General features: G+C 61.7%; 43 protein-coding genes and 2 tRNA genes. 17 read left to right on the forward strand and 28 right to left on the reverse strand.

Annotated features, from left to right (window positions below; genetic code table 11):
• Nucleotides 1-39 precede the first annotated feature (39 nt).
• The 5 genes from B3H65_RS00530 to B3H65_RS00550 form a co-directional block, all read right to left on the reverse strand.
• Nucleotides 40-116 (reverse strand) — tRNA-His (locus B3H65_RS00530).
• A gap of 252 nt (nt 117-368) precedes the next feature.
• Nucleotides 369-1,397: a cytochrome d ubiquinol oxidase subunit II gene (gene cydB, locus B3H65_RS00535; RefSeq protein ID WP_286683703.1), complete on the reverse strand. Its 1,029-nt coding sequence runs from the start codon at nt 1,395-1,397 to the stop codon at nt 369-371.
• Nucleotides 1,398-2,798, reverse strand: coding sequence for a cytochrome ubiquinol oxidase subunit I (locus B3H65_RS00540; RefSeq protein ID WP_286683704.1), 1,401 nt, complete (start codon nt 2,796-2,798; stop codon nt 1,398-1,400).
• 173 nt (nt 2,799-2,971) lie between these two features.
• The gene (locus B3H65_RS00545; protein WP_117679817.1) at nt 2,972-3,433 is read right to left on the reverse strand and encodes a VanZ family protein; all 462 of its coding nucleotides are present in this window, start codon (nt 3,431-3,433) and stop codon (nt 2,972-2,974) included.
• A 6-nt stretch (nt 3,434-3,439) separates the two neighbouring features.
• The gene (locus B3H65_RS00550) at nt 3,440-4,816 is read right to left on the reverse strand and encodes a hypothetical protein (protein WP_286683705.1); all 1,377 of its coding nucleotides are present in this window, start codon (nt 4,814-4,816) and stop codon (nt 3,440-3,442) included.
• 307 nt (nt 4,817-5,123) lie between these two features.
• Between B3H65_RS00550 and B3H65_RS00555 the strand changes: the two genes are divergently transcribed.
• Nucleotides 5,124-5,900, forward strand: a complete 777-nt coding sequence (locus tag B3H65_RS00555; RefSeq protein ID WP_286683706.1) for an SDR family NAD(P)-dependent oxidoreductase — start codon at nt 5,124-5,126, stop codon at nt 5,898-5,900.
• An 89-nt stretch (nt 5,901-5,989) separates the two neighbouring features.
• Here the strand turns inward: B3H65_RS00555 and rho are convergent, their stop codons facing one another.
• From rho to argS, 3 genes are all read right to left on the reverse strand, one after another.
• On the reverse strand, nt 5,990-8,557 hold the full coding sequence (rho, locus tag B3H65_RS00560; protein WP_286683707.1) for a transcription termination factor Rho: 2,568 nt from the start codon (nt 8,555-8,557) through the stop codon (nt 5,990-5,992).
• The gene (locus tag B3H65_RS00565) at nt 8,557-9,237 is read right to left on the reverse strand and encodes a transaldolase family protein (protein WP_286683708.1); all 681 of its coding nucleotides are present in this window, start codon (nt 9,235-9,237) and stop codon (nt 8,557-8,559) included. Before B3H65_RS00565 ends, rho begins: the two co-directional genes overlap by 1 nt.
• A gap of 358 nt (nt 9,238-9,595) precedes the next feature.
• Nucleotides 9,596-11,449, reverse strand: coding sequence for an arginine--tRNA ligase (argS, locus tag B3H65_RS00570; RefSeq protein ID WP_286683709.1), 1,854 nt, complete (start codon nt 11,447-11,449; stop codon nt 9,596-9,598).
• Nucleotides 11,450-11,813: 364 nt separating this feature from the next.
• On the opposite strand from argS, the gene B3H65_RS00575 reads away from it, so the two are divergent.
• On the forward strand, nt 11,814-12,302 hold the full coding sequence (locus B3H65_RS00575; RefSeq protein ID WP_117679823.1) for a CarD family transcriptional regulator: 489 nt from the start codon (nt 11,814-11,816) through the stop codon (nt 12,300-12,302).
• 192 nt (nt 12,303-12,494) lie between these two features.
• The gene (locus B3H65_RS00580; RefSeq protein ID WP_117679824.1) at nt 12,495-13,103 is read left to right on the forward strand and encodes an HD family phosphohydrolase; all 609 of its coding nucleotides are present in this window, start codon (nt 12,495-12,497) and stop codon (nt 13,101-13,103) included.
• 156 nt (nt 13,104-13,259) lie between these two features.
• Here B3H65_RS00580 and B3H65_RS00585 read toward each other — a convergent pair whose 3' ends face one another.
• Both B3H65_RS00585 and B3H65_RS00590 read right to left on the reverse strand, forming a co-directional pair.
• The gene (locus tag B3H65_RS00585; protein WP_286683710.1) at nt 13,260-15,938 is read right to left on the reverse strand and encodes a sigma factor-like helix-turn-helix DNA-binding protein; all 2,679 of its coding nucleotides are present in this window, start codon (nt 15,936-15,938) and stop codon (nt 13,260-13,262) included.
• A gap of 219 nt (nt 15,939-16,157) precedes the next feature.
• Nucleotides 16,158-17,084, reverse strand: coding sequence for a hypothetical protein (locus tag B3H65_RS00590; RefSeq protein ID WP_286683711.1), 927 nt, complete (start codon nt 17,082-17,084; stop codon nt 16,158-16,160).
• 185 nt (nt 17,085-17,269) lie between these two features.
• On the opposite strand from B3H65_RS00590, the gene B3H65_RS00595 reads away from it, so the two are divergent.
• Together B3H65_RS00595 and B3H65_RS00600 are read left to right on the forward strand one after the other, a co-directional pair.
• Complete coding sequence (locus B3H65_RS00595) at nt 17,270-17,911, forward strand: RNA polymerase sigma factor (RefSeq protein ID WP_286683712.1); 642 nt, start codon at nt 17,270-17,272, stop codon at nt 17,909-17,911.
• A 21-nt stretch (nt 17,912-17,932) separates the two neighbouring features.
• On the forward strand, nt 17,933-18,850 hold the full coding sequence (locus B3H65_RS00600) for a hypothetical protein (RefSeq protein ID WP_286683713.1): 918 nt from the start codon (nt 17,933-17,935) through the stop codon (nt 18,848-18,850).
• A 118-nt stretch (nt 18,851-18,968) separates the two neighbouring features.
• Here B3H65_RS00600 and B3H65_RS00605 read toward each other — a convergent pair whose 3' ends face one another.
• Complete coding sequence (locus B3H65_RS00605; RefSeq protein ID WP_286683714.1) at nt 18,969-20,237, reverse strand: glutamate-5-semialdehyde dehydrogenase; 1,269 nt, start codon at nt 20,235-20,237, stop codon at nt 18,969-18,971.
• A 190-nt stretch (nt 20,238-20,427) separates the two neighbouring features.
• Here B3H65_RS00605 and B3H65_RS00610 point away from each other — a divergent pair, with 190 nt between their 5' ends.
• Complete coding sequence (locus B3H65_RS00610; RefSeq protein WP_286683715.1) at nt 20,428-21,846, forward strand: alpha/beta fold hydrolase; 1,419 nt, start codon at nt 20,428-20,430, stop codon at nt 21,844-21,846.
• A 33-nt stretch (nt 21,847-21,879) separates the two neighbouring features.
• On the opposite strand, the gene proB is transcribed toward B3H65_RS00610, so the two are convergent.
• From proB to B3H65_RS00645, 7 genes are all read right to left on the reverse strand, one after another.
• Nucleotides 21,880-23,004, reverse strand: coding sequence for a glutamate 5-kinase (proB, locus tag B3H65_RS00615; protein WP_286683716.1), 1,125 nt, complete (start codon nt 23,002-23,004; stop codon nt 21,880-21,882).
• Between the two features lie 181 nt (nt 23,005-23,185).
• Complete coding sequence (locus B3H65_RS00620) at nt 23,186-23,431, reverse strand: DUF2442 domain-containing protein (RefSeq protein WP_117679830.1); 246 nt, start codon at nt 23,429-23,431, stop codon at nt 23,186-23,188.
• A 10-nt stretch (nt 23,432-23,441) separates the two neighbouring features.
• Nucleotides 23,442-23,708, reverse strand: a complete 267-nt coding sequence (locus B3H65_RS00625; protein ID WP_117679831.1) for a DUF4160 domain-containing protein — start codon at nt 23,706-23,708, stop codon at nt 23,442-23,444.
• Nucleotides 23,709-23,750: 42 nt separating this feature from the next.
• Nucleotides 23,751-25,268, reverse strand: a complete 1,518-nt coding sequence (locus B3H65_RS00630) for a nicotinate phosphoribosyltransferase (protein ID WP_286683717.1) — start codon at nt 25,266-25,268, stop codon at nt 23,751-23,753.
• Between the two features lie 136 nt (nt 25,269-25,404).
• The gene (locus tag B3H65_RS00635) at nt 25,405-25,791 is read right to left on the reverse strand and encodes a hypothetical protein (RefSeq protein WP_286683718.1); all 387 of its coding nucleotides are present in this window, start codon (nt 25,789-25,791) and stop codon (nt 25,405-25,407) included.
• Nucleotides 25,792-25,952: 161 nt separating this feature from the next.
• On the reverse strand, nt 25,953-26,912 hold the full coding sequence (locus B3H65_RS00640; protein WP_278563554.1) for a radical SAM protein: 960 nt from the start codon (nt 26,910-26,912) through the stop codon (nt 25,953-25,955).
• Nucleotides 26,913-27,144: 232 nt separating this feature from the next.
• Nucleotides 27,145-27,561: a DUF2871 domain-containing protein gene (locus B3H65_RS00645; RefSeq protein WP_286683719.1), complete on the reverse strand. Its 417-nt coding sequence runs from the start codon at nt 27,559-27,561 to the stop codon at nt 27,145-27,147.
• Between the two features lie 717 nt (nt 27,562-28,278).
• Between B3H65_RS00645 and B3H65_RS00650 the strand changes: the two genes are divergently transcribed.
• Nucleotides 28,279-30,924, forward strand: coding sequence for an excinuclease ABC subunit UvrA (locus B3H65_RS00650; RefSeq protein WP_286683720.1), 2,646 nt, complete (start codon nt 28,279-28,281; stop codon nt 30,922-30,924).
• Between the two features lie 533 nt (nt 30,925-31,457).
• On the opposite strand, the gene B3H65_RS00655 is transcribed toward B3H65_RS00650, so the two are convergent.
• Nucleotides 31,458-31,530, reverse strand: a tRNA-Ala gene (locus tag B3H65_RS00655).
• Nucleotides 31,531-31,792: 262 nt separating this feature from the next.
• Here B3H65_RS00655 and B3H65_RS00660 point away from each other — a divergent pair.
• From B3H65_RS00660 to B3H65_RS00670, 3 genes are all read left to right on the forward strand, one after another.
• The gene (locus B3H65_RS00660; RefSeq protein ID WP_009141705.1) at nt 31,793-33,037 is read left to right on the forward strand and encodes a glycosyltransferase family 4 protein; all 1,245 of its coding nucleotides are present in this window, start codon (nt 31,793-31,795) and stop codon (nt 33,035-33,037) included.
• Nucleotides 33,038-33,156: 119 nt separating this feature from the next.
• Nucleotides 33,157-34,206 carry a tryptophan--tRNA ligase gene (gene trpS / locus B3H65_RS00665; protein ID WP_009141704.1) on the forward strand — a complete coding sequence of 350 codons (1,050 nt, stop codon included), beginning with the start codon at nt 33,157-33,159 and terminating at the stop codon, nt 34,204-34,206.
• Nucleotides 34,207-34,365: 159 nt separating this feature from the next.
• Complete coding sequence (locus tag B3H65_RS00670; protein ID WP_286683721.1) at nt 34,366-35,208, forward strand: HAD-IIB family hydrolase; 843 nt, start codon at nt 34,366-34,368, stop codon at nt 35,206-35,208.
• Nucleotides 35,209-35,510: 302 nt separating this feature from the next.
• Here B3H65_RS00670 and B3H65_RS00675 read toward each other — a convergent pair whose 3' ends face one another.
• Complete coding sequence (locus tag B3H65_RS00675) at nt 35,511-36,755, reverse strand: MFS transporter (RefSeq protein ID WP_286683722.1); 1,245 nt, start codon at nt 36,753-36,755, stop codon at nt 35,511-35,513.
• A 294-nt stretch (nt 36,756-37,049) separates the two neighbouring features.
• Between B3H65_RS00675 and B3H65_RS00680 the strand changes: the two genes are divergently transcribed.
• Together B3H65_RS00680 and B3H65_RS00685 are read left to right on the forward strand one after the other, a co-directional pair.
• The gene (locus B3H65_RS00680) at nt 37,050-37,382 is read left to right on the forward strand and encodes an MGMT family protein (RefSeq protein ID WP_286683723.1); all 333 of its coding nucleotides are present in this window, start codon (nt 37,050-37,052) and stop codon (nt 37,380-37,382) included.
• 6 nt (nt 37,383-37,388) lie between these two features.
• Complete coding sequence (locus B3H65_RS00685) at nt 37,389-37,913, forward strand: GNAT family N-acetyltransferase (protein ID WP_286683724.1); 525 nt, start codon at nt 37,389-37,391, stop codon at nt 37,911-37,913.
• 47 nt (nt 37,914-37,960) lie between these two features.
• On the opposite strand, the gene B3H65_RS00690 is transcribed toward B3H65_RS00685, so the two are convergent.
• Entirely contained in the window at nt 37,961-38,842 is an 882-nt protein-coding gene (locus tag B3H65_RS00690) for a helix-turn-helix transcriptional regulator (RefSeq protein ID WP_286683725.1), read from the reverse strand.
• A 66-nt stretch (nt 38,843-38,908) separates the two neighbouring features.
• Here B3H65_RS00690 and B3H65_RS00695 point away from each other — a divergent pair, with 66 nt between their 5' ends.
• The 3 genes from B3H65_RS00695 to B3H65_RS00705 are packed head-to-tail and all read left to right on the forward strand — an operon-like array spanning nt 38,909 to nt 42,254.
• Nucleotides 38,909-39,877: an ABC transporter ATP-binding protein gene (locus B3H65_RS00695; RefSeq protein WP_117679839.1), complete on the forward strand. Its 969-nt coding sequence runs from the start codon at nt 38,909-38,911 to the stop codon at nt 39,875-39,877.
• A gap of 12 nt (nt 39,878-39,889) precedes the next feature.
• Nucleotides 39,890-41,071: an ABC transporter permease gene (locus B3H65_RS00700; protein WP_286683726.1), complete on the forward strand. Its 1,182-nt coding sequence runs from the start codon at nt 39,890-39,892 to the stop codon at nt 41,069-41,071.
• Nucleotides 41,058-42,254, forward strand: a complete 1,197-nt coding sequence (locus B3H65_RS00705) for an ABC transporter permease (protein WP_286683727.1) — start codon at nt 41,058-41,060, stop codon at nt 42,252-42,254. The genes B3H65_RS00700 and B3H65_RS00705 overlap by 14 nt, the downstream gene beginning before the upstream one ends.
• Here B3H65_RS00705 and B3H65_RS00710 read toward each other — a convergent pair.
• From B3H65_RS00710 to kdpA, 4 genes are all read right to left on the reverse strand, one after another.
• A complete protein-coding gene (locus B3H65_RS00710) occupies nt 42,234-43,604 on the reverse strand; it encodes an FtsX-like permease family protein (protein ID WP_286683728.1) in 1,371 nt (456 codons plus the stop codon). The genes B3H65_RS00705 and B3H65_RS00710 overlap by 21 nt on opposite strands.
• Nucleotides 43,605-43,781: 177 nt before the next feature.
• Nucleotides 43,782-44,372 (reverse strand): potassium-transporting ATPase subunit KdpC, encoded by a 591-nt coding sequence (kdpC, locus tag B3H65_RS00715; protein ID WP_286683729.1) that lies wholly within the window; start codon nt 44,370-44,372, stop codon nt 43,782-43,784.
• A gap of 12 nt (nt 44,373-44,384) precedes the next feature.
• Nucleotides 44,385-46,445, reverse strand: a complete 2,061-nt coding sequence (gene kdpB, locus B3H65_RS00720; protein ID WP_286683730.1) for a potassium-transporting ATPase subunit KdpB — start codon at nt 46,443-46,445, stop codon at nt 44,385-44,387.
• Between the two features lie 16 nt (nt 46,446-46,461).
• Nucleotides 46,462-48,285 carry a potassium-transporting ATPase subunit KdpA gene (gene kdpA / locus B3H65_RS00725; RefSeq protein ID WP_286683731.1) on the reverse strand — a complete coding sequence of 608 codons (1,824 nt, stop codon included), beginning with the start codon at nt 48,283-48,285 and terminating at the stop codon, nt 46,462-46,464.
• A gap of 333 nt (nt 48,286-48,618) precedes the next feature.
• On the opposite strand from kdpA, the gene B3H65_RS00730 reads away from it, so the two are divergent.
• Nucleotides 48,619-51,357 (forward strand): sensor histidine kinase, encoded by a 2,739-nt coding sequence (locus B3H65_RS00730; protein ID WP_286683732.1) that lies wholly within the window; start codon nt 48,619-48,621, stop codon nt 51,355-51,357.
• A complete protein-coding gene (locus B3H65_RS00735; RefSeq protein WP_286683733.1) occupies nt 51,350-52,054 on the forward strand; it encodes a response regulator transcription factor in 705 nt (234 codons plus the stop codon). The genes B3H65_RS00730 and B3H65_RS00735 overlap by 8 nt, the downstream gene beginning before the upstream one ends.
• A 72-nt stretch (nt 52,055-52,126) precedes the next feature.
• Here B3H65_RS00735 and B3H65_RS00740 read toward each other — a convergent pair whose 3' ends face one another.
• The 3 genes from B3H65_RS00740 to B3H65_RS00750 all read right to left on the reverse strand — a co-directional run bounded on the left by B3H65_RS00740 (nt 52,127) and on the right by B3H65_RS00750 (nt 57,158).
• Nucleotides 52,127-52,369 (reverse strand): hypothetical protein, encoded by a 243-nt coding sequence (locus B3H65_RS00740; RefSeq protein WP_286683734.1) that lies wholly within the window; start codon nt 52,367-52,369, stop codon nt 52,127-52,129.
• Between the two features lie 142 nt (nt 52,370-52,511).
• Entirely contained in the window at nt 52,512-53,558 is a 1,047-nt protein-coding gene (locus tag B3H65_RS00745; protein ID WP_286683735.1) for a helix-turn-helix domain-containing protein, read from the reverse strand.
• Nucleotides 53,559-53,807: 249 nt separating this feature from the next.
• Nucleotides 53,808-57,158, reverse strand: a complete 3,351-nt coding sequence (locus tag B3H65_RS00750; protein ID WP_286683736.1) for an ABC transporter ATP-binding protein/permease — start codon at nt 57,156-57,158, stop codon at nt 53,808-53,810.
• Between the last annotated feature and the right edge of the window lie 513 nt (nt 57,159-57,671).

Below are 57,671 nucleotides of genomic sequence, written 5' to 3' on the forward strand. Positions count from 1 at the left end.
GCTGAGCTAACGGTCCAACTATGTCTTCAAGGTGAAGCGTGGGGTGGGTAAAGGGACTCGAACCCTCGACCTACGGGACCACAACCCGTCGCTCTAGCCAACTGAGCTACACCCACCATGTCTTCACTCGCGCGAAGCGCTAGGCTATTATGCAACGGAATCGCGGCGCGTGCAATACCCAATTTGAAAAGATTTTTATTCATGCGGACGCTCTTCACAACCCGGCTGTCGTCGTCGCAGCTCACGGCACCTATCCCCTATCAAAAAGAAAGCGCCCCGTCGTCCTGGCGAGGCGCTTACAAAAGCGATCTTTCCCGCGTGCAAGCCGGAAAGACTATAGGGGCGCCAAAGAGGCGCGCCATCCCTTCCTAGTAGGTAAGGTCGGAATCATCCAGGCTACCGCTAAAGATACGGTAAGAGATCACGTGATACACCAGCACCAGCGGAACGCCAATGCAGGCGATGATAGTCATGGCGATCAGCGTAAGGTCGCTCGAGGCGGCGTTGGCGATGGTGATGGAGAACGCCGGCGAGGTCGCAGGGATAAGGTTGGGGAACAGCGAGGCGGCAAACATGCCCACCAGACCCACGCAGCCTAGGCTCACCAGCACGTGGCGGGCGACGTCTGCCTTGCGGCAGGTTCCCTTGCAGGCGACAACGGCCGCCAGCGAGGCAGCAAAGACCAGCGCGAACACCGAGGACACCGTGTTGGCAGTGATGCCGGCGGCGCTATTGGGCACAACCACCATCATGAACTGCAGGCCAACCAGCGCAAAGACAACCAAGTCGGCGATTGCCAGGCGTCCGCTAAGGACGGTGGCGCGAGCCTTGAGGCCGCTGCCCTGGGGCGCCTTCAGGGCGATCCAGGAGCTCCCCTGCACCAGCATGTGCACCAGGCCCAGCACGCCGCAGGAAAGGGCGAACGGGCTCAGCAGGTCAAAGAAGGTGCCGGTGTAGTCACCGGCGGCGTTCAGGGGCAGACCCTGGACAACGTTGCCCACCGCAACGCCAAACAGCAACGCGGGCAAAAGGCTGCCGACAAAGAACAGCACGTCCCACAGCTTGGCCCACGCCGGGTCGTGCGCGCGGAACTCGAGCGCGTTGGCGCGGACGATGAGGCCAAAGAGAACCAACATGATAGCCAGATAAAAACCGGAGAAGCTGGTGGCGTAGGCCGGGGCGAACGCGGCGAACAGCGCGCCGCCCGCGGTGAGCAGCCAGACCTCGTTACCATCCCACACCGGGCCGATGGCGCGGCGGACCACGGCGCGGTCGCGCTCATCGCGGGCCAAGAACGGATAGAGCACGCCGGCTCCCAAGTCAAAGCCGTCCAGAACAAAGTAGCCGCAGATCAGCACGGCGATAAGGACAAACCACAGGATTCCCAAAGCGGTCATCTACTCCACCTCCCCTTCTGCAGTAGCCGTATCGGCGGCAAAGGACAGCGATGCGGACGAGGAATCCTCGTCCTTGTCGGTAGCCAGGAACGCATCCGGGCCGGCCTTGATGGTCTTGGCGACCATGCGCACCCAGCCTGCGAACACAACCAGGTAGACAACAACAAACAGGCCCATGGTGATCATGAGCTGCGTGGCGTCGACGGATGCCGATGCCGCGTCGACCGTCTTGAGCTCGCCAAAGACAATCCACGGCTGACGGCCGAGCTCTGCGGTGATCCAGCCAAACTCGATGGCCAGGTACGGGGCGAGCCACGCCAGCATGAGGATGACCAGCGGCCAGCGCTTGCCGGCCAGCTTTCCGCGGACGATGAGGAACGACAGGACCAGCGTGATGCAGATAACGCCAAACAGCGCGACCATGGCGTGGTAAGACTGGAAGATGGCGTTTACAAACTCGGGACGCTCGTCCTCGGCGAAGTCGTTGAGGCCGGGATACTCGGTCTCAAAGCTCTGGTCCGCCAAGAAGGAGGTGCCGCCGGGGATGGAGAGCGCGTAGGTCTCCTGCTTCTCCTCGTCCACCCAACCAAAGAGGGACAGGGCAACGGGGCCCTCCTCATACTGGCCCTCCATAGCGGCGAGCTTGCTGGGCTGCGTGCGCGCGACGGCGAGCGCCTGGGCGTGGGCGGCGGGCAGCATGAGCAGGGCGGTCACCACGCCCACGATAGTGCCCACGCGAATAAAGATGTGGGCGGAGCGCTGGTCGCGCTTTTTCCACAAGTAGAAGGCTCCCACGGCGATGCACACAAAGGCGCCCAGGATCAGCAGGGCGATGACGGTGTGGAAGAAGCGCTGCAGGGTGGTGTGGTTGAGCGCGGCAGCGAAAAAGTCGGTGAGCACGGCCTTGCTGCCGTTGTAGGAATCAACCACCTTGTAGCCCGCGGGCGTCTGCATCCAGGAGTTGGCGATGATGATCCAAAGCGAGCTGAGCATGGAACCAAACCACACAAGCCAAGAGCTGACCATGTAGAAGCGGCGCGACACGCGCGAGCGGCCAAACAGCAGCACGCCCAAAAAGACCGACTCGAGGAAGAAGGCAAACAGGGCTTCGGCTGCAAGCGGCGCGCCAAAGATGTCGCCCACAAAACGCGAGTAGCCCGCCCAGTTGGTGCCAAACGAGAACTCCATGGTGATGCCGGTTGCGACGCCCACGGCAAACGTCATGGTGAACAGCCTGGTCCAGAACTGCGCCCGGGCCTCGTCATGGGCATCATGGCTTTTGTACGCCTTGGTAGTCATGATGGCCACGATGAGTCCGAGACCGATGGACAACGGAACGAACAGGTAGTGATACAGCGCGGTGAATGCGAATTGCATTCTCGCCAAGCTAGCTGCGTCCACGTACATCCCCTCCCTTTATTCCGACGGGACCACGTGGATTCTGCCATCTGGACAGCCGCTTCCCGTACGATGCACAGCGTGTAATGATACCTGATTAGAAGCACATGCATAATCAGGTACAGGATATACTTCTGCACCATGATACAAGGCTGGAGAAGCCGTGGGAACATAGGTTAGCTTATGGAGCGCTTTGCTATCCTGCGCCTTACAAAAGAGCTCGCGGCGACGCCCGTTATAGCGCCCATGCAATCGAGGAGCACGTCTGCCACCTGGCCGCAACGGCCCGGAACAAAGAGCTGGATGACCTCGTCCAAAGAAGCCGCGATCAACACGGTGGAGACAATGGAAAGCACGCGGGCGCAGTCCAGATGCGCATGGCGATCAAGCGCGGCGGACACGGAGACGCCCAGCGCCGCGTACTCGGTGAAGTGGGCCATCTTGCGGATGATGAAGTTGCTGACCCAGCTTGCGGGCAGACCGAGGTCGACGAGGAAGCCTTGGACCATGGCGAGCACGCCATGGCTGATCTCCGAGCTGTCGGATCCCGGAACCATGGAATTGCACCATATGGCGAGGATGATGACGACGGATGCCACCAGCCAGGGAATCGATATGGAGGACCGTAGCCTCTGCATGGGAGCCTACGCCTCCTCCGCCTGCAAGCGCGGCATGGCGGCGGTGCCGCCCTGGATAACGCGCAGGAACTCGCGGCTGGTATGACGCATGCTTTGCGACTCGATGTGATTGAGCTCTTGGTCCAGAAGCTGGTTGACGTGGGAATGCACGGCGGTTGCGCGGCGTCCCTCGTTGACGGCGGCGACGCGCGGGGCGAAGTGCGCCCCCATGGGTGCTGCGGGCGCGGCGGGCTCTTCCAGAATCGCCAGGGCCTCCGCCCACATCTCCTCATGACCGGAATAGTCGACCATGGGGACCTCGACGGTCTGGGATTCATTGTCCGTGGACGAGGACGCCACAGGGGCGACGGGCTCTGCAGCCACGTCCGCGGCATCTGCGGCATCCGAGGCGACGGCGACGGGGCCCGCCTGAGCAGGCTGGAATACAAAGCCGGAGGGCTCGTCCAAATCAAGATCGATCAGCGAGGTTGCCTGCACGGCAGCGCCCACCTGCGGAGCGACCGTTACGGGCTGCGCCGGCTGCGCCACGGGCGCCACGGCGGGCATGTCCTCTTCCGCGACCATGATGTCGAGAGAGCCCATGGCGGCCTCGCGCGAGGCGATCTCGTCCAAGCGATCTTTGGAAAGAGACTCGGTAACGCCCTCGCGCGATGCGGCTATCGCCATGAAGGTAGCCGTAGCGTCCGCGGGGACGGAGGCGTCACCGGCGGCGGCTGCGTCGGTTGCGACGGCCGCATCGGCGGATGCTCCCGCGGCGGCCGCAGGGGCGGCATGGCGGGCCGCGGAGGCCCGGCCAACCACACCGGTAGCGCCGGAGCGGGCGAGCTCCTCGAGCGCGATCTGGTAAATGTCCTTGGACTGCAAGGGATCGCAGCTAACAGGCGAGCTGTCCGAGAGCATGGAGTCGATTTCCTCCCACGCCTGGGCCTCGGACATGGCGTCGGCGGCGCGCGCAATCACGGGAACGTCGTCGGGCTTGCCGTGACGCCCAAAGAAGCGCTCGATATCCGCCTCAAATGACGTGGTGACGGCGGCAGACGCGCACTCGCCCGCGACGAACGGCGCCGCGCTGCCGGATTCCTGCGCAAAGGCGCCCTGCGCGGCGGCAGGAGCGTCGACTTGGGCGGTGGCGGCGACAGAAGCAGATTCGACGGCGCGCTCGGCCTCGCGGCGATCCATCATGTCGAACAGCGAGCTCGAGAGCACGTAGGCTCCCACTCCCGCAAACGACCCCAGAGCAAAGGGGATGCTTAAGGAGGCAACGGTCGCCTGGGCCTCAGGCGAGGACTGCGTGGCGACATGGGCTAGAAGCGGCACGGCGAGGCCTATGCCACCGGAAATACCCACGGCGATTGCGCGGTGTCCATGCTGTTTGGAAGCCATGACCGTCTCCTCATGCTGCGAATAGTTGGCGCTGCCGCCGGGGGCGAAAGCGTATCTGTGCGTGCGCGCTCGCGGGGATCACAAAGAACGGTTGTGTTGGACCATTCATCCAAGCAACGGATAGTGGTTTGATTCATCTGCGTTTTCCGTCGCGAACATTACACGTATTATGCGAGAATTCGCTGTTTAAAGCAAGAATACTTGGTAACGCTACATTGATTTGCGGCATACGGCAACCGCATGGTTGCAACGCGGCCCTACGGGGAAGAAACGTAGGTATGTGAGTAAGCCTGCAAAGGAGGAATCGATGCCAAAAATCGCGATTGTCACGGGGGCGTCCTCGGGTCTTGGTAGAGAGTTTGTCCGCCATATCGACCAAGGCGAATGCGGCAAAGTGGACGAGATCTGGGTTATCGCGCGCCGCGCGGAGCGTCTGGAGGCGTTGGTAAGGACCACCGGCACGCCCGTGCGCCCGTTTTGCCTGGACCTCACCGACCCCCTCTCATTCGATCTGGTCGAGGGGGCGCTGGCGGAAACCAAGGACGCCCAGGTGACGCTGCTGGTCAACAACGCGGGCTTTGGCGTTTTTGGCGATATGGCGCTGCAGAAGCGCGATGACGCGCCCCGCATGATAGAACTGCTGGTCCGCGCGCCCATCGAGATGATGTACCGCACGCTGCCGTTTATGAGCGCCGGCTCCAGAATCATCAACATCGCCAGCGTGGCATCCTTCATCCCCCAGCCGCGCCTGGCCGTATACTCTGCGGCAAAGCGGTTTATCCTGGACGTCTCGCGCTCGCTTGACGCGGAGCTGGGCGACGTGGACATTCACGTGACCGCCGTGTGCCCCAAGTTCATGGACACGGAGTTTCTCAGCTCTCCTGGCGACAAGCGCGCCGCCAAGAAGATGACCGTCATAGGGTTCGAAAAGCCCGATCACGTGGTCAAGGCGGCCCTGCGCAGCGCGCGGCTGGGCAAAAGCCTGTGCATTCCCGCCGCCGACATGAAGGCGCTCTACGCCGCCTCGCGCGTCGTCCCCTATAAGCTCGCCCTCAAGATCGAGCGTGCCATAGGGGCCCTATAAGAAGCTCTATAGAAAAAGGCCGGCAGGCGAATCCTTAAGTAGGAAGCGCCTGCCGGCTATTTGTTAATAAGGACGAGGATACGCCGCGGCTACATGGCGTCCGGGTGATCCGCCGCCTTCTTCGCGGAGCGGATGAGGAATTCCTCGTTGCTGTTGGTGCCCTTGAGACCCTTGATGAACGACGCCGCCGCACGCTCGGTGTTGTTCATATTCGCCAGGATCCTGCGAATACCCCAAACAAACGGCTGGATGCTCTTGTCGATAAGCAGATCCTCGTTGCGGGTACCGGACTGGACGGGATCGATAGCCGGGAAGATTCGACGGTCGGCCAGGTCGCGGTCGAGCTTGAGTTCCATGTTGCCGGTGCCCTTGAACTCCTCGAAGATGACCTCGTCCATCTTAGAGCCGGTGTCGACCAGCGCGGATGCCAAGATGGTGAGCGAGCCGCCGTTCTCGATGTTGCGGGCGGCACCCAAAAAGCGCTTGGGCGGGTACAGCGCCGCGGAGTCCACGCCGCCGGACAGAATGCGGCCAGATGCAGGGGCGGCCAGGTTGTACGCGCGCGCAAGGCGGGTGATGGAGTCAAGCACCACCACTACGTCGCCACCCATCTCGACGATGCGCTTGGCGCGCTCGATGACCAGCTCGGACACGCGGGTGTGGTTGTCCGCCGGCATGTCGAACGTAGAGGCGACCACGTCGCCGCGGATGGAGCGCTGCATGTCCGTGACCTCTTCGGGTCGCTCGTCCACCAGCAGGCAGATCAGGTGCACCTCGGGGTTGTTGGTGGCGATGGACTGGCAGATCTTCTTCAAGATGGTGGTCTTGCCGGCCTTGGGCGGCGAGACGATGAGGCCGCGCTGGCCCTTGCCAACCGGAGCCACGATGTCGATGGCGCGGCCGGTGATGGACTCCTTGCCATGCTCCATCTTGAGGGGCTCGTTGGGATAGATGGGCGTGAGGTCCGCAAACTTTGGACGATGCCTCATCTCCTCCGGATCGCGGCCGTTGATGCTGCGAATCTTGGCCAGGCCGGGGAACTTGTCGTTAGCGCGCGAGGGGCGCAGGGTGCCGGCGATCATGTCGCCGCAGCGAAGGCCGGCGGCGCGAATCATGTTGGCGGGAACAAAAGCGTCATCGCGGCTGGGCATGTAGCCGTGGGCGCGAATGTAGCCAAAGCCCTCATTGGTGATATCCAGGATGCCCTCTATATCGCGGAAGCCCTCGGCGCGGGCGGTGGCGGCGTAGACCTCTTCGACCAACTCGGCTTTCTTCTTGCCGACGTAGTCGATGTTGAGCTCCTTGGCCTTCTCTCGCAGCTCGGCGACCTTGCAGGCGGCAAGCTCTTCGCGAGAGACGCTGGGCTCCACGGGACCGTTGAAGCGATTGTTGCGCTGCTTGCGGTTCTGCTTGTTATTTCGCTTATCGTTGCGATCGGCGCGGTCGTTGCCGTTACGGTCATTGCGGTCGCCGCGATCGTTGCGGTCGTTGCGCTGGGGTCGATCGAAGCGCTGCTCCGTGCCCTCCTCGCCCTGCTGGCGATCACGCGCGCGCGTGGAGTGGGAGCGGCGAGATTGGCGGCCCTGCGGCTGCTCTTCGGTAAGAGCTGCCGGCTTCTCGTCCTTGGCGGCATCATCTTCGCCCTGAGAGGGCTCCGGCGCCGCTGGCGCCTCTACCGGGGCAGCGTCCACGGGCTTCTCATCCTTGGCCTCATCTGCCTGGAGCTTTGCCTTGGAAGCCGCGCGGCGGGCGCGACCGGGACGGTTATCGGATTTCTTCTCAGACTCAGCAGACGCCTTCTCTGCGTCAGCGGAAACGGGTTCGAAGGCGGATGCCTCTTTGAGCGGAGCCTGCGCGGGCTGGTCCTGGGCGGGGTGCGTTTGCGCGGGCTGGTCCTGGGTCTCACGGGCGGGGGCGTCCCCCTGCGAGGCGAGCTTCGCGGCGGCTAGGGCAGCGGCGGCGGCGCGCTCGGCCTCGATATATGCCTTGGGCTTGCGGCCGCGGCGGTGCGGCCTCAGCGCGGGATCGATCAGCGATGCGGCGTCGAGCTGGGTAGGCGCAGCGTCGCTATCAGGGGAACCGGCGGATGCGAGCATCTCTGCGGCGCGCTCCTCCATACGGCGCTGGCGGCGTACCACAGACGCCTGGGAAATCTGGGCAAGGGCGCGGGCCTGGGCAACCTCTGCAGACGGGGCCTGCTCTGGGGCGGCCTCCGCCTTGGCGGCCTTGGGCTTGCGACCGCGGCGCGGCTTGGGCGCCTGCTCCACCTGCTCCTCTACCGCTTTGGGCTTGCGGCCACGGCGACGGGGCCTTGGAGCTTCCTCTGCCGCCTGCGGCGCATCGTCCGCCTTAGGAGCTGCGGAATCGGAAACCGCAGCATCGCCCTCGTCCTTCTTAGCGGCTTTGGAACGAGTCGCCCTGGGCTTGCGCGCGGGCTTCTCGGCAGCGGGCTTTTCATCTACCGGCTGCGCTGCGGATGCAGGGCGCTCTGCCACCGCGGGCTTCTCTGCCGCCGCGGGCACCGCATCCCCAGCGGGCTTCATCTCCGCCACACGAGCCGGTGCGGGCGCGGGAGCCTCAACCTGCTGGCGAGTTTCAACCTGGCTGGACGGCGCTGCGGACGCCTCCACGGACTCGGTCTTGTTATCGTCTGACACTATGCCTGCTCAACTTTCTTCCAGTCAGCCTCAAAAGAAGCGATTCCCCTATCCGTCAGGGGATGCCTGAGGCATTTTTTCAGCGCCCCAAGGGGCACCGTTGCTATATCGGCGCCCATAAGGGCAGCCTGGGTAACATGGTTTGGCGTGCGTACGGACGCGGCGATGATCTCTACCTTGTCGTCGACGTTCTTGCCGCTCCAGTCATAGTTACCAATGCAGGTAACAACATCTGCAAGCTGGGCAACGCCGTCTTCGGAGATATCGTCGAACCGCCCGATAAACGGGCTGATGTAGCGCGCGCCGGCGTTAGCGGCCAGCAGCGCCTGCGGGGCGGAGAACACCAGCGTCATGTTGACGCGCACGCCTTTGTCCGCAAGCTTGCGGCACGCCTCCAAGCCCGCCTCGCAAACCGGTAGCTTGATGACAATGTTGGGAGCAAGCGCGGCCAGGCGCAAACCCTCCTCGACCATACCGTCCGCCGTGGCTGCAGTAGACTCGGCGGAGACGGGAAGCCCTTCGCAAAGCTCGGCGATCTTGAGCATATAGGATTCAAAATCCGCGAGCTTGCCACCCGTCTTTGCGTACAGCGAGGGATTGGTGGTGACGCCGGCAAGGCAGCCCCAGCTCTTCGCCTCTGCAATCTCATCCAAATTGGCGGTATCGATGAAGAACTTCATGATGAAACCTCCTATGTCGCGTCGCGATATACGACAAGTTGCCCACATGGGGTCGCACATGCGCTTCTACGCTATAAGGAAAGGGGTGTTCAATAGTGCCGCCGCCATGCAGCTTGCACGTAACGACCCTGAGTGTAGCACATGTCGCTTAAAGCGCATTCACGTATTGCAAACGCATTGGACAAACGGCACAGCTTTTTATGGTCTACACCCCGGCCAGACTGAAATTCTTAATTGGATTAGGTTGCCGGACGCGTCGCGACGCATCCAAGTAGGCATGAAAAGAGCCCCCGCGCGGGCGAGGGCTCCAAACATCACGGATTGTGAAAGCTAGCGCACGTTGCCGCTGCCTCGTGAACTACATCTGCTCGGGCGCGGAAACGCCGATGAGCGAGAGGGTGAGCGCCAGCACGTTGCGAACAGCATCGCATGCGGCCAGGCGGGCGCGGGACAGCTCGGCGTCGACCGGGCGACCCTCGCTAGGCAGCACCTGGCAGGCCTGGTAGAAGCTGTGGAAGCCGCCGGCCAGCTCCTCTGCGAAGTGGGTGAGGCGGAACGGCGCGCGGTCGCGGGCGCAGCTGGCGATAAGGTCCTCGAGCTCGGAGATCTTACGGGAGAGCGCAAGCTCGGTGGGATCGGTCAGCAGCGCGTAGTCCACGTTCTCGCCGATAGCCTGGGCGGCCACGGCGTCCATGCCCATCTCGGCAGCCTGCTCCGGCGTGACGCCGGCGGCCTTGCGCAGGATGGAGCAGATGCGGGCGTGGGCGTACTGCACGTAGTACACCGGGTTGTTCTGGCTCTTCTCCTTAACGGCCTCGATATCGAAGTCGATGGCCTGGTTGGAAGAGCGGGAGATCAGCGTGTAGCGGGTGGCGTCGGCGCCGACCTCGTCCACGAGCTCCTGGAAGGTGACCATGGTGCCCTTGCGCTTGGACATGCGGATGGGGTGACCGTTGCGCAGCAGGTTGACAAACTGGCCCAGCAGGACCTCGAACTTGCCGGGGTAGCCCAAAGCGTCGCAGACGCAGCGGACGCGGTTGATGTAGCCGTGGTGGTCGCAGCCCCAGATGTCGATGACGTGGTCGACGCGCTGGAACTTATCCCAGTGGTAGGCGACGTCCGAAGCGAAGTAGGTGTACTCGCCGTTGGCCTTGACCAGGACGCGGTCCTTGTCATCGCCCAGGTCGGTGGAGCGGAACCACAGAGCGCCGTCCTTGTTGTAGAGATAGCCCATCTCATCGAGTTTGGCGAAGGCGCGGTCTACCGCGGAGGTGCCGGCGTTGGGGCCCTCGGTGTCCTTGATGTAGACGGTGCGCTCGGAGAACCACTTGTCGAAGTCGCAGCGGACGTCATGGCACAGCTGGCGCATGTTCTCCACCATCTTGGCGTAGCCCTCCTCGCGGAAATAGAGCATGCGCTCCTCATCCGTGGCGTGGGCCCACTTGTCGCCGTCCTTCTTATAGAAGGCAGCGGCCTCGTCGATGATGTAGGTGCCGCCGTAGGCGTTGCCGCCCAGACCCTGGGTGAAGGCGTCCATGTAGGGGTGGCTGTCCAGGTGCTCGTCGGCCTCGTCCTGAACGTAGTTGTCGCGGTCCTTGGCGAGGAAGTCGCGGGCGGCGTCGATGTCCAGGCCCTGCTTCTCCATGATCTCGACCAGCTGCATGTAACGGTAGGAGATGGAGTTGCCAAAGACGTCCATCTGGGAACCGTGGTCGTTGATGTAGAACTCGCGCTGGATGTCGTAGCCGGCGTGGCTCATCACGCGGCAGAGCGAATCGCCCAGAGCGGCCCAGCGGCCGTGACCCACGTGCATGGGGCCGACGGGGTTGGCGGAGACGAACTCGACCTGGGTCTTGAGGCCGCCGCCGACGTTGGACTTAGCGAAGTCCATGCCCTTGGCGCGGGCCTCTGCCAGCACGGCGTTGTTGGCCGCGGCGTTGAGGTAGAAGTTGATGAAGCCCGGGCCTGCGACCTCTACCTTGGCGATGGAGGCGTCCTGGGGCATGTTGGCCGCGATGGCGTCGGCGATCTTCTTGGGGGCGCAGTGGGCGAGCTTGGCCGACTTAAGGGCGCAGGTGGAGGTCCACTCGCCGTGAGAAGTGTCAGCCGGTCGCTCCAGGCCGCAATCCTCCAGGTCGAACGCGGGCAGATCGCCGGCTTCCTGGGCAGCGGCGAGCGCAGCGCGCACCAGCTCTTCAATCTTCTCTGGCATAAATGATCCTCCTCAAATTCCCGCCCCGAAATGTTGGTCTCGCGGGGCACATGCATGGATGTGCTTGGTACTTTAACATACTGCTGTATTTGCTGGTAGCTTATATATGTGTCCGCTAACAAAACATCGGCGAATCAGCATACCGCGCTCAATGTCATACATATCGTCCGGCGTTTGGGCCAGAAAACATACCTTGCCTTCTACCAGCGGCTTTTCTTTTCACATATTAGCCAATTATGTAAAACACGCAGCGTACGGGGATGGTTTTATGGAGACTTCAAGTCCATATTCCAATGCGCATGCTATGATTAGGAAGTCGCAAAAATTAGTAGCGTATCAGATTCGCAAGTGATGGAGTAAGAGCATGTTTAGTATCGGCGAGCACATTATCCACCCGGGACAGGGCGTCTGCACCGTAATGGGCTATGAAGATGCGCCCTCCCCCATGATCATCCTGGAAGCGAAGCACGGTCACGCCAAAACGCGCATGATGTACCCGGTTGCGCAGCAAGATCGCCTGCACACCTGCATCTCTCGCGAAGTCGCGGAACGTCTTTTGGACGATTACGACGAGATTGAAGTCGACCCCTTTACGGAGCGCAACAGCTCGCTTGAGGAGACCTACTTTAAGAAGCAGCTCAAATATGGGGCGCCGCAGACCATTCGCGTCGCGAAGACCATGCGCCAGCGCATCCACGATGCCCAGGCGCAGGATAAAAAGCCCAGCAGCTATTACACGCGAGTGCTTAAAGAAGCCCACCGCCGTGCTCTGGAGGAGCTTGCCGTGGCGCTCGAATGCACGGAAGATGATGTTGAGAAGCGCCTGGCGCAGATGGACCCCAGCTTCAACTAACGCATCCGGCCCATGCATCGACCTGCGCGCCCATAGGTGCTATAGTCCAAAGAATCTGCCTCCTTCATCACCGGGTGAAGGGTTCAAGGCGTCCGACCCCAGTCCGTAGGTACGGCGCGTTTTCAACGCGTTATAAGGCAGGGTCTCGGACGCCTTTTTTCTTAAGGAAGCTACATTGGAAGGAGCACATTCATGTCAACCCTAAACGCCGGCATGACGCGCGATGCCGCCTTCGAGCTGCTGAGCGCCCACAACCACGACCCGTTCCATATCGAGCACGCCGAGACGGTCGAGCAGACCATGCGCTATTTCGCCCGCGAGTACGATCCGGAGAACGAGGAATTCTGGGGCATCGTGGGCCTGCTGCACGACCTGGACTGGGAGGAGCATGACGACGAGCCCGCCATGCACACCCTCTACGCCACCCCACTGATCGAGGAGGCCGGCGGCACGCCCGAGCTAATCCGCGCCATCCAAAGCCACACCAGCGACTACAACACCGACCTGCCCAAACCCGAGCTGATGATGGAGAAGATCCTCTTCGCCACCGAGGAGCTCACCGGCCTTATCGGCGCCGCCGTGATCATGCGCCCGTCCAAGAGCGTCATGGACTTCAACGTCAAGTCGCTCAAGAAGAAGTTCAAGGACAAGCGCTTCGCCGCCGGCGTGTCGCGCGACGTGATCCGCCAGGGCGCCGAGATGCTGGGCTGGGAGCTGGACGAGGTCTTTGCCCGCACCATCGAGGCCATGCAGAGCTTCGCCCCCGACCGCGACACCTTTGGTAAGGACGCGGACGAGTAACGCCGACCCATCCAAAGGGTGACCAAGAAGAACCATCAAAAGGGTCACCGAAAAGGGCCACGCACCGTTTACATCGCGGCTGCGCGGCCCTTTTATTTGCAAGCCCTCTTGCGCTGCGCCTGCCAATCTGCGAGCCATTTAGCCCAGGGGCGTCATCTAAAACCCAACATCGCGCTTGACCAGCGCCGCCAACTGCGCCTTGCTATGGACTCGAAGCCGCTTATACGCAACGTCTCGAGCCGCGTTGACGGCACCTACGGAGTAGTTTGATTCGCGGGCGATGCGCGCACTCGTCCACCCCTTCAATACGCCCAGGACCACAGTAGCCTGAAGATCGTTTAGGCCCCTGCCAATCAAGTAGCTCCTTAGCCGTGCCTGGTCAAACGCCGCAGACTCCACCACTTCACCCATCTCGAGCTCATCGAATGCCGTTGCCCACAAACGCCAAAACGCTATCACCATCGCGATAAACGCTGCCCCAAGCGCAGCCATAAACAGAACCAAGATCGCCAGCACGGGCCAAACCGCAGGGTCGATATACGCTTGCGGAAGCCAGAAACTCCATTGAGCCACCGGCGTCTGGTAGGCGATAAAGGGATTCGAGCTTACATCGTCCAAAACATTGAACAGGCGAAAACTCGCCAGCGCTCCCAAGCCCATAAAAAGCACGGGCAGTGCCATCTGGTTGACGCGAGCCGCACCCAAATGACACGAAGCTAAGAACGCGCAAGCAATTGCCACCATCAATCCAAGCGCCGCCATGTCAGGAGAGGGCGACAATTGAAACGCTCTTATGGCATCGATGGACAAGAACGCCAGCGCCGCAAGTATAGGGACAACGAAATCTCGCGAGCGACGCCACACCGCCACGGCCAGCACAACGGTGAACGAGGTGCAAGCCACCGCAAGTAGGTAGTCGGAAGCGCCGCTGCCCGCGAACGCGGAGCGCATGTTTTGCTCGAACACGATGCCGGCGAACAGGGCCGGAGCGCAAAGAGCCAGCGTGGACGACCATGCATGATACGGCGCGCTCCGCTGGCGACCGCTACCCTTCGTTGGATCTTCGTCCGTGGCGTAATCGCCCGCGAGACCCACCTGGCGCATGCTCTTGAGCGCTGTGAAGCCAACCTCCAGGCAAGCGAGCAGAACAACGCAGACGCCAGAGATTGTTAGGACGATACCCGGAACCGCGTTCGCGCTGCACACAACCATCGCGAACACGCACGTCAACGCCGAAGCGCGCGCCATGTTCTGCACCCCTGCGCACGCAAACAGCGCCAAAGTAGATGCAATCATCCCGCTCAACAGCATGAACTTTGCAAAACTAAGGGGCGACCCAAACTCGCTCGCATGCAACCACGCCCCGTGCAAACGAAAAGCCAGCAAACCAAGCGAAAAAACAGCAAGGGCGACGCACGCGCCCAGGCAAACGCGACAAGCAAGGCGGGCGGACGAGCGGATTTCATCGTCCACCACCAGCCCAAACGCCGGGCCCAGCACCGATGCCGCCACCATGGGAGCGCTGCCAAACACAATCGCAAGGGCCCACGTCGAGGCTTCTCCCCAACAAGGAAACCCATAGGGTAAAGGAGCGGACAAACCGGCAACGGTTAGGATGAGGCCAACGACAAGCATGAACCGGCAACGCTGCGATATGCACGGCATGGAGAGGGGTGTCCCCTCCTTGTCCATACTCCCAATTTGCACGGCATCCGGATCCTCTATACCGCCCAGCGACTCCTTTACTCCCTCAAGCGATTCAAAACCGCCCTTCTTATACGCGCGCTGCAGATACGTGCGAACGGTTGAGGGACGTATTCCCAACCGCTCCGCAATGTCCGCCGAAGGCAACCCCTCCAAAGCAAGCTCCAAGCAACGGCGCTCGCGATCTGTAAGCGCATCGAACGCCGCGGGAAGATCACGGCGCGGCGCGGCGGGGCTTTCTTTTGCCAGATTGCTGGCGGGAAGCTCCTCCTCTGCGGCGCGCAGGCACTTTGCGGCATTCGCAGCAAGCATCACCAAGGCAGCGTTTAGCAGCAGCGCGGCAATGCAATACGGCAGCGCATTCCACGGCGAAGGACGCCACGCCTGGGAGATGAGAGCCCAGGCGGCCATCCCCAGCGCCACGGAACCAACAACAAGAACACCCGGCTGGAGGCGAGCATCATCTTCTTGGGCGCCCGTATATGACCACGCAGACAGCGAAGAGGCCGCACGGTATCCAAGTGCCGCGATACCAACAACGGAAGCGGCATTCAACACGGCGGGCAGGATGTAGCCTGCAACAACAACCTCGACAGGCATGACGCGGTACGCCGTCGCCCACTGTACTTGCCAACCACCTTGAAATGCATCTCTCCACATAGCGGGAAGATCGGGAACCACAATGCCGCCCAAGGATGTTGCGATGATGAGGACGACGGGACGCGCAAACCCTATGAGCATCAAGCTACCGAGCAAAACGAGCGCGGCGCGACGGAGCATGGAAACGCCCCTGCCATGCGGCGTATATTGCCCCACTTTGCCAGATGGGTCCTGCCCCATCGCGCTGCACGCCCTTATTGCGAGCAGCCCCCATGACAAGGCTGCCACGAAAAACATCGCTCTGGTAAACATCGAAGACACCGTATAGGGAACGCGGCCGCCCGCGGCCAGAAACGCACCGGGGATAAGAGGGATGGGTGCGGTTGCAACAAGGCCTGCCACGGCAACAAGGGAGGCACGGGAGCTGAGGCGCTGAGGACCATGCAAAGGAAAGCGCCCCACGGCATCCAGCACGACGGCGCACAGCAACCCGGCGGCCATAAAGGAATAGCGACTAGAATACGCGGACATATTGAGCGGCGTCAACGGCGCTGCGGGACATGCCGCAAGTACGGCGGCCCAAATAGTCAGCCCCGTTGGAGATGAAAGGTGCCCGGCAATAGCGCTGGCGGCGCAAGCTGACCTTTTGATCACTTGTTCGAGCCGTGTATCCCCAAGACCGCCTTTGACCTCGTCCATCCTCTCCCCTCTCATATCGCCCCGCTCCATCGCCCCCCCTCATACTTGCCCTTACACCTTGGCTGCCGAAAGCTCAAACGTAAGCACATTATTGAAAACCGCTACGCCTTCATTGTTGGCAAGCATACCAACATGAGCCTCAAGACCAATGCGCCCCTCTCGAACGGCGTCCAGATCGCGCATGGGAACCCAGAAATACAGGCTAACGTCCGCGGTCTCCCCCCGCCCAATTACGGGCAGGCCAACACTATCACTTGCAGCGTTGACGCGAGCAGCGTAGAAGTAGCCTCCGTAGCCAAACTCTGAATCCAGGCGCAATTCATCCTGAGGAACCCCGCCCTCGATGGCGCACGGATTAAGGCGCCACTCGCCCAGATTTGCACGGACACCGTCTTCGAAGTCGCCCGTCTCGGGATTACGGAACAAGGCGTCGACATTCTCAACGGTCATGCTAAGCCTAGCCACGCCGTATTCCGCATCTCCGTACTTCCCTTGCCGGGCCTCGTCCGAGCCGTTGATATCAAATGTAAGGTCATCTACCGTTAGCCCGGCTTCCTCCGAGCTACCGTATAGATTCACGCCGTTGACCCTCACATTAATGGCCCCCTTCCAACCCTCGACCTGAATGGGCACGTCTCGGTTGGCAAGTGCATCGCTGTCAAGCTTCACCCATTCGCCCTGCGCGACAGACCACGGCTCGGCGTAGGCAAGCATCTTATAGAGCGCCGCCTCGCCAGGGCGAGCGCCGTTCGAACGGCTTAGCGCCGTCGCGTTTGTTACAGCGCGAGTGGAACCCTTGTCCATCGACTCCGCGCTCACCACATCGACAATGGAGACGTTAAACAATGAGGGAACAACGCCGCCAAGGGCAACGGCCCCACACGCAATGAGGCCCGCGCCGATCACCGCCGCCAGGACTCCGCGCCCCCTCGTCCTCTTTCCTTGTCCAAAGCCGCGCTCGTTGTCTTTCCTCTTCATGGGGCACCTCCTGCCGTATAGCTTCCGCCCGGTCACTGGGCTTGCCTGCATAGTGCCCCCAAGCTGCCGCAATGTCTGTAGTCAGCGCGTATCATACCGCCCGTCGACAGCTCTTTTTCTCTTTTTTAGAAACCTTGTAACGTATTTGCCGCTCACACCGTGTATAGGGTGAGGAGGTGAAGCGCATGACGAAGATATCGAAACCCATTGGCGCCAAAGAGGCCGCCGGCCCTGCGCTGCGGTCGGAAGCCTTTATGGAGCACGCGGCCGAGCGGCACCGCGGACCCGTCATTCGGCTGGCCCTCGCCCGCACGCGCAGCATGGCGGACGCCCAGGACATCGCCCAAAACGTGTTCATCAAACTGCTCAAAAGCCAGGTGCGTTTCCATGATGACGAGCACCTTAAGGCATGGCTGCTGCGCGCCACGCACGACGCCTGCGCGGACCTGCACCGCCTGGCGTGGCGCCGCCACGTTGAAACGCGCGAGGACATGGCCGCGCTTATGGACCAGGACCCTGCGGACCCGGCGCTTGAAGCGGTGCTGGACCACCCGGTTTGGATCGCGATGGGCCGTTTGCCGGACAAACTGCGCGCTGCACCGCACCTGCACTACGTCGAAGGCTATTCGGTGGACGAGACGGCCAAGATCATGGGCTGCCTTCCCACAGCCGCGCGCGCCAGGCTCCACCGTGGCAGAAAGAAGCTGCGCGAGGAGCTGGCCCGCATGGGGGCAGATGACGCCCTTGCCGCTCCCCGTGAAAAAGGCCGTCAACATGCAAACGGTTCGCAGCATACTTCTGCAAACCCGTCGGAGCCCCGCGCTTAGGAGGCCGTGATGAGTGATTATATGGACAATTTCTATATGGACGATTTCATTGAGAAGATCTCTGTGCTGGGCGAGGACGAGTTAACCCTTCGTTCGCTGCAATGCGCCGTTGCGGCCAAGCGCGCTGAGCTAGCACGAGCGACGGAAACGCGATGGCGCCCGCATCGTACAAAGGCGCCAATGGTAAGAATCGCCGCCACAGCCGCCTGCATCATCGCCGCCGTGTTTTTTGGGACCCTCGCACTCGCCCACCTACTCGTCCACAATACAGATGACGCGGCGGCGCCCATGCAGACAAACATTGTGCTCACCGCATACGCCAAAGGTACGCCGGTCGATGGTCGCGACAACGCCATCTTTGCTACCGAGGACATCTTTCATGAAGGGGGCGGATATACGGAAAACAGCGACGGCTCGTTTCTAAAGGAGTACGTCATCGATCCGTCCTGCATGGGCGACGGCATCGTGTCGATTCGCTATCGGTCAACGAACAAGAACGTGCAGCTCAAGGGATCGCGCAACAAGGCCAATGTTCTGCCCGGCGAATCTTACGGCACTTCCATGCTGACAGAGATCACCGTGGGCGAAGATGGCACCACACCGCCGGACCTTGACCAGCTCAGCCTTTGCGTAACGGCGACTGCCGCAGGAGAAAACGGAGAGGTCGTCCAGCTTGAGGCCGGCGACTCCCCAGAAGCATGGAGCAAGAAACGCTACCTCATCGAACTTGCCGCGGCGCAAGAGCTTGCAAAAGGCACCCTGGAGATTACTGCAACGCTTGAAGACGGCAGCACGGTGACCCTCGCCTACCGTATTGTTCCTGTGGACAACTTTGAAAACATGTGGTTCAACAACAACGCTTCATGGGAGGCGGCGCTGGAATCCGGCGCATCGGAATTCGACCTCAAGCCTCTCTATATCCTCGAACAGCTGCACTAGCCCAAACATCTCCTTCCAAAAGGTGCAAACAGGCCGGCACCTCGCCATAAGCCAGATGCCGGCCTGAAATATCTATCTTGTTGTCAGCCGATGCGCGCCCGCAAGAAAGCCATAAGGGCTACGGACGAACCTGCCCCTCGCCGCGGACGACGTACTTATACGTTGTCAGAGCCTCGGCGGCAAACGGCCCGCGCGCGTGCAGCTTCTGGGTGGAGATACCAATCTCCGCGCCCAAGCCAAACTCTCCGCCATCGGTAAAGCGGGTGGACGCGTTGGCGTACACGGCGCTGGCATCGACCTCGCGCAGGAAACGCTCGCACGCCTGCTCGTCCTCCGCAACGATCGCCTCCGAGTGGCCGGTGCCGTAGCGACCTATGTGCGCGATCGCCTCGTCCTCGTCCGCCACCACCTTGACACTGATCTCAAGCGCCAGGTACTCGCGGCCCCAGTCCTCTTCCGTCGCGTCCACAAAGTCCATGATGTCGGCAAGGTCGCGGGTGCGCTCGTCGCCGTGCACCAAAACGCCGGCAGAATCCAGCTCGACCAGCATCTGCGGCAAGAACGCGTCAGCGATCTTCTCGTCCACCAACAGAGACTCGCAAGCGTTGCACACGCCCACGCGCTGGGTCTTGGCGTTCATCACGATGGCGCGCGCCTTCTCAAAGTCCGCGGACTCGTGCACGTAGATATGGCAATTGCCCGTACCGGTCTCGATCACCGGAACATAGGCGTTTTCCACGCAGTGGCGAATGAGCCCTGCGCCGCCGCGCGGAATGAGAACGTCCACCGTGCCGCGCAGGCCCATAAGCACGTCCGTGGCAGCGCGATCGGTGGTCTCGATAATGCTGACGGCGTCGCGGGGCAGCCCGGCGTCTTGTACGGCATCCGCCAACACGTGGGCGATGGCCACGCAGGAGTTCTGGGCGATGGAGCCGCCGCGAAGGATGCAGGCGTTACCCGTACGGATGCAGATGCCCGCAGCGTCAGAGGTCACGTTGGGTCGCGCCTCGTACACCATGGCGACAAGGCCCAGCGGCACGCTCACCTTCTGCAGGTTGAGCCCGCAGTCGATGGTGCGCTCCTCAAGAACGCGGCCCACCGGATCGGGCAGGGTCGCTAGAGACTCCAACCCCTGCGCCATCCCCTCGATACGCTCCGGAGTAAGCAGCAGGCGGTCGAGCAGGCCCTCGCTGGTGCCAGCGGCGCGGGCGGCGTCCATATCGAGAGCATTGGCGGCGATGATGGCGTCGGCGTTGCGGCGCAGAGCGGTCGCCATGCCTCGAACGGCGGCTACGCGCTGCTCATCGGACGCGAATCCCAGCGGACGCGACGCGGCTTTTGCGGCCTGTGCCAGGTTTTCTACATAGGCAGCGATATTATCGGCCATAGGTGGCTCCTCTCGCAGATTTAACACCACTCCATAGTACTCGAAAGCAGCCTGGCGATAACTCCCCCTCGCCATCGATTGCCATTGATTCTAACATAAATATAGAACGTGTGTTCTATTCTTTTTGAAAAAGGGGTATACTGGTCGCAACAAACACCGCTGCCCGAATCGCAGACACCAGGGAGACACCATGAAACTCGCAAGCTACTACGTTCCCGGCCTCTATATCGAAGACCATTCCATCGACGTCCCCCTTGACTGGCGCGGCCTGGAACCCGCGCTGCTCGCGCTGGGCAGCACCATGCGCCGCGGCGCCATGCCCTCCCCTATTCCAGGCGCGCCCGAGAGCATCAAGCTGTTCTACCGCATCGTTTGCTCTCCCGAGCATTTGGACGATGACCTACCGCTTCTCGTCTTCTTCCAAGGAGGCCCCGGCGGGGAGAGCCCGCGCCCCGGTAGCGATACCGATCCCGCCTGGCTTGGAGAGGCCGTTAAGCACTACCGCGTAATCCTTCCGGACCAGCGCGGATGCGGTCGCAGCTCGCGTATAAGCGGACGAGGGATCGCTCGCATTGGGCGAGCCGCCGCAGAAGCCGGCGCAAGCGTATCTCGCGTCCAAGCAGACCTCTTGAAGCGCATGCTCGCCAGCTCCATCGTCCGCGACTTCGAGTATCTACGCCTCACGCAATTTGGTGGAAGACCTTGGACCACGCTGGGGCAAAGCTACGGCGGCTTTATAACCCTAAGCTACTTGTCGCTGTTCCCCGGCGCGATTCAACAGAGCTTTGTATGCGGAGGCGTCCCTCACGTTCCCGGCACCGCCGCCGAGGTTTACGCCCACACCTTCCCGCGCATGCAGGCCAAAACCGAAGCGTACTATCGCCGCTACCCAGGAGACATCGAACGCGTCGCCGCCGTCGCAGATGCCCTTGAGGGCAGCACCGCAACGCTGCCCGACGGCAGTCCCCTCACCGTTGAGCGACTGCAGCTCTTGGGCAGCGATTTTGGCATGAAGCCGAGCTTTGAACGCATGCACTGGCTTTTTGACCACGCATTTGAAGACCTTGATGGAAGCTCCCTGGGCGCGGGTGCGCCTGAACTTTCAGAGGGATTCTTGATGAGCGTGCTCGAGCGTACCAACACCTGCGCCAACCCCCTGTACTGGACGCTGCAGGAATTCATCTACGCCAGCGGAACGTGCGCGCCCATCAATTGGGCGGCAGCGGCCGAGAAGGCCCATCGACATGAATTCGACACGCTCGCCCGCCCGCTTCTATTCACGGGGGAAGCAGCGTTCCCCTGGATGTTTGAAGAGTGCCCGGAGCTCAAGCCGTTCGCTGCTGCGATGGATGAGCTGATGCGGGATACGGAATTCGATGCGGTCTACGACCCTGCACGTCTTGCCGCCAACGAGACCCCTGTTCACGCTGCGGTCTACTTCGATGACATGTACGTGGACTCAGGCCTACAGCTTGACACACTTTCACGCGTTGGCAACGCCCACCCTTGGGTTACCAATGAGTTCGAGCACGACGGGCTACGCGCGGGCACCAGCGTTTTTCAGCACCTTTATGAAGAAGCGCGCCAGATGGGTCACCTAGCACGCTAACTGCAACTTACTTTTGATAGAGACCAACCTGCGTTAAGCGAAAACGATCATCTGGTCGCGATGGATGGCGGGCTTGCCGGAGAGCGCGGCCAGAAGATGGTTGCCAGCGATTTCGTCTTGACGACGGCCGCGCGCCAGCTCGAGCTCGTCCGAACCCGCCTCCGCGCGACCGCGAGCGATTACGAAGCCGTCGCGATCTCGGATATCGAGAACGTCACCCGTAGAGAACGAACCTTCGACGGCGGTGATGCCCACCGGCAAAAGCGAGCTGCCACGCTGCACCACTGCCGCGGCCGCGCCATCGTCCACCGTCACCGACCCGTGCGCGGAGTCGCCCAGGGCAATCCAAAGCTTACGGGGAGCGATCTCCAAGCGGTCCGCGGGGGGAACGAAGAGCGTGCCGACGGACTCGCCCGAGGCTAGACGCACAAGCGCGTTCTCCTCGGCACCGCTGCAGATGACGCTTGCGATGCCCGCCGTCATGAGGATTCGGCTCGCACGGATCTTGGTGATCATGCCGCCGGTACCCACCGATGTAGTGGAGTCTCCTGCCGATCCGATGATAGCAGCGTCGATTTTGGTGACGCACGGGATGAACTGCGCGGTGGGATCAAGCGATGGGTTGGCGGTATACAGGCCGTCGATGTCAGACAGGGTGACGCAGAGATCAGCAGACACCAGGCAGCTCACCAAGGCGGCAAGCGTATCGTTATCGCCAAACTTGATCTCATCGACGGTGGTGGTGTCGTTCTCGTTCACTACGGGAACGACACCAAGCTCCACCAGGCGCGTGAGGGCATCGCGAGCATGAAGATAGGAAGACCTGCGGGCGGTATCGTGCCGGGTGAGCAACACAAGGGAGGTGAGCAGGCTTGCGGCGCGGAATTCCTCGTCGTACACAGCCGAAAGGATGCACTGGCCAACAGAGGCGCACGCCTGCAGGCTCGGCATGTCGGCGGGTTTTTTAGCGAAGCCGAGCTTGGGCGCGCCGCACGCGATGGCGCCGGAGCTCACAACGACGAGGTTCCATCCCAGATTGCGAAGCTCTGCCGCCTGGCGGGCAAGGTCCGCGATGAAATCGCGACGAATCTGGCGGTCTTCCCCAACCAGGGTGGAGGAACCGATCTTGACGACCATGGTTTTGCGCTGGACTGACATGGAACACCTCGACAACATGCAGGCGCGCCGCCGCGAGGATGCGACGGCGCGCAGATAATTCGTCAGCCCATCATAGCGCAGGACGCGCGGACATATGCCGGCGCGGTGTTAGAACTTGGTGATCTTCAATGGCAGGGAGCTGGCGGCCTCGCTCATGCGCTCGCGGACGAGCGGGCGCGCGTCAGCACGAGACGCTCAATTCATATAACTCATGAGGTGCGATGTCTTGGCCGTGAGGCCAAGCGATACCGCTTCCCCCGGAAACAACAGATACAGTATTGAAGTAAGGAATCTCACCAAGCTCGCCATACCAAGAACCGGAGATATAAGGATTAACATCGAAAACCTTGCGCTCGCCGGAGTCATACTCAAGGACAAGAGAACGGTCCTCGCGAGGCGTCACTTTCAACAACCTTGGAATCGACATTAGACACCACCTAACGCAACGGATCAATTTTAAAGAATTGCTCTCCTGCACTCAGCAAAGCCCAATTTGCCTCTAGCTCTTCACGATGTATTTCAATCCAAGCAAGTAGTAGCCTCATTTTATTCCTTGGAATCGCCCCTTCCAGGACGTTACCTTCCAAATCGACAACCACCTCATCACCTGAATAAATCGCATGGATATGAGGCAGATTGTGTTTTCCACCCAATTCTCTATACATGTAGACAATGATTCCAAAAAACATACTTAATGCTGGCATGGCATCGCCTCCAAGTACCGATCGGTAAACGACGACACGGTGTTAGAACTTAGTGGTCTTCCATGGCAGGGAGCTGGCGGCCTCGCTCATGCGCTCGCGGACGAGTTCGTCACGGACGTGTGCCAGACCGGATTCCATGCCAACCACGTAGGACTGCGGGTAGAGGAAGCGCTTGTATGCGGGGTCGAGGGCTTCGATGGCTGCGGCGCAACGCTCGCGCGCAACGGAGAGGTCCTCTCTCGGAGCCACCGCGCAGCCGTCGCGCACGCACGGGGCGAGAAGCTCGCGAAAATCGAACCCGGACACGTCGGTCACCAGGGCGGCATCGTTGACCGCGACCAAGGTGGCACCGCGCTGGTCGCCCTCCCCCTCCAGGTACGCCTCGTCCAAAATCATGTCGCACACCGGAGAGCCGGACGCATCCATATAGCGCCTAACCTGCTGGATTCCAGGAATGGTTCGTTTATAGGGCTGCTCAGAGAGCTTGACCACGGGCGTCCAGGCGTCAGAGGCGGACGCGCGGCGGGCAGCGAGCTTGTAAACGCCACCGAGCGCGGGCTGGTCATAGCACGTGGCGAGCTTGGTGCCGACGCCGAAGGAATCAATGGGGGCACCCTGATCGATGAGGGACTGGATGGTGTACTCGTCCAAATCGTTGGACACGGAGATCTTGACGTAGTCGAGCCCCTCCGCGTCGAATCGGGAGCGTACATAGCTGGAAAGCTTGGCGAGGTCGCCCGAATCGATGCGGATGGCAGCGAGTCGGTCGCCGCGCGCCTCCATTTCCTTGGCGACGATGATGGCGTTCTCCACGCCCTCGCGCACGTCATAGGTATCGATGAGCAGCGTGCAGTTCTTTGGCATGGAGCGGGCGAACGCGCGGAAGGCCTCGAGCTCGGTATCGAAGCTCATGACCCAACTGTGGGCGTGGGTGCCGAAGACCGGGATGCCGTAGCGACGGCCCGCCAGCACGTTGGACGTGGAAGCGCAGCCCGCGACGTAGCTAGCGCGCGCCACGGCAAGTCCGCCATCGGGGCCCTGGGCACGGCGCAGGCCGAACTCGGCGACGGGACGGCCCTTTGCCGCCTGGACCACGCGGACGGTCTTGGTAGCGACCAGCGTCTGAAAGTTGATGGTGTTGAGCAGCGCGGTCTCGAGCAGCTGGCACTCAAGGGCGGAGCCCGTCACGCGCACCATGGGCTCTCGCGGAAAGACCAGCTCGCCCTCGGGCACCGCATCGATGTCGACGTGCATGCGAAACCCGCGCAGGAACTCGAGGAAATCCGGGTTGAACATCTTGCCGCCGCCGGGTGCGGACAGGGAGGACAGGTAGTCGATGTCCTCGTCCGTGAAACGCAGGTTCTCGACCAGTTCCGGCAGCTCCGCGGTACCGCACATGACGGCGAACGCGTTGCCAAAGGGGCGATCGCGGTAGAACGCGGTGAAGCAGCCCTGCTCCTCGAGCTTGCCGTTCTCCCATAGGCCCTGGGCCATGGTGAGCTCGTAGAGGTCGGTAAGCATGGAAACGTCGGTGGGACGGGCGATGTCGGTGAGCGCCATAGTGTCCTCCTATTGCGGCGATTCGCGCGCGGTCCCCCGTCGCGGAAGGCGCGGAAGACCGAGTCGAATTCGCCCTTGAAGCGATGGATAGAGAAATGCCGCCGGCGATTTGGTGCGTCGACGGCGGCGAAAAAGCCTAATGCAGGTTGTTCTTTACGAGCCAGAAGCCCGCAACGATAAGCAACACCACGCCGACGGCGATGATGAGCTTCTGCGCCGGGGGCATGGGCGGCACGCCGTCCTCGTCAACCTCGTCCTTGGTCATGACCATCTTTTGACCAAAGGTAAGGTTCTCCGGATCAATGGCGGACTCCTGAGGCGCAGGCGCGCGGCGAGGTTTGGGGGCGGCGGCGGGCTTCTGCGACGCAGGGGCGTCCGCTGCCGCCTGCTCGGCGCGAAGGGCTTCGAGTTCGGCACGCTCTTTGCGGGCGCGCTCCTCTTCCTCGCGGCGCGCCTTCTCGGCACGGAGTGCCTCGAGCTCTGCACGCTCCTCATCCGAAAGCGGGGTGTTCTGATCGGTCATGAAGCCGACCTCCTTGATGCGTCGACGCCAAGGGGCGCCGGAGTTGGGTGAAGTCAATCTTGAAAAGTATACCCGTTTGGCAGGGCTCCGTACGACGTGGGACAGGGCGCAGGCGGGACAGCCCCGGCCGCCCTCGCGGCAGCGTTCGGCAACGCGCGCACCTAGCCGATGCGCCCATTCGAGATAGCGGCGGACTCGAGCACGCCGGTGGTGTCGAACGGCGGGGTGAAGCTCTCATCCACGGCGCCGCCCTCCTGCCAAAACATGGTGGTGAAGCCGAGGTCGTCTGCATGGTCGAGCACCATCTCGTACTCCTCGTCCAAAACCGCGCGTGCAAGGTCGCCGCCCTGGTCGCGCATGCGCTGGTTGGGCGTGTACTGGTTCATGACGGAGATAGGAACGTCGCCGGCGACCTCCCAGATGCGGTCGAGCACGCGACAGGAATCCTCCGCATGACCGGGCAACACCAGATGACGGACGATGATGCCGCGCAGCATATGGCCGTCTTGCGCCAGCAGCTCGCCACCGGCAGCGTTGATTTGCGAGACCATCTGGGCGAGCGCGGCGGCCGCGACGTCCGGGTAATCCGGCACGTGGGAAAGACTGCGCGCGAGCGCGACGTCGGCGTATTTGAAATCGGTAAGCCACACGTCTACCAATCCGGCAAGCTCTGCGACCGCCTGCACGCGCTCGTAGCCGCTGGTGTTGTAGACGATCGGGATCTTGAGGCCGCGCTGGCGCGCCGCGGTGATCGCAGCGGGCAGCAGATGAGCATAGTGCGTCGCCGTCACCAGATTGATGTTGAGGGCGCCTTGGTCTTGCAGCTCGAGCATGATCTCAACCAAGCGCTCCGGAGAGACCTCGATGCCAAAACCCCCGGTAGAGATCTGGTGGTTTTGGCAGTAGATGCACTTGAGCGGGCATCCGCTGAAGAAGATGGTGCCCGAGCCCGCCTCACCGGAAATGGGAGGCTCCTCCCACATGTGCAGCGCCGCGCGGGCGATCTTGAGCGTAGAGTCCGCGCCGCAGACGCCGCGAGCGCCCTTCGCGCGGGCTGCCCGGCAGCATCGCGGGCAGAGCTCGCAGGCATCCAAGGCGTCAGGCGTTAACAGCGTATGCATTGTTGATCCCCATTTCAACGGGCTTTTCGGGCTCTTTTTGGGCACGGTCGCGCCCCGTTTTTATTATTCCTACGTGCGACGGGAGCGGTTCGCGCAAGCATCGCCCGTCCCAGAGGCTGGTTGCAAAACGGCGCGCCTGCCAGGATGCGGGCGCGCCGGCTACGGCTTGCTATGAAATTGTACTCCAGCTGCGAGTCGAGCGAATCGCGAGGGGCGATGCACAAGAGACCGATTACCTGCCCTCCTGCATGACGGCGGATTTGATCTTGAACAGGATCATAACCAGGCTGACGCCTAAAATGATGTGACCTATACCCGCGATACCGGAGATGGCGGCGTTGGCGCCGGAAGAAAGCGGGGTACCCAGAACCTGCAGCACACCGCGAACCAACATCATGATTACGCTGAGGTTGAGGCCGACCTGGTAGCCGACAAGGAGCTTGCCCAAACGCTGCGAAACGTTGAAGAGCTTATCGAAGACGATCAACGCCAAAAAGAAGAAGACGCCCAGCATGAGGTAATGCGGATGGACGAACCCCAGCGAGGTTGCGCCCTCGAACCCGCTGAACTTGGTGAACTCGCGATAGAACACGCCCCCCGCCAAAGCGAGGAACGAATAGACGATCGCGGCGTTTGCGTACTTTTTCATGGCTCTCCTAACCTAACGCGTAAATGGCAAAACGTCTCCGGCGCCCGCGGGCACCGAAGCCCGTATAGCCAACTATATCGATTGGTTTGCGGAATATGAACAGAGTTCATTAAGATTGAACAACGTTCACATAAGTGATGGCGAAGAATTGCGACCGAAGATGTCTCGCGGATATCCTCGTCCACGTGAAACCGCCTCTAAACCGTTTCTTCATGCGCGGTTCATCCTGAACGGCGCGTATTGGGCGGCGGGCGGCGGGGCAGCCCCACGGATCTTGCGGCCCATGGCCGCGCCCTCGAGGAAGATAAGGGGAGATCGCGCTGCCGGCGACGAATAAAACCTGACGGCGCATCATAAACAACGCTTTTACCTGCGGTGTTAAGAACGAGAATATTCTCTTGATAGATTCTTGTCAGAGTAAAAATAGGCGTGTGCTTCAATAATCCGATACCGATTTCTACAAGTCAAGACTAGTAATGAAAGTACGCGGACCTAAGATATAGGTATTCCGCCCCCCGCGGAGCAACTGGGTGAACCGTCGCGTTTTTCTAGGGAGCCCACACAGTCGTTGCTGTTACAGATATCCTTCGTTGTTAAGGAAGCTGGAGAGTACGATGAGGGCGCCCACCTTCTGAGAGGTGGGTTCATTTTAGCAATGCGGGGGGCGGTCTTCTTGTCTCTAGACCATGAGTCCAGCCCGTGACGGGAGCTTTGACCATGATGAATGCGGGCAGCCACGCGTTTGCACCCGACCATATCGAAGTGCGCGGGGCGCGCGTCCACAACCTTAAAAACGTAGATATCGACATCCCTTTGGGACGGTTGGTGGCCATCGCCGGCGTCTCGGGATCGGGCAAAAGCTCACTTGCTCTGGGCGTTTTGTACGCAGAAGGGTCGCGACGCTACCTTGAGGCGCTTTCCGCCTACACCAGGCGGCGCCTTACGCAGACGGGACGCGCGGATGTGGACCAGGTACTCTACGTTCCCGCGGCGCTCGCCCTGCACCAGCGCCCGGCCATTCCAGGCCCGCGCAGCACCTTTGGCACCATGTCCGAGCTTTTGAACGGCCTGCGCCTGTTGTTCTCGCGCGTGGGATCGCACGTGTGCCCCGCCTGCGGCGCGCGCTGCGAACCCAGCCTTGCCGTCGCAGCCGAGCAACCCTTGACCTGCCCTGCATGCGGCCACAGCTTTTTTGGTCCCGCGGCAGAGGACCTCTCATTCAACTCCGGCGGCGCCTGCCCCACCTGCCAGGGCACGGGCGAGGTGCGCACCGTGAACCGCGCCGCCCTGGTGCCCGACGAGTCGCTGAGCATAGACCAGGGCGCGGTGCTGCCTTGGGGTTCGCTTATGTGGGACCTCATGAAGCAGGTCGCCCGCGAGATGGGCGTGCGCACCGACGTGCCGTTTTGCGAACTCACCCAACGCGAACGCGATATCGTTTTTGACGGGCCGGCGGAGAAGCGCCACATTCTCTACAAAGCCAAGAAGGGCAACGACTTCGCCGAGCTTGACTTCACCTATTACAACGCCGTCTACACGGTTGAAAACGCCCTAGCCAAGGTTAAGGACGAGAAGGGGCTGAAGCGCGTGGCGCGCTTCCTTACCCAAGGGCCGTGCCCAGACTGCGGCGGCACCCGCCTATCGCCCGCCGCGCGCTCGCCCCGCGTGCGGGGCATAGACCTTGCGCAAGCGTGCCAGATGACCTTAAGGGAGCTATGCGACTGGGTCCGCGGCGTACCCGCCGCCCTGCCAGAGGACATGCGCCCCATGGCGGAGAGCATCTGCGACGCCGTCCTTGCCGGCGCGCGCCGGCTGCTTGACCTGGGACTGGGATACCTCTCGCTGGACCGAGCGGGCTCCACCCTGTCTACAGGCGAGCGCCAGCGCGTCCAGCTTGCGCGCGCGGTGAGAAACCGCACCACGGGCGTGCTCTACGTGCTCGACGAACCATCGATTGGCTTGCATCCCTCAAACATAGACGGCTTGCTTGGCGTGATGCGCGACCTGATCGCGGACGGAAACTCCGTGGTGATGGTCGACCATGACGTGCAGCTGCTGACGCATGCAGACCATCTGGTAGAGATGGGCCCCGTGGCGGGCTCGGGCGGCGGCTACGTCATCGCCCAAGGCGGCGTTGAGCAGGTGGTCGCAAACCAGCAGTCCGTTATCTCGCCGTTTCTTGCCGGCGAGCTAGAACGAGAAAGCGCCGCGACCGGGCGAGCAGGAGCCGGCGGCGGCGCTGCGACGGCGCTTGGATCCAGCGCGGACGGCCCGCGCGTAGACCAAGACGAGATGTTCGACTTGGGTCGCATCCGCTTGGGCTCGCGCGGCCTCCATACAGTCAAGCCCCTCGAGATCGACATCCCCTGCGGCAGGCTTGTCGCGGTTACCGGCGTATCCGGTTCCGGCAAAACCACGTTGGTGCTCGAGACCCTGGTGCCGGCACTGCAGGCGCTCTGCGCGCAACGCGGTCGCGATGATGCGGGGCGCCGCGGCAAGGGCACCTCGTCCACCGAAACCTCCGTAGCGCCCGGCACCGCCATGCCAGCGCACGTCGCATGGGTCGATGCCGAGAACGTGACCAAGGTCAACCTTATCGACGCCTCGCCCATCGGCATCAACGCCCGCTCAACCGTTGCGACCTACACGGGCGTTCACGACGAGCTGCGCCGCGCGTTTGCCAAATGCGACACCGCGCGCGATGCCGGCCTTAAGGCGGGCGATTTCTCGTACAACACCGGTTCGCTGCGCTGCCCCACATGCGATGGTACGGGCTCGATCTCACTCGACGTCCAGTTCTTACCCGACGTCGAGGCCACGTGCCCGGAGTGCCGCGGAACCCGCTACGCATCGCGAGCCGAATCCATCAAGCGCGCCTGCGGCGGCCAGCAAACCGAGCTGTCGATCCCGGACCTCATGGCGATGAGCGTAGACGAGGCGCTGGAAGTAACCGGCGACCTTAAGCGCACGCACGACAAGCTGAGGATGCTCCATGATCTGGGGCTGGGGTATCTCACGCTGGGCGAGGCGACGCCGTCGCTGTCCGGCGGCGAGGCCCAGCGCCTAAAACTCGCCAGCGAGATGAAGCGAGACCAGCAGGGCAGCGTCTTTGTGTTCGACGAGCCCACCATAGGCCTGCACCCCTTGGACGTGCAGGTGCTGCTAGGCGTATTCGACCGACTGGTGACCCGGGGCGCGACGGTGATTGTCATCGAGCATGACCTGGACGTCATCCGCCACGCCGACTACGTTGTGGATATGGGTCCCGGCGACGGTGAGGAAGGTGGACGCATCGTCGCGAGCGGCACGCCGGCGAGCATCGCTGCCCGTCCGGAAAGCATGACCGGTCGCTACCTGGCATAACGCGGGTACAAAGGGCGCGTCGAGGAACTCTTGTAAGGCGTCGCCGATTCCGATGGCAGTTGAACCGCTTCAGGTGGGGATCGACGTGCTTATACATTGCTCTTTTGGCTACGGTGCCTTGCTATTTGAGGCTTGCAAGGGCCAAAGATCCCCATTTGAAGCTTTCCGCGGATTGCTTGCAAGAGCGACGGAAGACACTTACCTTACTATTTTATAGATAGTGACGCCGAACACACCCGATCGCGATACCTCAAGAAGCATCGCGGCAAGCCGAAAAGCTCAAGACGAGGCAGCTTGAGCGAGGCGGGCCGTCCAAACGCCGAGCCCTTACCCACCTCGTGGTACTCAGCTGCCATCCCAAAGGGGGACGGTTTTTCAACCCTGATTTTGCATGCATACGATAATGGCTTTTCCGCAGTTCGCGTTATATCGAGCATGCATAACAATCATAGGCGGCAAAATCACCAAGACGCCAACGGGCGCGAAAAGAAAAAGAGGACCTCTTTCGAGATCCTCTTTGCCAAGTCAATGGGTGGAGACGAAGGGAGTCGAACCCTCGGCCTCTGCCATGCGACGGCAGCGCTCTCCCAACTGAGCTACGTCCCCAAGACAAGTGATTATTCTAAACAACTCTCGGCGTCTGTCAATGAGAAAAGTTGAAAACTTGGACATCGCGGGCATCGCGGGCCCTCGGGCACCCATCCCGCCCATCATCAATGCGTCCACGGGCATGACGGCGCACACTCAACCACCGCCCAGCTCGCACTTTTGCTATGACGGTGTTGTCGAGCCGCCCGCCCCCTTTAGTCGTCGCATCTCGGCTATCATAGGTGAGATTCTGTACATATCTACGATAAGCGGTATTCACGTGGAGTCTCTGCTTCCCTACATCTGTTTGGCGCTCGCGGCTTTCGCCACCACCTATGTGCTGACGCCCGTCGTCAAGAAGATTGCCATCAAGCTCGACGCCGTGGACTACCCGTCCAAGCGCCGCGTCAACACCGTGCCCACCCCGCGCATGGGCGGACTCGCCGTGTTCGCCGGCCTTATCGTCGCGTGCGCGCTGCAGATCTTCGGCACCCTCAACTGGGGCTGGCCTTCCGCGCTGGTCCCCCATCCCAGCATGGATATCAACTACCCCATGCTGGGCCTTTCTTTTCTGACCATCGTCGCCACGGGCGCGCTGGACGATGTACTTCAGCTCTCGCCCAAAGCAAAGCTCGCAGGCCAGGTTATCGCCGCCATGCTCGCCGCCTCCAGTGGCCTGCTCATCCATGCCATCGTCAACCCGTTCGAAGCGGGCGGGGAAATCTCCCTGGGCTTTTTCGCCTACCCAATCACCATCATCTATCTGGTTGCCTATACCAATATCATCAACCTCATCGACGGCCTGGACGGTCTCGCCACCGGCATCTCCGCCATCGCGGGCTGTTCCATGTTCTCCTTCGCCATCCTAGCGGGACGCGGCGACGCCGCCGCCATCTCCGCCGCGCTTATCGGCTCGTGCATCGCCTTCCTTCGCTACAATTTCCACCCCGCCAAGATCTTCCTTGGCGATTCCGGATCTTTGCTGCTTGGCTTCGCTCTGGGCTCCATCTCGCTGCTCAACGTATCGCGCACCGCGGCGCTCACCTCGCTCATCATCCCGCTCATCGTGGCGGGCGTGCCCATCATCGACACCTTCTCCGCCATCATCCGCCGCATGCGCGCGCACGTGAGCATCGGACAGGCGGACAAGGGCCATATCCACCACCGCCTCATCCAGGGAGGATACGACCAACGGCAAGCGGTGCTTCTCATCTACCTGTGGTGCATCCTGCTCAACCTGGGCGCGGCCGCCATCAACCAAGTAGAGGTCTTCTGGCGCTTCGTCATCTTCCTGGTACTCCTCGCCCTCTCCGCCGCCTTCGCGTTTAGGCTCCATCTCTTCGAGCCCGTCTTGCGTCATCATTACAACCCCAAGACCAAGAAGGATGAGATCGTCACGCCGGACGACGAGGCGTTTGCGGACGAGGTCAGGGCGGAGCGCCGCCAACACCAGGAGCGCATCGCCAAGCTCAAGCCGCGCAAACCCGGCGCCGCCCCAACCCCGCACAGCAAGACCAAGCGCTAATCCCTGCGGCGCCGCATCCGACAACCCGACGCAAAGCGCCGAGAAACCGGGTTCGCGCCCGCCCGATCGAATGCCCATGCAGGCCCCATGGCCGCAACAAGACAAAAAAGGAGACCGCCATGCCCAACGAGCTCAGCTACGAAGTCAGCCTGGAGCGCAGCAACCAGATCCGCGCCGACCTGCCGCTGCACCCCGAGAAGTACACCATGCTCACCGGCGACCGCCCCACCGGTCGCCTGCACCTGGGCCACTATTTCGGCACGCTCAAGAGCCGTGTGGAGCTGCAGGACATGGGCGTGCACACCAACGTGCTCATCGCCGACTACCAGGTCATCACCGACCGCGACTCCACCGACAACATCCAGGACAACGTCTACAACATGGTTCTCGACTACCTGGCATGCGGCCTGGACCCCGATAAGACCATGATCTACACGCACTCCGCCGTGCCCGCGTGCAACCAGCTCATGCTGCCGTTCCTCTCGCTGGTCTCCGAAGCGCTGCTGCAGCGCAACCCCACCGTCAAGGCGGAGATGGAAGCGTCCGGTCACGAGCTCACCGGCCTTCTGCTCACCTATCCCGTGCACCAGGCATGCGACATCCTGTTCTGCAAGGGCAACGTAGTCCCCGTCGGCCGCGACCAGCTGCCGCATATCGAGCTCACCCGCACCATCGCCCGCAAGTTCAACAACCGCTACGGCAAGGTGTTCCCCGAGGTCGACGCGCTGCTGTCCGACACGCCGCTGCTGCCCGGCCTCGACGGCCGCAAGATGAGCAAGTCCTACGGCAACGCCATCAACATCTCCATGACCGCGGAGGAAACCGCCAAGCGCATCAAGAAGAGCCAGACCGACGGCGAGCGCATGATCACCTTCGATCCCGAGGCGCGTCCCGGCGTATCCGGCCTGCTCTCCACCGCCGCCATCTGCACCGGCCGCACGGAGACCGAAATCGCGGAGGAAATCGGCATGGGCGGCTCCGGCCAGCTCAAGAAGTACGTCACCGAGAGCGTGAACGAGTACTTCGCCCCCATCCGCGCTCGCCGCGAGGAACTCGCCCGCGACATGGGCTACGTCAAGGACGTGCTGCATGAGGGCAACCGCCGCGCCAACCAGATCGCCGAGGCCACGCTCGCAGAGGTGCAGCAGGCCATGGGCATGGTGTACTAGCACCCTCGCTAGCCAGCGCCCGCCATATTGTTCCTAACTTTACAAGCCCGTCCGCCTCGCACCCGGTAGGCGGACGGGTTTCTGCTAGATTGAGAACGTACGGCCACACGTGGCAGCTTGTGTTTTGGACGCGCGGGGCGCGCGGGTAAAGGGGGAAGCATGTACAAGCTGGTAGCAACTGATATGGACGAGACCTTCTTGGACCACGACCACCAGATTCCCGAGGCAAATATCCGCGCGATGCAGCGCATGAAGGAGCTGGGCGTGCTCTTTGTTCCGTCCAGCGGCAGGTGGTACTCCTCCATCATGGATAACTTCGCCCACCTTGACCCAGCGCTGCTCGAAGGCAGCTACGTTATCTCGTACAACGGCGGCTTCATCAACCGCGTGGGCGACCCCAAGCCCCTTACCAGCTGCGGCATCGGCCGCGCGTGCGCCGAGGAGCTCTACGCCCTTGGACGCGAGCTGGGTAAGTGCATGCACGTCAACGTGGCAGACGGTCATGTTTTCGTGTGCGACGCGCCGGAGGCGGAGCGCACCTATCTTGAGAAGATCTCCGGCGTCACGCATTTCTCCAGCGCCGACCATACGGACCTCTCCTTCCTGGACGGCCGCAACATAGTCAAGCTCATCTTTATGGATCCTGACTTTGAGGGCCTGCAGCAGCTTGGACACGAGCTTGAACCCATGGCGCGGCGCTTGGGCGTCGAGATCACGTTCTCGTCCAAACGCTACCTCGAGTTCATGCCCGCCGGCATCGACAAGGGTTACGGCCTAAAGAAGCTCGCCGAGATGCTGGGTATCCCCATGGAGCAGATGATCGGCGTGGGAGACTCCGCCAACGACCTCGCTATGATCAAGGCCGCGGGACTGGGCGTGGGCGTGGCCAACGTCACGGACGATGTCCGCCCCTACTGCGACGCCGTACTCGAATCCACCGGCGACGACGGTGCCTTCGAGGAGCTGGTCGAGAAATACCTGGAGCCCTCGTCCGCACTCTAGCCTTACCGACCCGTCGCGGTGGAGCCGACCTGTTACAGCGGCACTTGGAGTGATTGAGCGACTTGTAAGCCTTAGTTAACTTATGGAGAGAATGTGAGGGGCGTCTTTTCCAGTTACCTATAGCTAACTGTTTACTATAGTTAACTCAGCGACAGGAACCACCCCGCAGGCGATGAAATTAGGGGCCCTGTCAGAAGGATTGCCTCCCTCCCCTCTGGGCAATTCCAATGGTGTACCTCGGAAAAGACCCCGTCACATACAACGTGGCGGGGTCTTTTCTGCGTTTACGGAGCAGCCATAACTTAATGCTGATCGATGGTTCGGACGCTCTTGATGGACCAGGAAAGCGCCGCCAGGACGATCATGGCCACACCCACCAAAACAAAACAGCGCGTCACGCCGATCGAGTCGGCGAACAAAGTTGAGAAGATGAGGCCCACGGGCATGGCCCAGCTACATACCGCGCCGTACAGGCCAAAAACTCGTCCCAAGCAATCCGGATCGACCTTGCGCTGCATAAGCGCCATCTGCGGGCTGCTATACAACGGGGACGATACCCCCATAGCGAACGTAAACGCCAGGAACAGGGCGAAGGCCGACGCCGGCAGCAAGCCCGAGGCGAGCGTCGTGACGCCAAACAGGGCGATCGCCAGCACGCAAGAAACGCCCTGATGCTTGAAACCTCCCGTGGCGCCTATCCACGCGCTGGCGGCGATCATGCCCAGCGAGAAGACGATCTCGGTAGCGGCTGACTGCATAGTGGTGCCGCCGAAATGCTCGAACGTCATAAGCGGGAACAAGGCGGAAATGGGACTGAACAGCACGGAGAACGCAAAGCCTATCCACAGCATGGCGAACAAGCCGGCGTGGCGCCTGAGCTCCCGATAGCCCTGGACGGTATCCCGCATGAACCCGCGCAGCGCCCCGGCTCCCGCTTGATCCACCTGCTCTCGGTGGACGCGCGGCGTCTCCACGCCCGATATAGCCACGGCGACGCTCGCGATCACCGCGCCGGCGACGTCGAGCGCGACCATGGCGGTAAGACCGAACATGGGATAGAGAACCGCCGCGATGGCGTTTCCCAAGATATAGCTGCCGGATTGCATGAACTGCTGGATGCCGGCAAGACGCCCCAGCATCTCCGGCGGAGCGAGCATGGGCGTCAACGCGTTGAACGCCGGCGTGTGCAGCGTGGTGCCAAGGGCGCGGACGAACACCACCGCGGCGACGGCCCACACGGGAAGACCGCCCGCCGCCGATCCAAACGCAAGCGTGCAGCTCACACCCGCAATGAAGAGGTCGGCGCCTATCATCAACCGCTTGATCGACGATCGGTCGACGATGGTTCCGGCAAACACCCCGAGCACCGCCATGGGCAGAAAGCCCGCGAGGCTCACCAACGACAGGGCGCCAGCGGAGCCTGTAGTCAGCGTGACGTGCCAGATAAGCCCCATCTGCAACACGGAGCTGGTAAGAACTGAAAACGCCTCCCCCAACCAGACAAGGGCCAGGGAACGCTTCCAAGAAGCGCGATCATTCTTATGCATATTGATTTTTCCTTTTGATGCGATCGGTTGAAATGCAATGCGACCGGTCGCTCACGCGACCGTGGCTAGAGCCAAATCCTCATGGAAGCAAGCATGGCGACGCTCCCCTTTCCCAAAATATGAAAGACTACAGCAGTCGTGAGTATCGAACGATACTACATGGCAACATGCCGCTTGGCAACCGCCCCCGGTCTACCAAGCGTAGAGAACGCCGACGGGCGGGGTCTCCCCACCGCCCGGCCGCCGCGATGCGATACACTTAGCCGCAAAACCATCTTCATCGCAGGGAGATATATGGAACCGACGGCAAAAGAGGGATTCTTCGAGCGAGTCTACCAGATGGTCGAGCAGGTACCGGAAGGCATGGTCGCCACATATGGGCAGATAGCCAAGCTGGTTGGCGAGCCCCGCCGCGCACGCTACGTGGGCTATGCTCTGCATGTAAACCCCCGCCCGGGCATCATCCCCTGTCATCGCATCGTCTTCGCGGACGGTCGCCTCGCCCCCGGCTTCGCCTTTGGCGGCCCGGAAGCGCAGCGCGAACTGCTGGAAGAAGAAGGCGTGAGCTTTCTTGCAGACGGCCGCGTGGACCTGTCCGCCAACCGCTGGCCCGCAGGGATTGAGTAGGCGGATATGGGGGAGCAACGATTGCAAGACGAGCGCGATAAGCAAAACGAGCGCCTGGTTATCCGCGCGATCGAGGTGCGCGACGACGCGGCGATCGCACGCATCATCCGGCGCAGCCTCGTGGCACACGGTCTCGACCGACCGGGCACGGCGTATTTCGATCCCGAACTCGACCACCTAAGCAGGTACTACTCGGCCTCGCCGCATCGCGCCTACTTTATCGCCGAGTTGGATGGAACCGTGGTGGGCGGCGCGGGCGCGTCACCGGTCGCTGGCGCGACGGGCACGGCGGAGCTGCAGAAGCTCTACGTGGCGCCCGAAGCGCAGCGACGCGGCATCGCGACCGCGCTCACCCTCGCGGTCGAAGACTTTGCGCGCCGCGCCGGTTTTAGCACGCTCTACCTGGAAACCCATCATGACCTTATGGCAGCCATCGCCCTGTACCGTGCGCTGGACTACGCCGAAGACGATAGACCGCTGCCGGGAAGCCCCCACACCACGATGGACGTGTTCTTTAAAAAGGAGCTATAGCGGCGGGCGGGCGAAAGGCGCGCTTATTCAACGGAGCAAAGGACTCGCTACAACGAACGCGAGCGCCACCAAGCGACCGCGAGCTGCGTCCTATTCTTGTAGCCGGTCTTGGAAAGCACCGAGCTAATCCGGTTTCGCACCGTACCTTCGCTGATAAACGCTTCCGCTGCGATCTCGTGGTTGTCGAGCCCTTCGGCCACCAGGCGAACAATCTCGTATTCGCGCTCCGTCAAGCATTCAAACTCGCGCGGACGGGCGTCGGGCTCCGCGGCGGCGGCAGCAGACGCGCCCGCAATGGCGCCAGCACCTGCAGCGGCCCCCTCGTCCGTCACGCCAGGGCCACCGGGCGCCGCCCGCACCGCCGCCAAAGCGTCACGCACGCAAAGCTCGCGCTCAACAAGATCGTCGCGCGTACGTCGTGTCAGGTCGCGCTGGGCCGTAAGCGCGCAGGTTCGCATGGATAGAAGCGCCGCAAGAGCCGCTACCGCAACAACCAGCAGCAATGCGGGCGCCACCCCGCCACGCGCCGCCAATGCGACGGCGGGGAAAAGAGCAGCGGCAGGGGCAACCTTCCACGGCAAAGGTTCATGCACAGACCGCATGAGCTCATAGAGCGCAGCGGGCACAAAGAAGACGCCGGCGGGCACAGCCACAGCGATCACGCAATACGCAGCGGGCAGGACAGCGCGCGAGGCACAGCCGGACCACTCGCATCCCAAAACGCAAATGACAGATACCAGAAAACAGGCAACGGACGCCAACCCCGTCAACCCGCCGTACAGCGCAAGAACCGCCGGCGTCGCAGCGGGACAGCACAGCGCAAGCAGCATCGACAGCACGCAGCACGCATACACAACCGTTATGTCAACTATCCTCTCCATGGGTTCGTATGGTAGCAAAACGCGGTCGTGACAATTGTCACTATCCACATTCCCGCTCCTCAGGCAGCATAATGGCCAGCGAACCAATCGACAGCGAGACCATACGGAGGACCCATGGATATCATCGCCGTAGAGAATCTTGTCAAGCGCTATGACGACCTACTTGCCCTCGACCACTTCAATCTACACGTAACCCAAGGCGAGATCTTTGGCTTGCTGGGCCCCAACGGGTCGGGCAAAACCACCAGCATCAACTGCATGCTCGCGCTGCTCACGTATGACCGCGGCACCATCCGGCTGTTCGGCGAACCCATGGACCCTGCGCGCTACGACCTCAAACGCCGTATCGGCGTCGTGCCGCAGCAGGTCGCCGTCATCAACGAGCTTACCGTCCACGAGAACATCGATTACTTCTGCTCGCTCTACGTAAGCGACCGCACGCGCCGCCGCACGTTGGTGGACGAGGCGATCGAGTTTGTTGGCCTGGAAGAATTCGCGGCGTTTCGCCCTGGAAAGCTCTCTGGCGGTCTTTTACGACGTCTCAACATCGCCTGCGGCATCGCCCATAAACCAGAGCTCATCTTCTTCGATGAACCCACCGTCGCCGTCGACCCCCAAAGCCGCAACTCCATCCTCACCGGCATCCAACGACTGCGCTCAGAAGGCGCGACGGTTGTGTATACCAGCCACTATATGGAGGAGGTCGAGCAGATCTGCGACCGCGTCATGATCATGGACCATGGGCGCGCGTTGGCTCAGGGCACGTGCGATGAACTCAAGCGCTCCATTAAAACTGGCGAACGCATCGTGGTGGAACTCCAGACGGCATCGGGAACGCGAGAAGCTGCCGCATCGTCCATCGACAAACGAGAGCTCGACCGCCTGCGGGCGCTCCCCCACGTCATCGACGTCGCGCTCACCGACAACCTGCTCGCCGTCTCATGCGAAGCCAGCGAGCACAACCTCACCGACGTTCTGGCGGCGCTGCGCGCAGGCAACGTCCGCATGGGGCGCATCACATGCGCACCGCCCACCCTCAACGACGTCTTCCTCGAGATCACCGGTCGCGAGCTGCGCGATTAAGGAGAAACGCCCATGTGGACCACCTTTACAACAACCGTTCGCACGCTGCTGCACACGCCCAGCGCCGTGGTGTGGACGCTCGTCTTCCCCATCGTCCTCGCCACCGTGTTCAACTTCATGTTCGAGCCGCTGCGCGCCCAAGAGTCCGTCGAGGCCATCGATGTAGCGGTTGTGGACGATGACGCATGGCGCACCTCGCCCTTCTCCCAAGTTATCGACGCGCTCGCGACGCAGGACGAGCCCCTGCTGCGCGCCGTCCCCGTCAACTCAACCAAAGATGCCCGATCCTTCGTAAAAGACGGCCAGGCAGACGGCGCCTTCTCGGTTCAATCAAATGGAGAGCCCCTGCTTGTCCTCGCCCCGACGGGCACAAGCAGCGACTCATCCTATAACGTCAACCGCGCCATCCTGGAGTCCATCCTTACCAGCTACCTGCAAAACCAAAGCCTGGTTGCAAACGTAGTCCAAAACAACCCCGCCGCCCTGGCGAACGCATCCGCAATAGAAGCCGCGCTCTCCCAAACCGTCGACGTCGCCCAGGTGTCGCTCACGCGCGCCCAACCGGACGCCATGGTGCGCTTCTACTATGCCCTGCTCGGCATGGCCTCCATCTTCGCCGCCCAGCTCGCAGAGCAAAGCGTGTGGCGCCTGCAGCCCACCGCTTCTGCAGAGGGCGCGCGGCGCGCCGTGTCGGGCACCAGCCGAATGCGCTTACTCATCCCCACCATCGCCGGCTGCTGGGTTGTGTCGACCGCTTTTCTCGCAATCGCCTTTGGCTATATCTGCCTTACCGCGCACATCGACTTCGCTGGGCGCGAACCGCTCTGCCTTATAGGAATCGCCGTCGCCAGCCTGCTTTCTTGCGGCCTGGGCGCACTGGTGGGCTCGATCCCCGGTCGCATGGGATCAGACTCCCGCCGCGGGCTTCTCACGGCCGTCACGTGCCTGCTCTCGCTGTTTGCGGGCCTCTACGGTCAGCCCACCATGGAGCTAGCCGACTCGGTGGCCAAAGCTTTCCCCGCCGTTACCTGGATCAATCCGGTTTGCCTTGTACGCGATTTGTTCTACAGCGTCTACTACTACGATGCGCTCGCGCCGTTCGCCCTGCGCATAGCCGCCGGCACGGCGATGGCCGCCGTCTTCCTTGCGATCTCCGTCGCCTTCATGAGGAGGTACACCCATGAACATCTGTAAGCGAGCAATCATCATCGCGCTACGCCACCCACTCTACCTCGCCATCTACATCGGCTTTCTATCCGCAATGGGCGTCCTGCTTATGGGAGAGGTAGGCACCGCGCAAGCCCCCGCACCCTCGTCCGCGTCTTCTCAGGCCACCATCGCGCTGGCCGACCGCGACGACTCGGCCATTTCACGTGCGCTTCGCGCCGCCCTTGAAACAACGGATGAGCTTGTAGATGCGGACGATGAACCCACCGCGCTGCAAGACGTTTTAGCAAAAGACCAAGCGGATATAGTCCTTATAATCCCCGAGGGATTTGGCGACCAGCTTATTGACGCGGCGCATGCAGGCCGGGACCTGCCGCAGCTCAACATGGCCGCCGGGTCAAACATGCAAGCCGCGGCGCTGGCATCCCAGCGTGCGAGCCGTTGGGCGTCCCTAGCCGCCGCACAGGCCGCGTTGGAGCCCGCGCTTGATGCGGACGGCATTGTCGACGCAGTTACGCAAAGCAGCAGCGTCGAGCCGTCCGTACAGGTACTCGAAACAACCCCCGGCAACGCCGCGGCGTCGCGACTTGCGTTCTACCTCACCTTTAGCTCCTATACCATAACCTCATCCATCATTGTGGTCGCAGGAGTGGTGCTGGCGACGCTCAACGCACCCGACGTCCGCCGCCGCCAGCTCTCGTCCCCCATGAGCACCTGGCGCCTGGGACTGGGCGGCATCGCCGGCTGCGGCGTGCTCGCCCTAGCGGTGTGCGCGTGGGTCACCGTAGTTGGCATTGCAGCCTCAGGGGCCGCATCCCTGGTCTCGCAGGCTTTACCGCAACTCGCACTCGCTTTGATCTCGCTTGCGATATTCGCCCTGGTTCCGCTTTCGCTTGCCTACACCCTTGCGCAATGCGGCTTTCAAGAAGACGCGCTCAACGCCATCGCAAATTTAGGCGGCATGGTCATGTCGTTCTTGGGAGGAGCGTGGGTTCCGTTGTCGCTCATGGGCCCCGGCGTGCAGGCGATGGCGCGCTTTACCCCCACCTACTGGATGTACAACGCCATCACGGAGGCGCTGGGAGCGCAGGCTATCACTTTTGATGTGCTCGCAACCGTAGCGAGCAGCCTGGGTATCATCGTCCTATTCGCGGCGGCAATAACCTCTGCCGGACTTGTCGCCGCGCGCCTACGCGTCCGCGAGGCATAGGCGCTCCACCGCGAGCGACGTCAGCACGCCATAGACCGCAAGCAATGCAGCCGTGAACAGCAACACGCCGCCCGTGATGGCGAAAAAGCCGCTTGTACCCAGCGCGAACGCAAGAAATGCCACCAAAAACAGACCGAACACGTCGTGCACCATCGCCCCCGCAAACGGGGCGGCAAAGTAGAGCAGCACCTGCTTGCGCACGGACAGGGCCATGTCCGCGCGCTCGCATCCAAGCTTTGCAAGCGAGGCGTACGCATGACGGGCATCCGCCGCACCGGAAAGCTGCTGCAGCGAGAGCACCGCCACGGCGCTCAGCAAAAAGACGGATCCGTAAAAGATACCGATGAATCCAATGGGCGCCATGGAAGTCGCAAGACCTTGGGAGATAAGCTCCGGGGTGCGCATCCCCACGCTGAAGGCAAAGCCCGCCACCATCATGCACACGGAGACCGCGATGAGCACGCACACGCAGGCAAGCGCCATGGACGAGCTTGCCACGCGGGCCTCCACCTGCCGCACGGTGAACGCGCGCAGGCCCCACCAGTACCGCTCCGTGCGGCGGCGGGCGCGGGCGGACCAGCCCGTTACAACGATGCGCGCCACCAATGCGGTTGCGAAGCATGCCGCAAACCCCATGGGGATGATGAAGGCGATGAAATAGACGGGCTGAAACACGCACGCGCCCCACACCACGGCGAGCAGCACCGCCGCCACCGCAACCTGCACGCCGCGAGCCAAGCGCCCTCCCGTAGAAGCGACTTCCGGCGCGCGCTCGGCAGCGATCAGCTCGATCAAGGGACGCCTACCTATGTTGCGCGCGCCGTCAAATGCGTTGAGCGCAAACACCGCAGCAAAGCACCCGCTTGTCCATACGGCGGATTGGGACGAGAACACCACCATGGGGCGCCACGGCACATCGAACACAAACGCGGTGATAGCCCCAAAGGCGGGTGACAGGGCCACGCCCAGCAGCACGCCCAGCGCCAGCGCGAGCACGCCCACGCAAGCGGTCTCCATCACCAGAACGCAGGACACGGCACCGCGGTCCATGCCCACCAGTTTGTACAATGCGAACTCGCGGCTGCGGCGACGCAGCAAAAAGCGGTTGGCATAGCGCACCAAGAACAAGAACACCAACACGGTGAAGATTGAAAACGCCTGCAGGATATCGCCGGAGCTCGCCACCACGCTCATCTGGTCGGGCGAGAGGTCGAGCCGGTTGAGGTAGTCAGAAGACGCTACAAAGGAATAGAGCAGGCACGCGGCAAAGCCAAGCGTGACGAAATAGACCGAGTAGTCGCGCGCGCTTCTCCGCACGTTGCCAAACGCGAGCTTGAGATACAGACCCATGGCGGCCATCCTTTACCTATCGATACGCTTGCATCGTTGTTTACCTGGCAACCATTGTCAGAAATACCGCCCGCCGCAGCCATCGATTCACCTTACAGAGGACTAACGAAAATGTAAGGAGCCCGGCTGGAATCGATCCAAACCGAGCTCCTTAAAGAATCATCCATGAAAAACCAATTACAGCACGCCATCGAGCATGAGATTAACCTTTAGGACGTTAACGGTAGGCTCACCGAAAACGCCCAGGAAACGATCCTTGGAGCATTTTGCGATGATATCGCGCACCTCGTCCTCGCTCTTGCCGGTGGCCTTCGCCAGGCGCGGAACCTGGTACTCGGCAGCATCCGGGGAGATTTCGGGGTCGAGGCCTGAGCCGGAGCAGGTCACTAAGTCGACGGGCACGGCATCCATGCCGGCGTCGGGATTGGCGGCGCGAATCTTCTCGACGCGCTCGTCCACAAGCTGCCGGTACTCCTCGCTCGCCGGGGAGAGGTTGGACGGAGCGCCATACGCCATGAGCTCGCCGTTCGCGTCCTCGATCACCGACACGTTCTGAATGCGGCCCCACATGTGGTCCTCATCCTCGAAGTTCTGGCCGATGAGCTCCGAACCCACAACCCTGCCGTCGACTTTGATAAGCGAACCATTCGCCTGATACGGGAACGCAACCTGGGCGATACCCGTTACGACGAGCGTGTAGCCCAGGCCGCACACGACGGTAAACAGCGCGAACACGCCGAGCGCACGCGATGCAACGCCTTTGAACATACAAACCCCTTCCTACATCATGCCGATGCCGAACAGGCTCAGCAGCATGTCGATGATCTTGATGAACACGAACGGCGCCACGATGCCGCCCAGACCCCACACCAGTAGGTTATGGGTCAACAGCTGGCCGGACGGGACCTCGCGGTACTTGACACCCTTGAGGGCGGCCGGGATCAGCGCGACGATAACGAGCGCGTTATAGATGATGGCCGAAAGAACCGCGGACAGCGGGCTTGCCAGACCGAGGATGTTGAGCGCGCTAAGACCCGGGTAGATCGGCGAGAACAAAGCAGGAATGATAGCGAAGTACTTCGCCACGTCGTTAGCCACCGAGAAGGTCGTGAGCGAACCACGTGTCATGAGCAACTGCTTGCCAATACGCACGACCTCGATGAGCTTGGTGGGGCTGGAGTCGAGGTCGACCATGTTGCCGGCCTCCTTAGCGGCCTGGGTGCCCGTGTTCATGGCAACAGCGACGTCGGCCTGAGCCAGAGCGGGCGCGTCGTTGGTGCCGTCGCCGGTCATGGCGACCAGGTGGCCCTCACGCTGGAACTCGCGGATCTTCTCGAGCTTGCCCTCGGGAGTGGCCTCGGCAAGGAAGTCGTCCACGCCCGCCTCGGCCGCTATGGCAGCTGCCGTAAGCGGGTTGTCCCCCGTCACCATGATGGTCTTGATGCCCATGCGGCGCAGGTCGGCGAACTTCTCCTTCACGCCGGACTTGATGATGTCCTTAAGGTAGACGACGCCGAGGACGCGGCAATTCTTGGTAACTACCAGCGGGGTGCCCCCAGCCTTGGCGATGCGCTCGACGGCGTCGTCGCACTCATTGGAAAACACGCCGCCCGCCGCCTCGACATACGCCCGCACCGAGTCTGCCGCACCCTTTCGGATCTCATTGCCCTCGTAGTTCACGCCGGACATACGTGTTGCCGCAGTGAACGGGATGAACTCCATACCCTTATCCTCGAGCGTGCGGCCGCGCAGACCGAACTGCTCCTTGGCGAGCACGACGATGGACCGGCCCTCGGGGGTCTCGTCGGCAAGCGAGGAGAGCTGCGCAGCGTCGGCCAGCTCCGCGGGATCGACGTCGTCGACCGGGATGAACTCGGCGGCCTGGCGGTTACCCAGGGTGATGGTGCCGGTCTTGTCGAGCATGAGGATGTCGACGTCGCCGGCGGCCTCGATGGCGCGGCCGGACATGGCCAGCACGTTGGCCTCGTTCAGACGGCTCATGCCGGCGATGCCGATGGCGGACAGCAGGGCGCCGATGGTGGTGGGCGCCAGGCAGACGAGAAGCGCCACGAGTGTGGTCACGGCCGTGGGGTTCGCCATATCGTTGAGCCCCGCGGAGAAGCTGGAGTAGCAATACAGCGCCAGTGTCACGAGGATAAAGACGATAGACAGGGCGACCAGGAAGATCTCGAGCGCGATCTCGTTGGGGGTCTTCTTGCGGGCGGCGCCCTCGACCATAGCGATCATCTTGTCCAAGAAGCTCTTGCCGGGCTCGCTGGAGATCTTGACGACAATCCAATCCGACAGCACCGTAGTGCCACCGGTTACGGCAGAGCGATCGCCGCCCGCCTCGCGCACCACGGGGGCAGACTCGCCGGTGATGGCGGATTCATCCACTGAGGCGGCGCCCTCGATGACGTCGCCATCTCCCGGAATCTGCTCGCCAGCGCGAACGATCACAAGATCGCCGCGTGCGAGCTCGGTGCCGGGCACTACGGTGAAGTGCTCCCTGTCCTCAACGGACTCGATGCGATGGGCCTCGACATCCTTCTTAGCAGCTCGCAGGGAATCGGCCTGTGCCTTACCGCGGCCCTCGGCGAGCGCCTCGGCGAAGTTGGAGAACAGGTCGGTGAGCCACAGGATGGCCGCGATGGCGACCACGTAATACGTGGGGACGCCCGCATCCTGCACGCCAAAGATGGAAGCGACGGCCAGGACGGAGGTCATGGCGGCGGAAAGCCACACCAGGAACATGACCGGGTTTTGAATCTGGACGCGGGGATCCAGTTTGGCAAACGAGTCGCGAACCGCGCGGCCCATCATGTCTTTTTGCATAGCCATTAATCTGCGTCCTCCTTTACGCAATCATCTGGAAGAACTCGGCAACGGGGCCAAGCGCCAGGACCGGGAAGAAGCTCAGCGCGCCAATCAGCAAAACGATGAGCACGAGCAGGAATACGAACATGCCGTTGGTGGTGGACAGGGTACCGGCGCTCTCGGCGACCTTACCCTTCTTGGCCAGCGAGCCGGCGATGGCAAGCACGCCGGCGATCGGCAAAAAGCGGACAAATAGCATCTCGACTCCCAGCAGGACGTTAATCCAGGGAATGTTGCAGTTCATACCGGCGAACGCGGAGCCGTTGTTGCCGCCGCATGAGGTGAAGGCATACAGCACCTCGGAGAAGCCGTGCGCGCCGCCATTGTTGAGCAGGTCGGCAAGACCGGGCACCATGCAGGCGACAGCGGAGCACACCAGAATGGCGAACGGCGTTGCCAGGCACAGGACCACGGCCCAGCGCATCTCGCCCGGCTCGATCTTCTTGCCCAGGAACTCAGGCGTGCGTCCGACCATGAGACCGGCGATGAACACCGTGAGGATGGCGAAGCCAATCATGCCGTACAGGCCGCAGCCCACGCCGCCGAAGACGACCTCGCCCAGCGCGATCTGGAGCATCTGGACGAATCCGCCCAGCGGGGTGTAGGAATCGTGCATGGAGTTGACCGAGCCGTTCGAGGCGGCCGTCGTGAAGGCAGACCACGTGGAGGAGGAGGCGATGCCGAAGCGGCTCTCCTTGCCCTCCATATTGCCGCCGGCCTGGCCGTCGGTCATCTCGATGTTGACCGCGCCCCCGTCGGCCAGCTGCGGGGTGCCCGCATGCTCGTTGACGGCGATGACGCTGGTGAAGATCACCAGCAGGATGAACATGGCGGCAAAGATGGCCTTGCCCTGCTTGGTGTTCTTGACGCCGATGCCGAAGGTGAAGCAGCAGGCGGCCGGAATCAGCAGCAAACCGGTCATCTCGATGATGTTGGTGAAGGCGCTGGGGTTCTCATACGGATGGGCAGAGTTCACGCCAAAGAAGCCGCCGCCGTTGGTGCCGGACTGCTTGATGGCAACCTGAGGAGCCGCGGGACCCTGGGGCAGAAACTGCTCGGTGACCACGCGTGCGTCCTCAACGACCTTGCCATCGACCTTGACCGCGTCGCCCTCGATCTGAGCACCGTCGATGACGCTCCAGCCGCCGCCTGCATTAGGCTGGACGGCGACGGGCTCTACGAGCTCAGCCCTCTGAGCCGGTTGGAAGTTGGAAATGACGCCACCGGCAGCCAGGCAGATGCCGAACACGAGGTTCAGCGGGATAAGCACATACAGGACGGTGCGGGTGAGGTCGACCCAAAAGGAGCCCAGACCCTGCTCCTTGACCTGACGGAAGCCGCGGATCAGAGCGAACATGACCGCGATACCGGTGCCGGCGGAAACGAAGTTCTGCACGGTGAGGCCCATGAACTGCACGAGGTAGGACAGGGTGGTCTCGCCGGAATAGGACTGCCAGTTGGTATTGGTGATGAAGGAGGCCGCCGTGTTAAACGACAGATCCCAGGATACACCGGGCAGACGCTGCGGGTTGCCTGGCAAGACGGCCTGAAGCATTTGAAGCGCGATGAGCGCCACGAGCCCGATGCCCGAGAAGGCAAGGACGCTCGCCAGATAGCGCTTCCAGCCCATCTGCTCCTTCGCATCGATGCGCAAAAGACGATAGATGCCGCGCTCCACCAGAGCGAGCACGGGTGACAGAAACGTGCGCTCGCCGTCCATAACGCGAGCCATGAACCGACCGAGCGGAATGGCCAAGACGACGAGCACGGCAAAGTACAGGACGTACTGAAGTACGGCGCTCATGGTTTAAGAATCACTCCTCATGAGAATATAGATGTAATAGATAAGGAGCCCGATGCAGGTGACTCCGATAATGGGAATGAGAACGTTCATTCACCGCCCCTTTCACTCACGATAGCTTTCTCAAGCGCCCGACCCCGCAAGCGCTTGACGACAGTAAACGCTTCCGGAGATTAAAGCGGCATTAGGTTTGGTTCGGACGACCTTAAGATGGCGTAAAGATGCAGGTAGAAAGCCCCATTGAATTCGCAGTGTGTCTATACTCGACCACGTGGGCACCAAACGGCGCCGTCGCCGCAAGTGCGCGCATACAGCACGATCTAGAAAGGCAACACCATGCCGCGTGACGCATCAGACACCCGCGCCAATCCAGACCTTCTTCTCAAGGCAATCGAACAAGACGCATCGCCCGACGAGGTTCGGAATGGTCGGGGGCATCTCAAAATCTTCTTCGGCTATGCCGCGGGTGTGGGCAAAACCTACGCGATGCTGCAAGCTGCCCACGCCGCCAAGCAACGCGGCGTCGACGTCGTCGCCGGGTACATCGAACCGCATGAGCGCCCGGCGACCGCCCGTCTTGCAAGAGGAATCGAATGCGTGCCACACGAACTCGTCGAACACAATGGCATCACACTTGCCGAATTCGACCTCGATGCGGCCATCATGCGCGCCCCCCAGCTCATCCTCGTCGATGAGCTAGCCCATACAAACGCGCCTGGGAACCGCCATGAAAAACGTTATCAGGATGTAGAAGAGCTCCTGCGTGCAGGCATAGATGTCTACACGACGGTAAACGTCCAACATATCGAGAGCTTGAACGACATAGTCGCGTCCATCACCGGAATCGTCGTGAGCGAGCGAATCCCCGACCGCGTCTTCGACGACGCCGACCAGGTCGAACTCGTCGATATCGAACCTGAAGACTTGCTCGAACGCCTTCGCGCCGGACTCGTCTACCATCCCGACCAGGCAGATCGTGCACAACGAAACTTTTTCACCATTGAAAACCTCACCGCGCTTCGCGAGATCGCGCTGCGCCGTTGCGCCGACCGCACCGGCCGCCTCACGGACGCCGCGCGTGTGTTGGGAAACCGCGACTATTACACCAGCGAGCGCATCTTGGTCTGCATCTCTCCAGCTCCGACCAATCCTCGCATTGTCCGTGCCGCGGCACGCATGTCAAAAGCATTTCGGAGCGAGCTCGTCGCCCTGTTTGTGGAGAGCCCGCGCACTCAAGCAATGGGTGAGGAAGAGCGCAGCAGACTCGCTACGAACATCGCCCTTGCCAAGCAGCTCGGCGCGCATATGGAGACCGTCTACGGAAACGATATCGCGTTTCAAATCTCCGAGTTTGCGCGCCTTTCAGGCATCTCGAAGATCGTTATGGGACGTACGGGGGAACACGGCGGCGTCCGCCAGGCCCTCTTTGGTCGCAAATCGCTCGTCGAGCAACTCATAGCATTTGCTCCAAACCTCGACATCTACATCATCCCAGACCAAGAGACACCGTCCTCCCGGCCGATGGAGCGCAGGCATCAAACCGCGCTGCAGCTGCCTAGCGGTCGCGATATCCTGCGAACGCTAGGTCTCTCCCTCGTTGCCACGGCGATTGGAGTCTCCTTCCGCCACCTGGGATTCGCCGACTCCAGCATCATTTCTCTTTATATCCTCACCGCGCTGCTCACCGCCGTCACCACAACCGGACGCTTATGCACAATCATGTCCAGCGTCCTTTCCGTCGTTCTCTACAACTTCTGCTTCGTTACGCCCCTGTTCTCACTCAACAGCTACGATCGAAGCTACCTTGTCACGTTCGCCATCATGTTCGCAACCGCCATGGTTGCCGGCGAGCTCACGGCACGTATCACCGATAACGCCCGGACCTCAGCTGAAAACGCATTCAGGACGCGAGTGCTCCTCGAAACAAACCAGCTCCTGCAGCAGGCCCATGGCGCAGAGGCGCGCGCCCGCGTAGCCATGAACCAGCTCATCAAACTATTAAAGCTCGATGTGGTCTTCTACACCGCCGATCGCGGCCTTCTCGGGAAAGCCATCTACGAGCCCGCGGGCTCCGAGGACCACTCCGCATCGCTGCTCACAGACTACGAGCGGGCTGTCGCAACGTGGACTTACGCCAATAACAAGCACGCAGGGGCGAGCACGCGCACCCTACCCGAAGCCTCTTGTCTTTACCTTGCGGTACGCACCGGTGACGAGGTGTTCGGAGTCATGGGCATCGCCCTGAACGGGCGAGAGCTGGAAGACTTTGAGCATTCAATTGTTTTATCCATCGTCGGCGAATGCGCCTTGGCGCTCGAGAGCGACAGGGCAGCAAAGGAACGTGAAGAGGCCGCCGTCCTAGCCAGAAACGAGCAACTGCGCGCCAACCTCCTTCGCTCTATAGGCCATGACCTGAGAACGCCCCTCACGGCGATCTCCGGATCCGCGGCGGTCCTTCGGGAAAGCGATGAGAAGCTCACCCCCGAACAGCGACGAAACCTCGCCGATGCTATCTACGATGACTCCCTTTGGCTGATCGATACCGTTGAAAACTTGCTCGCCATCACCCGAGTCGAGGACGGCAGTATACGCCTCAACCTCACAACCGAACTCGTCGACGAGGTTATCGCGGGAGCCCTCAGCCATGTCGCACGCGCATCGCGCGGCCACACCATCACCGTTGCGCGCAACGATGAGGATATCCTGCTGGTGCGCATCGACGTCCACCTCATCATGCAGGTGCTCACAAATCTCATTATGAATGCCTTCAAGTACACACCCAAGAACTCGATTATCACCATCGGCGCTCATCGCGAGGACAAGTTCATCGTGGTAGAAGTTGCCGACAACGGCCCAGGCGTAGCAGACTGCGATAAACCCCGCGTCTTCGACCGATTCTTCATCTCAAGTAAAGCCCAACCCGTGGATTCGCACCGCAGCTTCGGCCTCGGCCTGTCGCTGTGCCGCTCTATTGTAGAGGCACACGGCGGTATCATCGAGGTGCGCGACAACCATCCCCGTGGAGCCGTCTTCCGCTTCACCCTGCCCGCCGAGGAGATAGAAATCCATGAATGACGCCACAAAGCCACGCATTCTGCTGGTTGAAGATGACCCCGCTGTTCAAAACCTCGTATCAACCGCCCTTGTCCTGCATGGATACAGCGTTGAAAAGGCCTGCAACGGCCAGGCAGCCATCATGGAAGCGGCATCGCATGGCCCCGACCTCATTATGCTTGACCTGGGCCTACCAGACATCGACGGAGTCGAAGTCATCACCAAGATTCGAAGCTGGTCCGCGGTGCCCATAACCGTCATCTCGGCTCGCGCCGAAGACTCCGACAAAATCACCGCACTCGACGCGGGCGCCGACGATTACCTTACCAAGCCCTTTTCAGTAGAAGAGCTGCTCGCGCGTGTACGCGCCAGCCTAAGGCGCTCCTCTATGGCGGCGAGCGAGCCAGCCGAAACGAGCGCCTTCGATAACGGCCCCCTGCACATCGACTACGCCGCGGGATACGCGACGATCGAAGGACACGAGCTCTCGCTCACCCCAACCGAATACAAGCTGCTCGTTCTCCTAGCGAAAAACGTCGACAAGGTGCTCACGCACACCTATATTACTCGCGAGATTTGGGGCACGAGCTGGGATAGCGACATCGCGAGCCTGCGTGTCTTCATGCGAACCTTGCGCAAAAAAGTCGAATCAGACCCCTCCCACCCCACCATGATTCAGACCCATATAGGTGTTGGCTATCGCATGCAGCGCCTCTAACAACAACGGAACCCTAAGCAAGAAGACGGGCCCAACACGGACCCGTCTTCTCAAGCAGATTCATCATTTGGCTTAGAGCTGGCGAATGGGCGCGCCCTCGATCTCGCGATGACCCATGCGCTCGCGCTCGGCCGTGTCGCCGGGAGCAGGCCCCTGGTCCACCGCCTTTCCCATGTGGGTCGCGTATTCGATGCGCTCGTCCGTAGGCGACGTCGCCGCGGTCCACGTGCGCATGACGCGCGGCACCGCGAAGAGCGCCGCGATCACCAGAAGCACAACGACCGCCAGCATAATCAAGATCTCATACCCGGGCATGATGGCTCCTTTCTGCCGCGTCCTGGCGCCGAAATTACGGTGCTATCTACGTGCTACCCACCGCGTTGCGCGCAAACCACATCTCTCGGCAAGCGTGGTGAAAATGACGGGAACGCATCCCGCTTTTGCAGGGCGAGCCAGCCTACCGAGCGTCCCACTTCTTAAGAAAGGCGCCATAGCCGGGAGCCTCGCGTAAAAACGCATACTCCTCGTCATCTTGTACACCGGTCAGCATCACCGCGCCCATTTGGGAGGTCAGCTGCACCAGATCGTTAAAGTCGCTATAACGGTACAGGGGGCTCTTGAGAACGTCGGCGTCGTCCCCATGCAGGGACGCCATCATCTGCTCGAGCAAATCAAGCGTCTCGTCCGTATCCTGTCTTGCCACCGCAACAGTCAAGCTGGGCGCAAGCCTCATCCACCCGGGCTGGTCGAGCGCTTCGAACACCGCCTGCGCACGGCGGGCGCACGCACGCGCATCGTCCACACGGCCCGCGCGCAAGGCAATCTCGATAATGCTGTTGATGGCGCCCATGAGATCGGCGGAAATCCTGATAAGGCGCGCCTCCCAGCGACGCGCTGCCTCCTCATCGCGACCCTGGCGCATTAGGAGAATCGCCTGGCGCTCCTCCCTGTCGATCTGCGGCTGATGAATGGTGTCGAGCAAGCGCTGAGCGTCCTCATAGCGCCCCTCTTGCATAGCGCGCGCAATCAGCATACCGCACGCCTGCTCGCGGGCTTCGGGCAGAGCACTTTGGGACAGCCGCTCGTAGGCTTTGTCCAGCGTGGGACGATATAGGTCCGGCTCATCAACCTGAAAAAGCGTGAGCGCGCCGTCAAGGTATTGCGTGAGCACAATGGCGAGCTCGTCGCTAGCCGGGTACAGACGTAGCCGCTCTTGCGCGTAGGCAAAGCCCGCCGCGTAGCCCTCCTCGCGCACCAGCCGGTCCACCTCGCGCTGAATGGAAAGGTTTGCTTCCTCGTCCAAATCCGCCTCAAAGGAAAGCAACGTGTTTGCATCCGTTTGCAGCACGCGGGCAAGCGGCGGAATGATGGTGATGTCCGGATAGCTCGCACCGCGCTCCCACTTGTTGACCGCCGGCGCGGAAACACCCAAGCGCTGGGCCACCTGCTCCTGCGTCAGGCCCAGCTCACGACGTCGCTCGCGAATGATGTTGGCTATAGGCATTGTGTCCGTCCCTTCAGCATATGATGGTTACCTCGCAGCTGCTCACCGTCTATTTCAGCAGCTTGCAGGGTCGAACGCAATTGAGGTGTCATCATGTTTGGAGCGCAAAACCTAACCGCCGGTTAATGAGGCGACGCATGGCAACGGCCGCGCACGGGCACAAAGCCCGCACACGGCCGTCAAAAGCGATCGCGCGCCTTTTAGAGCGCTCGGTCCCATCCGCACTCCAGTTGCACTCCGGCTGCCGGCTTACTCGCTGCGCAGGGCTTCAACGGGATCGCGGCGGGCTGCGGAGCGGCTGGGGATGAGGCCCGCCACAACGGTAAGGACAACGCTGATGAGGATGAGCCCCAGCGCCGATGAGACGGGCAGCTGCATGACGTTTTCAACCTGGTGCTCGGCCAGCGCCCACGCGTTGACCGGGAAGGACACCAGCACCACCACGGCGATCGCCAGCACGCCGGCGATTAAGCCCTCGATAAAGGTCTCCGCGTTGAACACGCTGGCGATGTTGCGCTTGGACGCACCCATGGCGCGCAGGATGCCGATCTCCTTTTTGCGCTCCAGCACGCTGATGTAGGTGATGATGCCGATCATGATCGAGCTCACCACCAGCGAGATGCTAACGAACGCGATGAGCACCAGCGAGATCATGTTCACGATGTCCGTCACGCTGCCCATGATCACGCCCATGTAGTCGGTGTAGACAATCGCCTTGTCTTCCTCCCCCGCCGCGCGGACGTCCTGGTTGTAGCCATCGATGGCGGAGAGCACCGCCTCTTTCGCCTCGAAATCCACCGGATAGATGCTCACGGACTGCGGGTTGGCCTGGTCCGCATAGCCAAGCGTTGCCAGGTTGTTGTCGTAGGTCAGCTTGCCGGCGTTGGCGTAGCTGGTCATAAGAGACGTCAAGTCCTCGGCATCCATGTTGAAGTGGATCGCGTTGGCGAACGCCGAGGCATCAACGTTGAATGCTCCCGCCATATTGGCAGCCAAGCGCTGCGACAGCTGGGTGCCCATGTTGGAGGCCATCTGCGCCATAGCGCCGGTTAGACCCGCCTGCAGCTGGGATGAGACGGCATTTGAGATCTCACTGGACACCTGCCCCAGCATCTTCTCAAAGGAGCCCCGCATATAGGGGGCGAGCTGATTCTCAACGTAGTCGCGCGCGATCTTCTCCAGGCGGTCCGCCACGGGCTGGCCTGCGATCTGGACAATCTGGTCCAAGAGCACCTTGCCGCCATCGGCTTCGGCGCTGCTTGCATATGCCGCGAATTGGACAAGGAGCCTTGCCGCAAAATCATCCGCAGACGGATCGAGCCCCTCGCCGTGGGCAGGCAGCCAGCGCGTGACAAAGCCCTGCACAAACTGGTTGGCAAGCGTTGCGGTCTGCTCCATCTGGTCGCGGTCGAGCACGGGGTCCTCGGCCAGATCACCCAGAATGCCGGAGATATCCGGCGCCGGCGCGCCCGCGACGATGCCCTCGATATCGAGCGATTCCGCGACGCCGGATAGGTCTATGTCGACGTTGCCCATATCGATGCCGGAAAAATCGAAACCGGAAAGGTCAAGGCCCGCACCCAGCTTGGACGCATCGACGGAAAACGCCGCGCGCAACCCGGACTCGTCCACGCTAAACAGGCTTGAGAGGTCCACGCCGCCCTTAGCCTCCTCTTGCAGGGTCGCGAACGACTTGCCGGTGAACACGTCGACGTCCGGATTGCCGAGCTGCTGCTGGACGATCTGCGAGTTGGCCGCGCGCGCCATGAGCTCCTCGGTGAGGCCGTGCGTGTAGGCGATACCCTGCGAGAGCGCAGCGGACTTTGCGGTGGGGTTGGGCTGCACCACGCCGACGATTCTAAGATCAAGGCCGCTTGCCACTTGCTGAGCCACGAAGGCCTCGTCATCGGACATGTCGGTCCAGCCGCCGGTCTCCTCATTCTTGCGATAGAAGTCGCTTGCGGCCAGCACCTTGAAGCTTGTACCCAGCGCGTCCTCATAGGTGAGGTCCACATCCACCTTGGGCACGTCCACCTCCCCCGCGCCGCTCATAGTGCTATCGACCATGCGGTCCAGCTCGGCGGGATCGAGCACGCCTATGCTATACAGGGTGAAGTCCGAGACCTTACCGCTGCTGGAGAGCACCAGCACGCACTCGTCCGCCGCCTTTGCCCACCTGCCGGCGACCACGTCATATTGCTCGTCCAAAAGATCGGGGTTATCGATCATCTCGTTGAAGGAAGTGGCGCCCGTCATCATGGTGCCCGCCATCGCCGCGGAACTCGCCCCGCCCGTCATGGCAGTGGACATAGCGTTGGGCGAAAGCCGCGCGGGGCCGTTGGAGACGTCCGCCCGGTACACCAGCGGTGTGATGCCGTAGTCGTACTGAATCGCGGAAACCTCGCCGTCCAGCTCATCGGCATCCTGATCCAGAAAGGCCTTAAAGCTCGCCATGTCATTCGACTTAACACTGGCGAACATATCGGAAAGCATGGTGAACACCGGAATAGAGCTGCTCTTGTCCACTCCGGCGTCCCCTGCGGACGATGAGCCGTCGGGGTCCGCGTCATCGCCTGATCCGACCTGGTCCGCGGCATCGCCCGAACCCGCGTCTCCCGTCAGCATGCTGGAGAGGTCGTAGCTCTGCCGCGCTATGGTCAGCGGATAGCTCGACAGCGTGTCCTGCTCGACCTTGGCGATATAGCCGTTCACGCCATTGGAAAGCGCCAGGATAGCCGCGATTCCGATGATGCCGATCGATCCGGCGAAAGCCGTCATGATGGTGCGGCCCTTTTTGGTCATAAGGTTGTTGAACGAGAGCGACAGCGCCGTGAGCAGGCTCATGGACGAGCGGCGTTTGGGACCCTTCTCGGCAGACTCGTCCACAGAAGCCCGAAACGCCGCGGCAGCACGCTCGTCCGCGCTCACCGGATTGGTATCGTCCACCACGCGACCGTCTTGAATGCGGACGATGCGCGTAGCGTAGTCCTCGGCCAGTTGCGGATTATGCGTGACCATGATGACCAGGCGCTCGCGTGCGACCTCAGCGAGCAGGTCCATCACCTGGATGCCCGTCTCCGTGTCGAGCGCGCCGGTGGGCTCGTCCGCCAGGACGATCTCTGGATCGTTCACCAGGGCGCGAGCAATGGCCACGCGCTGCATCTGGCCGCCGGAGAGCTGCGAGGGCTTCTTGTTCACATGGGCGCCAAGTCCCACGCGCTCAAGCGCGGCACGGGCGCGCCGGGTTCGCTCCGCGCGGTCCACGCCCGCCAACGTGAGGGCGAGCTCGACGTTGGCCAGAATGGTCTGGTGAGGGATGAGGTTATAGCTTTGGAAGATGAAGCCCACACGGTGATTGCGGTAGGTATCCCACTCAGCGTCTCCATAATCGCTGGTAGAGACACCGTTTACTACGATATCGCCCGAATCCGCGTGGTCGAACCCGCCCAGGATGTTGAGAAACGTGGTCTTGCCGGAGCCAGACGGACCCAGCACGGCCACAAACTCGTTCTCGCGAAACGTCACGGACACGCCGTCCAGCGCGCGCTGAACCAAGTCGCCCGTTGTGTACGTTTTAGTGATGTCGCGAATCTCGATCATGTATGTTCCCGTCCGTATGTTCCCGCCCGAAAAGAAACGCCGATGTGATGGCGACGCCACACATCGGCAATACCATTAGGTACCATTACCATTTTTCCTGATACCCATATTAACCATGGCGAGAAGCTCAATTCTCAAGCAAGTGGCGCTTGGGCGGTCTTTGCATGAGACCGACATCATTTTGCGCGCCCCTCTTGCGCCGGACCCGTTCTCAAGCCGGGTGCAAAGCAATCGACCGCCGCGCGCGGAGAGCGCATGGCGCGGCGGGCGGGAGCAGCCAGAGAGGGACGGAGGCCAAATGGAGCGTCAGCGTGGAGAGGACGGCGTGTCAAAAAGCGGCTTAGTGCGGAGGTTTGGTCAAATAGTGCGTTAGTGCGGATTGAAGGCTGTCTGACGGACCTCCCTTATGCATCGAGCAGCATCGTCCGGTCCTTCTAGCTTGGGCGATGCGGACGCCCTATTCATAAGGTACCCTTACCATCTCTCGCCTGGACCGCACTAACGCATTATTTG

Origin of the sequence: Collinsella sp. UBA1693 (assembly GCF_002320115.1) — a bacterium.
GTDB classification, from domain to species: Bacteria; Actinomycetota; Coriobacteriia; order Coriobacteriales; family Coriobacteriaceae; genus Collinsella; species Collinsella tanakaei.

What these genes read in the sequence shown, in the direction of transcription:
- kdpC (WP_286683729.1), bottom strand. Translation starts at nt 44,372, where the DNA reads ATGTTCAAAGGCGTTGCATCGCGTGCGCTCGGCGTGTTCGCGCTGTTT.
- B3H65_RS00685 (WP_286683724.1), top strand. Translation starts at nt 37,389, where the DNA reads ATGGGGGAGCAACGATTGCAAGACGAGCGCGATAAGCAAAACGAGCGC.
- kdpB (WP_286683730.1), bottom strand. Translation starts at nt 46,445, where the DNA reads ATGGCTATGCAAAAAGACATGATGGGCCGCGCGGTTCGCGACTCGTTT.
- B3H65_RS00645 (WP_286683719.1), bottom strand. Translation starts at nt 27,561, where the DNA reads ATGAAAAAGTACGCAAACGCCGCGATCGTCTATTCGTTCCTCGCTTTG.
- B3H65_RS00605 (WP_286683714.1), bottom strand. Translation starts at nt 20,237, where the DNA reads ATGGCCGATAATATCGCTGCCTATGTAGAAAACCTGGCACAGGCCGCA.
- B3H65_RS00630 (WP_286683717.1), bottom strand. Translation starts at nt 25,268, where the DNA reads ATGGCGCTCACCGACATCGCCCGTCCCACCGACGTTTCCATGCTTACC.
- argS (WP_286683709.1), bottom strand. Translation starts at nt 11,449, where the DNA reads ATGCCAGAGAAGATTGAAGAGCTGGTGCGCGCTGCGCTCGCCGCTGCC.
- B3H65_RS00710 (WP_286683728.1), bottom strand. Translation starts at nt 43,604, where the DNA reads ATGGGTCTGTATCTCAAGCTCGCGTTTGGCAACGTGCGGAGAAGCGCG.
- B3H65_RS00670 (WP_286683721.1), top strand. Translation starts at nt 34,366, where the DNA reads ATGTACAAGCTGGTAGCAACTGATATGGACGAGACCTTCTTGGACCAC.
- proB (WP_286683716.1), bottom strand. Translation starts at nt 23,004, where the DNA reads ATGTCAGTCCAGCGCAAAACCATGGTCGTCAAGATCGGTTCCTCCACC.
- B3H65_RS00750 (WP_286683736.1), bottom strand. Translation starts at nt 57,158, where the DNA reads ATGATCGAGATTCGCGACATCACTAAAACGTACACAACGGGCGACTTG.
- B3H65_RS00555 (WP_286683706.1), top strand. Translation starts at nt 5,124, where the DNA reads ATGCCAAAAATCGCGATTGTCACGGGGGCGTCCTCGGGTCTTGGTAGA.
- B3H65_RS00610 (WP_286683715.1), top strand. Translation starts at nt 20,428, where the DNA reads ATGAAACTCGCAAGCTACTACGTTCCCGGCCTCTATATCGAAGACCAT.
- B3H65_RS00565 (WP_286683708.1), bottom strand. Translation starts at nt 9,237, where the DNA reads ATGAAGTTCTTCATCGATACCGCCAATTTGGATGAGATTGCAGAGGCG.
- B3H65_RS00680 (WP_286683723.1), top strand. Translation starts at nt 37,050, where the DNA reads ATGGAACCGACGGCAAAAGAGGGATTCTTCGAGCGAGTCTACCAGATG.
- cydB (WP_286683703.1), bottom strand. Translation starts at nt 1,397, where the DNA reads ATGACCGCTTTGGGAATCCTGTGGTTTGTCCTTATCGCCGTGCTGATC.
- B3H65_RS00575 (WP_117679823.1), top strand. Translation starts at nt 11,814, where the DNA reads ATGTTTAGTATCGGCGAGCACATTATCCACCCGGGACAGGGCGTCTGC.
- B3H65_RS00600 (WP_286683713.1), top strand. Translation starts at nt 17,933, where the DNA reads ATGGACAATTTCTATATGGACGATTTCATTGAGAAGATCTCTGTGCTG.
- B3H65_RS00580 (WP_117679824.1), top strand. Translation starts at nt 12,495, where the DNA reads ATGTCAACCCTAAACGCCGGCATGACGCGCGATGCCGCCTTCGAGCTG.
- B3H65_RS00635 (WP_286683718.1), bottom strand. Translation starts at nt 25,791, where the DNA reads ATGACCGATCAGAACACCCCGCTTTCGGATGAGGAGCGTGCAGAGCTC.
- B3H65_RS00700 (WP_286683726.1), top strand. Translation starts at nt 39,890, where the DNA reads ATGTGGACCACCTTTACAACAACCGTTCGCACGCTGCTGCACACGCCC.
- B3H65_RS00640 (WP_278563554.1), bottom strand. Translation starts at nt 26,912, where the DNA reads ATGCATACGCTGTTAACGCCTGACGCCTTGGATGCCTGCGAGCTCTGC.
- B3H65_RS00590 (WP_286683711.1), bottom strand. Translation starts at nt 17,084, where the DNA reads ATGAAGAGGAAAGACAACGAGCGCGGCTTTGGACAAGGAAAGAGGACG.
- B3H65_RS00650 (WP_286683720.1), top strand. Translation starts at nt 28,279, where the DNA reads ATGATGAATGCGGGCAGCCACGCGTTTGCACCCGACCATATCGAAGTG.
- B3H65_RS00740 (WP_286683734.1), bottom strand. Translation starts at nt 52,369, where the DNA reads ATGCCCGGGTATGAGATCTTGATTATGCTGGCGGTCGTTGTGCTTCTG.
- B3H65_RS00695 (WP_117679839.1), top strand. Translation starts at nt 38,909, where the DNA reads ATGGATATCATCGCCGTAGAGAATCTTGTCAAGCGCTATGACGACCTA.
- B3H65_RS00595 (WP_286683712.1), top strand. Translation starts at nt 17,270, where the DNA reads ATGACGAAGATATCGAAACCCATTGGCGCCAAAGAGGCCGCCGGCCCT.
- trpS (WP_009141704.1), top strand. Translation starts at nt 33,157, where the DNA reads ATGCCCAACGAGCTCAGCTACGAAGTCAGCCTGGAGCGCAGCAACCAG.
- B3H65_RS00585 (WP_286683710.1), bottom strand. Translation starts at nt 15,938, where the DNA reads ATGTCCGCGTATTCTAGTCGCTATTCCTTTATGGCCGCCGGGTTGCTG.
- kdpA (WP_286683731.1), bottom strand. Translation starts at nt 48,285, where the DNA reads ATGAGCGCCGTACTTCAGTACGTCCTGTACTTTGCCGTGCTCGTCGTC.
- B3H65_RS00705 (WP_286683727.1), top strand. Translation starts at nt 41,058, where the DNA reads ATGAACATCTGTAAGCGAGCAATCATCATCGCGCTACGCCACCCACTC.
- B3H65_RS00675 (WP_286683722.1), bottom strand. Translation starts at nt 36,755, where the DNA reads ATGCATAAGAATGATCGCGCTTCTTGGAAGCGTTCCCTGGCCCTTGTC.
- B3H65_RS00620 (WP_117679830.1), bottom strand. Translation starts at nt 23,431, where the DNA reads ATGTCGATTCCAAGGTTGTTGAAAGTGACGCCTCGCGAGGACCGTTCT.
- B3H65_RS00745 (WP_286683735.1), bottom strand. Translation starts at nt 53,558, where the DNA reads ATGCCTATAGCCAACATCATTCGCGAGCGACGTCGTGAGCTGGGCCTG.
- B3H65_RS00545 (WP_117679817.1), bottom strand. Translation starts at nt 3,433, where the DNA reads ATGCAGAGGCTACGGTCCTCCATATCGATTCCCTGGCTGGTGGCATCC.
- B3H65_RS00735 (WP_286683733.1), top strand. Translation starts at nt 51,350, where the DNA reads ATGAATGACGCCACAAAGCCACGCATTCTGCTGGTTGAAGATGACCCC.
- B3H65_RS00730 (WP_286683732.1), top strand. Translation starts at nt 48,619, where the DNA reads ATGCCGCGTGACGCATCAGACACCCGCGCCAATCCAGACCTTCTTCTC.
- B3H65_RS00625 (WP_117679831.1), bottom strand. Translation starts at nt 23,708, where the DNA reads ATGCCAGCATTAAGTATGTTTTTTGGAATCATTGTCTACATGTATAGA.
- B3H65_RS00550 (WP_286683705.1), bottom strand. Translation starts at nt 4,816, where the DNA reads ATGGCTTCCAAACAGCATGGACACCGCGCAATCGCCGTGGGTATTTCC.